This is a genomic window from Sulfurospirillum sp. HTRB-L1 (genome assembly GCF_059415125.1).
Map to the genome: position 1 here is coordinate 1 of NZ_JCAHZR010000007.1, position 53,523 is coordinate 53,523.

Annotated in this window: 71 protein-coding genes and 1 tRNA gene (1 of these 72 only partly in view); 58 read left to right on the forward strand and 14 right to left on the reverse strand. The window is 47.1% G+C overall.

Features of this window, described 5'->3' with window-relative positions; genetic code table 11:
* Positions 1-215: 215 nt before the first annotated feature.
* From AC5SLM_RS11135 to dnaG, 3 genes are all read right to left on the reverse strand, one after another.
* Positions 216-291 (reverse strand) — tRNA-Ala (locus AC5SLM_RS11135).
* Between the two features lie 63 nt (positions 292-354).
* Positions 355-1,335 carry an argininosuccinate synthase domain-containing protein gene (locus AC5SLM_RS11140; RefSeq protein ID WP_495251037.1) on the reverse strand — a complete coding sequence of 327 codons (981 nt, stop codon included), beginning with the start codon at positions 1,333-1,335 and terminating at the stop codon, positions 355-357.
* Positions 1,313-2,971, reverse strand: coding sequence for a DNA primase (gene dnaG / locus AC5SLM_RS11145; RefSeq protein WP_495251174.1), 1,659 nt, complete (start codon positions 2,969-2,971; stop codon positions 1,313-1,315). The genes AC5SLM_RS11140 and dnaG overlap by 23 nt, the downstream gene beginning before the upstream one ends.
* Positions 2,972-3,030: 59 nt before the next feature.
* On the opposite strand from dnaG, the gene AC5SLM_RS11150 reads away from it, so the two are divergent.
* From AC5SLM_RS11150 to aroC, 4 genes are read left to right on the forward strand one after another with little or no spacing between them, the layout of a single operon-like run.
* Complete coding sequence (locus tag AC5SLM_RS11150) at positions 3,031-4,068, forward strand: tetratricopeptide repeat protein (RefSeq protein WP_495251038.1); 1,038 nt, start codon at positions 3,031-3,033, stop codon at positions 4,066-4,068.
* The gene (gene rnhA / locus AC5SLM_RS11155; RefSeq protein ID WP_495251039.1) at positions 4,046-4,474 is read left to right on the forward strand and encodes a ribonuclease HI; all 429 of its coding nucleotides are present in this window, start codon (positions 4,046-4,048) and stop codon (positions 4,472-4,474) included. The genes AC5SLM_RS11150 and rnhA overlap by 23 nt, the downstream gene beginning before the upstream one ends.
* A 3-nt stretch (positions 4,475-4,477) precedes the next feature.
* Complete coding sequence (gene rnc, locus AC5SLM_RS11160) at positions 4,478-5,164, forward strand: ribonuclease III (RefSeq protein ID WP_495251040.1); 687 nt, start codon at positions 4,478-4,480, stop codon at positions 5,162-5,164.
* A complete protein-coding gene (gene aroC / locus AC5SLM_RS11165; RefSeq protein WP_495251041.1) occupies positions 5,161-6,234 on the forward strand; it encodes a chorismate synthase in 1,074 nt (357 codons plus the stop codon). The genes rnc and aroC overlap by 4 nt, the downstream gene beginning before the upstream one ends.
* A 32-nt stretch (positions 6,235-6,266) precedes the next feature.
* Here aroC and AC5SLM_RS11170 read toward each other — a convergent pair whose 3' ends face one another.
* From AC5SLM_RS11170 to AC5SLM_RS11190, 5 genes are all read right to left on the reverse strand, one after another.
* The gene (locus tag AC5SLM_RS11170; RefSeq protein ID WP_495251042.1) at positions 6,267-6,935 is read right to left on the reverse strand and encodes an outer membrane protein; all 669 of its coding nucleotides are present in this window, start codon (positions 6,933-6,935) and stop codon (positions 6,267-6,269) included.
* 39 nt (positions 6,936-6,974) lie between these two features.
* Complete coding sequence (locus AC5SLM_RS11175) at positions 6,975-7,664, reverse strand: outer membrane protein (protein WP_495251043.1); 690 nt, start codon at positions 7,662-7,664, stop codon at positions 6,975-6,977.
* 100 nt (positions 7,665-7,764) lie between these two features.
* Positions 7,765-8,436 (reverse strand): response regulator transcription factor, encoded by a 672-nt coding sequence (locus AC5SLM_RS11180; protein WP_495251044.1) that lies wholly within the window; start codon positions 8,434-8,436, stop codon positions 7,765-7,767.
* The gene (locus tag AC5SLM_RS11185) at positions 8,391-10,232 is read right to left on the reverse strand and encodes a 7TM diverse intracellular signaling domain-containing protein (protein WP_495251045.1); all 1,842 of its coding nucleotides are present in this window, start codon (positions 10,230-10,232) and stop codon (positions 8,391-8,393) included. The genes AC5SLM_RS11180 and AC5SLM_RS11185 overlap by 46 nt, the downstream gene beginning before the upstream one ends.
* A 138-nt stretch (positions 10,233-10,370) precedes the next feature.
* A complete protein-coding gene (locus AC5SLM_RS11190) occupies positions 10,371-11,153 on the reverse strand; it encodes an alpha/beta fold hydrolase (RefSeq protein ID WP_495251046.1) in 783 nt (260 codons plus the stop codon).
* Between the two features lie 253 nt (positions 11,154-11,406).
* On the opposite strand from AC5SLM_RS11190, the gene AC5SLM_RS11195 reads away from it, so the two are divergent.
* Positions 11,407-12,111: a hypothetical protein gene (locus tag AC5SLM_RS11195; protein ID WP_495251047.1), complete on the forward strand. Its 705-nt coding sequence runs from the start codon at positions 11,407-11,409 to the stop codon at positions 12,109-12,111.
* 10 nt (positions 12,112-12,121) lie between these two features.
* Here the strand turns inward: AC5SLM_RS11195 and AC5SLM_RS11200 are convergent, their stop codons facing one another.
* From AC5SLM_RS11200 to rnhB, 5 genes are all read right to left on the reverse strand, one after another.
* Positions 12,122-12,541 carry a GNAT family N-acetyltransferase gene (locus tag AC5SLM_RS11200; RefSeq protein ID WP_495251048.1) on the reverse strand — a complete coding sequence of 140 codons (420 nt, stop codon included), beginning with the start codon at positions 12,539-12,541 and terminating at the stop codon, positions 12,122-12,124.
* Positions 12,538-13,518, reverse strand: coding sequence for a DUF2156 domain-containing protein (locus AC5SLM_RS11205; protein ID WP_495251049.1), 981 nt, complete (start codon positions 13,516-13,518; stop codon positions 12,538-12,540). Before AC5SLM_RS11205 ends, AC5SLM_RS11200 begins: the two co-directional genes overlap by 4 nt.
* Positions 13,519-13,665: 147 nt before the next feature.
* Positions 13,666-14,151 carry an ankyrin repeat domain-containing protein gene (locus AC5SLM_RS11210; protein ID WP_495251050.1) on the reverse strand — a complete coding sequence of 162 codons (486 nt, stop codon included), beginning with the start codon at positions 14,149-14,151 and terminating at the stop codon, positions 13,666-13,668.
* Between the two features lies 1 nt (position 14,152).
* Positions 14,153-15,580: a catalase gene (locus AC5SLM_RS11215; RefSeq protein ID WP_495251051.1), complete on the reverse strand. Its 1,428-nt coding sequence runs from the start codon at positions 15,578-15,580 to the stop codon at positions 14,153-14,155.
* 192 nt (positions 15,581-15,772) lie between these two features.
* Positions 15,773-16,324, reverse strand: a complete 552-nt coding sequence (gene rnhB, locus AC5SLM_RS11220) for a ribonuclease HII (RefSeq protein ID WP_495251052.1) — start codon at positions 16,322-16,324, stop codon at positions 15,773-15,775.
* 89 nt (positions 16,325-16,413) lie between these two features.
* Between rnhB and AC5SLM_RS11225 the strand changes: the two genes are divergently transcribed.
* Positions 16,414-18,081 carry an ATP-binding SpoIIE family protein phosphatase gene (locus tag AC5SLM_RS11225; RefSeq protein WP_495251053.1) on the forward strand — a complete coding sequence of 556 codons (1,668 nt, stop codon included), beginning with the start codon at positions 16,414-16,416 and terminating at the stop codon, positions 18,079-18,081.
* Here AC5SLM_RS11225 and AC5SLM_RS11230 read toward each other — a convergent pair.
* A complete protein-coding gene (locus tag AC5SLM_RS11230; protein ID WP_495251054.1) occupies positions 18,078-19,151 on the reverse strand; it encodes an ATP-binding protein in 1,074 nt (357 codons plus the stop codon). The two genes, AC5SLM_RS11225 and AC5SLM_RS11230, sit on opposite strands and share 4 nt — an antisense overlap.
* Before the next feature lie 121 nt (positions 19,152-19,272).
* On the opposite strand from AC5SLM_RS11230, the gene AC5SLM_RS11235 reads away from it, so the two are divergent.
* From AC5SLM_RS11235 to ccoO, 52 genes are all read left to right on the forward strand, one after another.
* Positions 19,273-20,787, forward strand: coding sequence for a B12-binding domain-containing radical SAM protein (locus tag AC5SLM_RS11235; RefSeq protein WP_495251055.1), 1,515 nt, complete (start codon positions 19,273-19,275; stop codon positions 20,785-20,787).
* 169 nt (positions 20,788-20,956) lie between these two features.
* Complete coding sequence (rpsJ, locus tag AC5SLM_RS11240; RefSeq protein ID WP_205457711.1) at positions 20,957-21,268, forward strand: 30S ribosomal protein S10; 312 nt, start codon at positions 20,957-20,959, stop codon at positions 21,266-21,268.
* A gap of 10 nt (positions 21,269-21,278) precedes the next feature.
* Entirely contained in the window at positions 21,279-21,857 is a 579-nt protein-coding gene (gene rplC / locus AC5SLM_RS11245) for a 50S ribosomal protein L3 (protein WP_495251056.1), read from the forward strand.
* Positions 21,854-22,468 carry a 50S ribosomal protein L4 gene (gene rplD, locus AC5SLM_RS11250; protein ID WP_495251057.1) on the forward strand — a complete coding sequence of 205 codons (615 nt, stop codon included), beginning with the start codon at positions 21,854-21,856 and terminating at the stop codon, positions 22,466-22,468. Before rplC ends, rplD begins: the two co-directional genes overlap by 4 nt.
* A gap of 2 nt (positions 22,469-22,470) precedes the next feature.
* Entirely contained in the window at positions 22,471-22,752 is a 282-nt protein-coding gene (locus tag AC5SLM_RS11255; protein WP_495251058.1) for a 50S ribosomal protein L23, read from the forward strand.
* Between the two features lie 2 nt (positions 22,753-22,754).
* The gene (gene rplB, locus AC5SLM_RS11260) at positions 22,755-23,585 is read left to right on the forward strand and encodes a 50S ribosomal protein L2 (protein ID WP_495251059.1); all 831 of its coding nucleotides are present in this window, start codon (positions 22,755-22,757) and stop codon (positions 23,583-23,585) included.
* A gap of 2 nt (positions 23,586-23,587) precedes the next feature.
* Complete coding sequence (gene rpsS / locus AC5SLM_RS11265; RefSeq protein WP_495251060.1) at positions 23,588-23,869, forward strand: 30S ribosomal protein S19; 282 nt, start codon at positions 23,588-23,590, stop codon at positions 23,867-23,869.
* Positions 23,870-23,879: 10 nt separating this feature from the next.
* Positions 23,880-24,212, forward strand: a complete 333-nt coding sequence (gene rplV / locus AC5SLM_RS11270) for a 50S ribosomal protein L22 (protein WP_495251061.1) — start codon at positions 23,880-23,882, stop codon at positions 24,210-24,212.
* Position 24,213: 1 nt separating this feature from the next.
* Positions 24,214-24,912 carry a 30S ribosomal protein S3 gene (gene rpsC, locus AC5SLM_RS11275; protein ID WP_495251062.1) on the forward strand — a complete coding sequence of 233 codons (699 nt, stop codon included), beginning with the start codon at positions 24,214-24,216 and terminating at the stop codon, positions 24,910-24,912.
* Positions 24,913-24,914: 2 nt separating this feature from the next.
* Positions 24,915-25,340 carry a 50S ribosomal protein L16 gene (rplP, locus tag AC5SLM_RS11280; protein ID WP_205457703.1) on the forward strand — a complete coding sequence of 142 codons (426 nt, stop codon included), beginning with the start codon at positions 24,915-24,917 and terminating at the stop codon, positions 25,338-25,340.
* Positions 25,327-25,512 carry a 50S ribosomal protein L29 gene (gene rpmC / locus AC5SLM_RS11285; RefSeq protein WP_495251063.1) on the forward strand — a complete coding sequence of 62 codons (186 nt, stop codon included), beginning with the start codon at positions 25,327-25,329 and terminating at the stop codon, positions 25,510-25,512. The genes rplP and rpmC overlap by 14 nt, the downstream gene beginning before the upstream one ends.
* A gap of 12 nt (positions 25,513-25,524) precedes the next feature.
* Positions 25,525-25,776, forward strand: coding sequence for a 30S ribosomal protein S17 (rpsQ, locus tag AC5SLM_RS11290; RefSeq protein ID WP_495251064.1), 252 nt, complete (start codon positions 25,525-25,527; stop codon positions 25,774-25,776).
* Positions 25,776-26,144, forward strand: coding sequence for a 50S ribosomal protein L14 (gene rplN / locus AC5SLM_RS11295; RefSeq protein ID WP_495251065.1), 369 nt, complete (start codon positions 25,776-25,778; stop codon positions 26,142-26,144). The genes rpsQ and rplN overlap by 1 nt, the downstream gene beginning before the upstream one ends.
* A gap of 2 nt (positions 26,145-26,146) precedes the next feature.
* A complete protein-coding gene (gene rplX, locus AC5SLM_RS11300; RefSeq protein WP_495251066.1) occupies positions 26,147-26,380 on the forward strand; it encodes a 50S ribosomal protein L24 in 234 nt (77 codons plus the stop codon).
* Between the two features lie 4 nt (positions 26,381-26,384).
* Positions 26,385-26,936: a 50S ribosomal protein L5 gene (gene rplE / locus AC5SLM_RS11305; protein ID WP_495251067.1), complete on the forward strand. Its 552-nt coding sequence runs from the start codon at positions 26,385-26,387 to the stop codon at positions 26,934-26,936.
* Positions 26,929-27,114, forward strand: coding sequence for a type Z 30S ribosomal protein S14 (locus AC5SLM_RS11310; protein WP_495251068.1), 186 nt, complete (start codon positions 26,929-26,931; stop codon positions 27,112-27,114). The genes rplE and AC5SLM_RS11310 overlap by 8 nt, the downstream gene beginning before the upstream one ends.
* A 10-nt stretch (positions 27,115-27,124) precedes the next feature.
* Positions 27,125-27,520 (forward strand): 30S ribosomal protein S8, encoded by a 396-nt coding sequence (gene rpsH / locus AC5SLM_RS11315; protein ID WP_495251069.1) that lies wholly within the window; start codon positions 27,125-27,127, stop codon positions 27,518-27,520.
* Positions 27,521-27,600: 80 nt separating this feature from the next.
* Positions 27,601-28,137, forward strand: coding sequence for a 50S ribosomal protein L6 (gene rplF / locus AC5SLM_RS11320; RefSeq protein ID WP_495251070.1), 537 nt, complete (start codon positions 27,601-27,603; stop codon positions 28,135-28,137).
* 10 nt (positions 28,138-28,147) lie between these two features.
* Positions 28,148-28,504 (forward strand): 50S ribosomal protein L18, encoded by a 357-nt coding sequence (gene rplR, locus AC5SLM_RS11325; protein ID WP_495251071.1) that lies wholly within the window; start codon positions 28,148-28,150, stop codon positions 28,502-28,504.
* Between the two features lie 26 nt (positions 28,505-28,530).
* Positions 28,531-28,974 carry a 30S ribosomal protein S5 gene (rpsE, locus tag AC5SLM_RS11330; RefSeq protein WP_495251072.1) on the forward strand — a complete coding sequence of 148 codons (444 nt, stop codon included), beginning with the start codon at positions 28,531-28,533 and terminating at the stop codon, positions 28,972-28,974.
* Positions 28,975-28,995: 21 nt separating this feature from the next.
* Positions 28,996-29,394 carry a 50S ribosomal protein L15 gene (rplO, locus tag AC5SLM_RS11335; RefSeq protein ID WP_495251073.1) on the forward strand — a complete coding sequence of 133 codons (399 nt, stop codon included), beginning with the start codon at positions 28,996-28,998 and terminating at the stop codon, positions 29,392-29,394.
* Position 29,395: 1 nt separating this feature from the next.
* Positions 29,396-30,658 carry a preprotein translocase subunit SecY gene (gene secY, locus AC5SLM_RS11340; RefSeq protein ID WP_495251074.1) on the forward strand — a complete coding sequence of 421 codons (1,263 nt, stop codon included), beginning with the start codon at positions 29,396-29,398 and terminating at the stop codon, positions 30,656-30,658.
* Complete coding sequence (map, locus tag AC5SLM_RS11345; RefSeq protein WP_495251075.1) at positions 30,658-31,425, forward strand: type I methionyl aminopeptidase; 768 nt, start codon at positions 30,658-30,660, stop codon at positions 31,423-31,425. Before secY ends, map begins: the two co-directional genes overlap by 1 nt.
* Before the next feature lie 8 nt (positions 31,426-31,433).
* A complete protein-coding gene (gene infA, locus AC5SLM_RS11350; protein ID WP_495251076.1) occupies positions 31,434-31,652 on the forward strand; it encodes a translation initiation factor IF-1 in 219 nt (72 codons plus the stop codon).
* 162 nt (positions 31,653-31,814) lie between these two features.
* On the forward strand, positions 31,815-31,928 hold the full coding sequence (gene rpmJ, locus AC5SLM_RS11355) for a 50S ribosomal protein L36 (RefSeq protein WP_495251077.1): 114 nt from the start codon (positions 31,815-31,817) through the stop codon (positions 31,926-31,928).
* A gap of 3 nt (positions 31,929-31,931) precedes the next feature.
* The gene (gene rpsM / locus AC5SLM_RS11360; protein WP_495251078.1) at positions 31,932-32,300 is read left to right on the forward strand and encodes a 30S ribosomal protein S13; all 369 of its coding nucleotides are present in this window, start codon (positions 31,932-31,934) and stop codon (positions 32,298-32,300) included.
* A gap of 15 nt (positions 32,301-32,315) precedes the next feature.
* Positions 32,316-32,708, forward strand: coding sequence for a 30S ribosomal protein S11 (gene rpsK, locus AC5SLM_RS11365; RefSeq protein WP_495251079.1), 393 nt, complete (start codon positions 32,316-32,318; stop codon positions 32,706-32,708).
* Between the two features lie 59 nt (positions 32,709-32,767).
* Positions 32,768-33,394: a 30S ribosomal protein S4 gene (gene rpsD, locus AC5SLM_RS11370; RefSeq protein WP_495251080.1), complete on the forward strand. Its 627-nt coding sequence runs from the start codon at positions 32,768-32,770 to the stop codon at positions 33,392-33,394.
* Between the two features lie 15 nt (positions 33,395-33,409).
* Positions 33,410-34,423, forward strand: a complete 1,014-nt coding sequence (locus tag AC5SLM_RS11375; protein ID WP_495251081.1) for a DNA-directed RNA polymerase subunit alpha — start codon at positions 33,410-33,412, stop codon at positions 34,421-34,423.
* Between the two features lie 3 nt (positions 34,424-34,426).
* The gene (gene rplQ, locus AC5SLM_RS11380) at positions 34,427-34,777 is read left to right on the forward strand and encodes a 50S ribosomal protein L17 (RefSeq protein ID WP_495251082.1); all 351 of its coding nucleotides are present in this window, start codon (positions 34,427-34,429) and stop codon (positions 34,775-34,777) included.
* Between the two features lie 121 nt (positions 34,778-34,898).
* A complete protein-coding gene (locus tag AC5SLM_RS11385) occupies positions 34,899-35,177 on the forward strand; it encodes a NifU family protein (protein WP_495251083.1) in 279 nt (92 codons plus the stop codon).
* Positions 35,174-35,746: a tetratricopeptide repeat protein gene (locus AC5SLM_RS11390; protein WP_495251084.1), complete on the forward strand. Its 573-nt coding sequence runs from the start codon at positions 35,174-35,176 to the stop codon at positions 35,744-35,746. Before AC5SLM_RS11385 ends, AC5SLM_RS11390 begins: the two co-directional genes overlap by 4 nt.
* On the forward strand, positions 35,746-37,044 hold the full coding sequence (locus AC5SLM_RS11395; protein ID WP_495251085.1) for a UDP-N-acetylmuramoyl-L-alanyl-D-glutamate--2,6-diaminopimelate ligase: 1,299 nt from the start codon (positions 35,746-35,748) through the stop codon (positions 37,042-37,044). Before AC5SLM_RS11390 ends, AC5SLM_RS11395 begins: the two co-directional genes overlap by 1 nt.
* Before the next feature lie 85 nt (positions 37,045-37,129).
* Entirely contained in the window at positions 37,130-37,495 is a 366-nt protein-coding gene (gene panD / locus AC5SLM_RS11400; protein WP_495251086.1) for an aspartate 1-decarboxylase, read from the forward strand.
* Positions 37,495-37,812 carry a YbaB/EbfC family nucleoid-associated protein gene (locus tag AC5SLM_RS11405; protein ID WP_495251087.1) on the forward strand — a complete coding sequence of 106 codons (318 nt, stop codon included), beginning with the start codon at positions 37,495-37,497 and terminating at the stop codon, positions 37,810-37,812. The genes panD and AC5SLM_RS11405 overlap by 1 nt, the downstream gene beginning before the upstream one ends.
* On the forward strand, positions 37,796-38,824 hold the full coding sequence (locus AC5SLM_RS11410; RefSeq protein WP_495251088.1) for a DUF7488 domain-containing protein: 1,029 nt from the start codon (positions 37,796-37,798) through the stop codon (positions 38,822-38,824). The genes AC5SLM_RS11405 and AC5SLM_RS11410 overlap by 17 nt, the downstream gene beginning before the upstream one ends.
* An 8-nt stretch (positions 38,825-38,832) precedes the next feature.
* Positions 38,833-39,702, forward strand: a complete 870-nt coding sequence (locus AC5SLM_RS11415) for a polyprenyl synthetase family protein (protein WP_495251089.1) — start codon at positions 38,833-38,835, stop codon at positions 39,700-39,702.
* Between the two features lie 12 nt (positions 39,703-39,714).
* Positions 39,715-41,634, forward strand: coding sequence for a transketolase (tkt, locus tag AC5SLM_RS11420; protein WP_495251175.1), 1,920 nt, complete (start codon positions 39,715-39,717; stop codon positions 41,632-41,634).
* Between the two features lies 1 nt (position 41,635).
* On the forward strand, positions 41,636-42,283 hold the full coding sequence (locus AC5SLM_RS11425) for an HAD family hydrolase (protein WP_495251090.1): 648 nt from the start codon (positions 41,636-41,638) through the stop codon (positions 42,281-42,283).
* Positions 42,283-43,086 (forward strand): undecaprenyl-diphosphate phosphatase, encoded by an 804-nt coding sequence (locus AC5SLM_RS11430; protein WP_495251091.1) that lies wholly within the window; start codon positions 42,283-42,285, stop codon positions 43,084-43,086. Before AC5SLM_RS11425 ends, AC5SLM_RS11430 begins: the two co-directional genes overlap by 1 nt.
* Before the next feature lie 100 nt (positions 43,087-43,186).
* Positions 43,187-44,029 (forward strand): ATP phosphoribosyltransferase regulatory subunit, encoded by an 843-nt coding sequence (locus tag AC5SLM_RS11435; RefSeq protein WP_495251092.1) that lies wholly within the window; start codon positions 43,187-43,189, stop codon positions 44,027-44,029.
* 9 nt (positions 44,030-44,038) lie between these two features.
* Complete coding sequence (locus AC5SLM_RS11440; RefSeq protein ID WP_495251093.1) at positions 44,039-45,289, forward strand: adenylosuccinate synthase; 1,251 nt, start codon at positions 44,039-44,041, stop codon at positions 45,287-45,289.
* Between the two features lie 41 nt (positions 45,290-45,330).
* Positions 45,331-45,756: a flagellar export protein FliJ gene (locus AC5SLM_RS11445; RefSeq protein WP_495251094.1), complete on the forward strand. Its 426-nt coding sequence runs from the start codon at positions 45,331-45,333 to the stop codon at positions 45,754-45,756.
* A complete protein-coding gene (locus tag AC5SLM_RS11450) occupies positions 45,753-46,265 on the forward strand; it encodes a MotE family protein (RefSeq protein ID WP_495251095.1) in 513 nt (170 codons plus the stop codon). The genes AC5SLM_RS11445 and AC5SLM_RS11450 overlap by 4 nt, the downstream gene beginning before the upstream one ends.
* Before the next feature lie 54 nt (positions 46,266-46,319).
* Positions 46,320-47,060, forward strand: coding sequence for a DUF4126 family protein (locus tag AC5SLM_RS11455; protein ID WP_495251096.1), 741 nt, complete (start codon positions 46,320-46,322; stop codon positions 47,058-47,060).
* A 61-nt stretch (positions 47,061-47,121) separates the two neighbouring features.
* A complete protein-coding gene (locus AC5SLM_RS11460; RefSeq protein ID WP_495251097.1) occupies positions 47,122-47,676 on the forward strand; it encodes a DUF507 family protein in 555 nt (184 codons plus the stop codon).
* The gene (carA, locus tag AC5SLM_RS11465; protein WP_495251098.1) at positions 47,673-48,803 is read left to right on the forward strand and encodes a glutamine-hydrolyzing carbamoyl-phosphate synthase small subunit; all 1,131 of its coding nucleotides are present in this window, start codon (positions 47,673-47,675) and stop codon (positions 48,801-48,803) included. Before AC5SLM_RS11460 ends, carA begins: the two co-directional genes overlap by 4 nt.
* A 21-nt stretch (positions 48,804-48,824) precedes the next feature.
* Positions 48,825-49,499 carry a sulfite exporter TauE/SafE family protein gene (locus tag AC5SLM_RS11470; protein ID WP_495251099.1) on the forward strand — a complete coding sequence of 225 codons (675 nt, stop codon included), beginning with the start codon at positions 48,825-48,827 and terminating at the stop codon, positions 49,497-49,499.
* Positions 49,499-50,716 carry a PAS domain-containing sensor histidine kinase gene (locus tag AC5SLM_RS11475; RefSeq protein ID WP_495251100.1) on the forward strand — a complete coding sequence of 406 codons (1,218 nt, stop codon included), beginning with the start codon at positions 49,499-49,501 and terminating at the stop codon, positions 50,714-50,716. Before AC5SLM_RS11470 ends, AC5SLM_RS11475 begins: the two co-directional genes overlap by 1 nt.
* A gap of 29 nt (positions 50,717-50,745) precedes the next feature.
* Positions 50,746-51,429: a response regulator transcription factor gene (locus AC5SLM_RS11480; protein WP_495251101.1), complete on the forward strand. Its 684-nt coding sequence runs from the start codon at positions 50,746-50,748 to the stop codon at positions 51,427-51,429.
* A 133-nt stretch (positions 51,430-51,562) separates the two neighbouring features.
* Complete coding sequence (gene ccoN, locus AC5SLM_RS11485) at positions 51,563-53,029, forward strand: cytochrome-c oxidase, cbb3-type subunit I (RefSeq protein WP_495251102.1); 1,467 nt, start codon at positions 51,563-51,565, stop codon at positions 53,027-53,029.
* Positions 53,030-53,043: 14 nt separating this feature from the next.
* Positions 53,044-53,523, forward strand: the 5' portion of a protein-coding gene (ccoO, locus tag AC5SLM_RS11490; RefSeq protein WP_495251103.1) for a cytochrome-c oxidase, cbb3-type subunit II. 186 nt of this gene lie beyond the right edge of the window; the window shows 480 of its 666 coding nt (coding positions 1-480); its start codon is at positions 53,044-53,046; its stop codon lies off the right edge, out of view.

Here is a 53,523-nt window from a genome sequence, read left to right on the forward strand (position 1 = left end):
AATTTTTTAATAAACCGTTCTTGGTTCTCAGATTTGCTATATATATATGAAATTGGAAGTAATTATATTATATTTAAAGAAGAAGAAGGTTTTGTTTTGTTGGATTGGAAAATTAAAAAGCGACACAGTTTTCAAAAAAAGAGAAATTGGGAAAATTGGTGGTGAATGAAGATTTTGAGAGGTTTCTAAAAACGGCTTAAAAGCCCTAAAAGTCGTGGTGGAGTGTAGCGGGATCGAACCGCTGACCTCGACGCTGCCAGCGTCGCGCTCTCCCAGCTGAGCTAACACCCCACATTTTGGAAGAACGCAATTATAAGTAAAATAACCTTAAAGAGGCTTTACATGTAAAGCCTCTTAGCGAATGAGGTATTCTTGCGCGATAGCCGTTGAGGGAAGGGGTGTGAGGGTGAAAAAGGTTTGGTTAAAACGCACTGTATAGGAAGCCTCGGGCGAAGTTTTGGCGTAGGCGAGCACAAGGCGCATGGCAAGCTCACGGTCTGAGGCACTGGCGTATTTTTCAAGCAAGGCGGTTGGCCCAATCAACTCCCCAAGGTCGATAAAATCGTACTTGGAGTGGGTGAGCTCTTCTAAGGCACCATTGTCGGCTTCGTCTCGTCCAATCACCAGTTTAGCGCCTTCTGGCAAGCGCAAATGCCGTCCGTGGCGCAATAACGCGATGTCCTCAAGGGCAAACTCCCCGTGGGCTAACACGTCTTTGATTTTACTGGCAAAATGGGCATGGGTGAGCAAACATCCCCCCGCAGGCGGTTCGTAATCGTCTAGTCCATACGCTTGTGCCAAAGCGATTTGGCGTTCACGGCTTCGCCCGCTGATGTCCAGTAACTGCGCGCGGTCAATCCACCCCTCTTTTTCGGGCAAGGTTTCTTCTAAAAGTTTGGCGCACAGCGGGCGCACGATGAGCCCCTCTTCATCTTGGGCGAGGGTTGTTACGGTGCGGATGGCTTTCCTGTGTTGGCTCATGGGACGTTGCCCGACCACTTCGCCCGTGATGATAAAATCCGCGTGGTAAAGGGGCAAAAGGGTTTTGGCTAAACGAAACATGAACCCGTGGCAGTCGATACAAGGGTTAAAATGTTTGCCATAGCCATGGAGTGGGCTAAAGAGCACTTCATCAAGGTAGGCTTGGCGTGCGTCGTACACTTCAAGGGTGGCTCCTACTTGCTTGGCACGTTGGCGCATGAGCGCGTGTTTGCCCTTGTCTGGGCCAAATCCAATGTTTACATGTAAGGCAATCACTTCAATGCCTTGGTCAGTGATGAGCTTCATAGCTAACATGCTATCAAGCCCGCCGCTAAAGAGTGCTAAAGCTTTCATACGGAACGAGTTCTCCCTTTTTGAGTTTAACCATGATGTGTTGAATCTTGCGGATGAGGAAACTTTTGGTCTCAAAAGCCAAGTGTGAGGCCCGCTTGACCCGTTCTAATTCTTCTTGATAGTACGCTCCCAAAAAGTGAATCAACGAGCCAATCAGCTCCTCTTCGGGGTAGATTTTGATGTCTTCCCACAAGAGTAATCGGCGCAAACTTGGATGGTCGTGACGTCCGTCCAAAAGGGCGCGAAACTCTTCGCCGTGGGTTTTAAACATGGAAATATCGATGATGTCAAGCACCGTATCAATCAAGCTAGGCTCTAGCAAGAGGGTTTTGATGATGGTGAGCTCTAGGGTGTCCTCAAAGACGCGTTTTCGCGGGGCATTGGTGGCGTGTTTGGGTTTTTCCACGCGTACAAAGGTCTCTTTAAGCCCGAGCATATCCGCGAGCATTCCTTGGTAAGACGCCGCTACGGCAGGGGGCAGACTTTTCAAAAAGGCGGTGGCCTCTTCAAGGGCCCGTTGCTTTTGGAGCGGGTCTTTGAGGTTGTAGGTTTTGATGGTGCGCTCAAGGCAAAACTCCACAAAAGGCTGCGGCGCGTCAAAGAGCTTGGCGAGGGCCGCTTGTTCGCCCCGTTGTACCATGTCGGCGGGGTCTAGCCCTTCTTTGAAGATGACCACGCCACCGGCGATGCCGTGGTTGCTTAGCAGCCTAGATGCTTTCAAGGCCGCGGCAATACCCGCTTCGTCGCCATCATACGAGAGAATGACGCGTGGATTGCCCCGAGAAAGCAAAGGAAGGTGTTCGTTGGTGAGTGCTGTGCCAAGGGTGGCAACCGCGGTAGTAAAGCCCGCTTGGTGAAGCATAATAACGTCCAAATACCCTTCCGTGACGATGATGCGCCCTTCTTTAAAGATGTGTTCTTTGGCGAGGTGGTAGCCGTAGAGTAGGTAGGATTTGTTGAACACTTTGCTTTGGGGCGAGTTGACGTATTTGGCCACGTGGCCCGTGATGGTGCGGCCGCCAAAACCGACGATTTTTCCACTGGGTGCGTAGATGGGAAAGGTGACACGTTCCATAAAGCGGGCGTAAGGACGGTCGTTTTCGCCCACATCTGCCGCACCGACTTCTTTGGCGTCGTTGATGGTAAACCCGTGCTCTTGTAAAAAGCGGAGCGTCGCATGGGAGGCGGGGGCGTAGCCTATCTCAAATTTTTCTACCGAGGCGTCGTAAATGTCTCTTTCTTGGAGGTACGCCTTGGCGGCGGGTTCTTTTTCGAGGCATTGTTGGTAGTAGAGGTTAAGGGCTTCGAGCACCTTTTTTTCTTCCCGTTTTTCGCCCATTTTGTTGGTGTAGACAAGGGAAAAATTGTACATGCTTGCGAGTTTTTCGATGGCTTCAGGGTAGGTGAGCTTTTCGTATTCCATGACGAATTTAATGGCATCGCCCCCTGCACCACAGGCAAAACAATGGTAGATTTGCTTGGAAGGGCTTACATGTAAACTCGGGCTTGAATCATCATGAAACGGGCAGAGGCACTTAAAAGCGGCCCCTGATTTTTTCAGTTCAAGGTAGTGTCCTACGACTTCTACCACATCAAGGCGTTGTTTGAGGGTTTGAATGGATTGTTCGTCTATCATAAGCGCAATTGTACTCAATCTTAGCTATAATCTAGCCCAATTCACGCTAAGGCAAGCTCTTGGAACCGTTTTTTATTGAATACCGCGATCCGATGTTTGGTATCATCATTTTATTTACCATTGTCTTTATTATCGCCTTTGTAAATTACTGGTGGGGTGTGTTTAAGTCCAAAGAAGAAAAGCAAAGTATTGAGCAGTTTATCAAGCGGTTTGAAATCACGACAGACGAAGATGACTACAAAAAACTCTTAGACGAGTTTGCCGTTCCTACAGAATCCTTAGGGCTTTTAGCCCATTCGTACACCAAAAGCGGCGACTTTGAGAAAGCCATTGGTGTGTATTTGTTGGCCCTAAAGCGCGTGAAAAATCGCGACGAAAAGCAATACATCCTCACCGAACTTGGCACCACTTACTTTAAAGCAGGATTTTTACGGCGCAGCTGCGAGGTTTTCTTAGAAGCCTTACGCTTGTTTCCCCGCAACAAAGTGGCGTTAAAATATCTCACCGTGACCTATGAAAAACTCAAAGAATTTGAACACTCCTTGGAAGTGTTAGACGCACTTGAAGAGATGGGCGCGGACGTGGCGGCCCAAAAAGCTTACGTCAAAGCCAAGAGTATTTTGGCAGACAAAGCCGTGAACCACGAAGCCAAATTGACCGCATTACGCGCGTTAAAAGAGAGCTTTGGTCTGGCAGAACGCATGGTGTTTGAGTATTGGCTAAAGCACCAACTTGTGTTGGATTGGGAAGAGATAGCCACCTTTGACACCCACACCATTTTGGATTTGCTGTGGTACCTTGACCCCCATTTGGTGCGCACGGAGGCACTCACGGACCCTGTGGCAAAAGCGGTGTTTAAAGCCAGAGGTTACGAGGTGGAGTCCTTGGCGTGCGAAGTATTTGAGCTTGAAGTGTTGGGCAAACTCCAAGAGACAGGTTACAAAGAAGCGGGTTTAAGCTTTGGCTATTTTTGCGACGCGTGCAAGCAAACCTTTCCGGTGCATTTTTACCGTTGTCCCAGTTGCCACGCCTTAGGTTCTGTGAAAATCGAATCCATCATTACGAAAGAGCGCCTTGAAGCACATCTTCCTTTTTAGCGACGGTTCTGCGCTGGGAAATCCAGGTCCTGGGGGATTTGGAACGATTTTGCGCTTTAATGGCACGGAAAAAATAGTGCGGGGGCACGAAGCACACACCACCAACAACCGCATGGAGCTTTTGGGGGTGATTGAGGGGCTTCGCGCTTTGAAAGAACCTTGTCAAGTGAGCATCGTGAGCGATTCGAGTTATGTGGTCAACGCGGTGAACGGATGGCTTGAAACCTGGGTCAAGAAAAACTTTAAAAACATCAAAAACGTCGATTTATGGCAAGCCTATTTGGAAGTGGCCAAACCCCATAAAGTACAGGCAACGTGGGTGCGTGGGCACGATGGGCACGAGGAAAATGAACGGTGCGATATCATCGCTAAAGAAGAAGCAAGCAAGGCCAAATTACAAGGGTAAATCATGGAAAAACGTGCAACGAGGGCATTGGAAGAGCGTCTGGGTTATCAGTTTCGGGATAAAAACCTGATAATCGAGGCACTCACACACAAAAGTTACAAAAAACCGTACAACAACGAACGCTTAGAATTTTTAGGGGACGCGGTGTTGGATTTGATTGTGGGAGAGTATTTGTTTCGCTCTTTTCCAAACGTGGCCGAGGGCGACCTCTCCAAAATGCGCGCGTCGTTGGTGAGCGAAAAAGGGTTTGAGATTTTGGCCCAACATTTGGGCCTTGGCGAGTTTATTTTTATCTCCCTTGCCGAGGAGAACAACAAAGGACGCATCAAAGCTTCTTTGCTTTCTAACGCCTTTGAGGCGGTCATGGGAGCGATTTACCTTGAAGCGGGTTTGGAGTGGACGCGGGAATTTGTGGAGCGCTTGTTGGAGAGCGTGTACCCCAAAATCGACATGGACAGCATTTTTAAAGATTACAAGACCACCTTGCAAGAGCTCACCCAAGCGCGCTTTGGCGTGACACCAGAGTATGTGTTGCTCCGTTCTTTTGGCCCAGACCACAAAAAAGAGTTTGAAGTGGCAACCAAGGTGCACGAACGCACCCTTTCTTGCGCACGGGGCAAAAGCAAAAAAGAAGCCCAGCAAGAAGCGGCACGTTTGGCGTTGGATATTTTAGCCAAGGAGGGCGCGTGAACCATTTTGGAAAACGGGTGTGCGTGAGCACCTTTGGGGAGTCTCACGGAGCAGGGATTGGCTGTGTGATTGAGGGGTTGCCTGCGGGACTTCCTTTACATGTAAAGAACATTCAAGCTTGGCTTGAACGCCGCCGTCCTGGCAAAACGCCCTATGCCACTGCGCGCAAAGAGAGTGACACGGTGCAAGTGCTCAGCGGGGTGTTTGAGGACCTGACCACAGGTACACCTATTGCACTGTTCATCCCTAATGAAAACCAAAAATCCAGCGATTACAGCGCGGTTAAAGACCTTTTTCGCCCGGGTCACGCGGACCTAACCTACTGGAAGAAATACGGCATCCGCGATTACCGAGGCGGTGGACGTAGCAGTGCCAGAGAAACGGCCGCGCGCGTGGCGGCGGCTGGCGTGGTTGAGGCTTTGCTTGAAGCGCTAAACATCCGTGTGCAAAGCGGGATTTGCGCCATTGGCGAAGTGGCGGGCGAGGCCGTGGACTTTGAACATGCGCGAAAGAGCGAGATTTTTGCCCTTGACCCTGCGTACGAAGAAGCTCAAAAAGCGACCATTTTAGAAGCTAAAAACAGCCATGATTCGGTGGGCGGAAGCGCGTTGGTGCGCATTGTTGGCGCACCCGCAGGACTGGGCGAACCGTTGTATGACAAACTCGACGCTAGACTGGCCGAAGCGATGATGGGCATCAATGGCGTCAAGGCTGTAGAAATAGGCGAGGGCATCAACGCCGCGCGCCTTAAGGGTAGTCAAAACAACGACCTTATGAACGCAAACGGTTTTTTAAGCAACCACGCAGGTGGCATTTTGGGCGGCATTAGCTCAGGTGCGCCCATAGAACTGCGGGTCCATTTTAAACCTACGCCGTCCATCTTTCACGCCCAACCCACCCAAGACATTCACGGCAACGCCCTTACATGTAACCTCAAAGGCCGCCACGACCCGTGCATCGCCGTACGCGGCAGTGTCGTCGCCGAAGCCATGGCAGTGTTGGTGGTAGCGGACATGTTGCTACTTAACATGGGAAGTACGATAGAGCAAGTCAAAAAGCTTTACATGTAACAAGAAGGAAAGGCCCCTCTTGTTACAAAAAATTAAAAGAAGTAATTGAGGCTAACCACAAAAGAGTGGTCAGAGTATTCGCCTTTGATATCCGTGTAGTCACCACTGTTGTCAGTGTACATGTGGCGTTTTTTGACATCTTCAGTGGCGTGACGGTAGAGGTATTCGCCACCAAGGGAGAGGGATTTGCTAAGGTAGTGTTCCGCGCCAAGGCCTGCTAATACATACCCAAGGGTATGGTTAAACGAACCGTTGTTTACAAAAGAGCTACCAAAAACCTGATGACTAGCCCTGAGCCAACCGTAGCCTAAACGCCCTGTGACGTAGGTTTCCGGTGCGATGGCGTAGCCACCTTTATAGGAAAGATCAAAAGAGGCGTTGGTTTTAAACCCGCCGCCTAAAGAGCCCATGTTGTAAGTGCCTTTAGCGGTAGAGTCTCTATAGGAAGCTTCAACCCCGTGAAATCCCCCCTCGACATGCATCCTCCACCCTGCGTGAAGTCCGAACATCAACCCGGCCTTATTGATGTCAGTGGAAAAGGTGTCTAGCCCGCCTGTGTCTGTGACGGTAGATTGTACCGTGGGGCTATTGACACCTAAAATTGCCCCAAGGTAAAAACCATCCTTCCCAACTCCCCTAGCCTGCGCACTCGCGCCAAAAACGCACAGCGCTAAGCATAATTTTGATACAACATGTCGCATAGGAACTCCTTTTTGTGTAAGTGATAGGTGCGTTAAACTTTAAAACACATAGCGAATACCCAAGAGTATTTCACTGGCAGAAAAATCAGCACTTCCGTACCCCTTGTCTGCGTCATCACTGCGCAGAGCCTGCCATTTGCCTTCTCCAAGCCAACTAAAACGGTAAGAAAAATCAATCACGGTTGAGGAGCCAAGGGGGTAGCTTGCGCCAAAGCCAACATTGGCCGCAAAGGATGTTGTTTTTTTCTTGCCATCGTACGTGTGAAGAGGTGGAATTGTTTTGGCGTAAAAGTCAAAATCATGGTGTGCGATGCCTACACCACCAAAAACAAAAGGCGTAATTCCCTCTAGCACATCAAAATCATAAGCAACATTTGCCATGACAGTTTGGATGGCGGTTTTTTGTTTTGAGTTTGCCATATTGTTGTTGGTGGGCGTTTTGGTGTAAGTGTGTTCTTTTCGGTAGGCATATTCAAGTTCTGTACGAATTTGTGGAGTGATGTAATAGCCTAGTGCTAAAGCTCCCATGCCAACAGTATCTTTGGCGGACCGGTCGTACTCTTTGTTCCAATTTCCAAGAGTTGTGGAATTATAGTTGGAGTTAGAAAACTTCATCAAAGAGGTTCCTGCTTTAATGGAAAGGTAGATTTTTTTGGCATTTGTTTCTTCGGCCTCCAAGCCAAGTACAAAAATGCACAATGCCACGACGATGCGACAGATGTTTTTCATAGCCACTCCTTTGGTAAATTTCAAAATTAAAGAAAGAGGAAATATCTGCTTTGTATATGGTAGAAAAATTTTGTTCCAAAAGCGTTCTAAATGGACGCGTTTAGGATAAGCGGTAGCCGAGGTTGGAGACTTTGAGGATTTGTAGGGGGGTTATTTTTTGACGCAGGCGGTGGATGAGGGTGCGCTTGGTGGTTTGGGAGACAGCTTTGAAAGGCCAAAGGGTGTTATCAAGCTCCGCTTCGCTAAGCACGGCCCCTTCTTTGAGGGCCAACAGGTGAAACAAAAGGGTTTCGTTGTGGGTGAGAGAAAGGGGTTTGTCGCGGTAACTGAGGGTTTGGGTAAAAGGATTGTACGCATGCTCGCCAAAGTGTAGTACCGTTTGGGTGTGGCGCAACAGGGCGAGTTTAACCATGGAAAGCAAAGCGGTGGGTGTGTAGGGCTTGGAGAGGTACTGGGCAAAGGGAATGTGGGCCACTTCTTCAAGGGTTTTGGTGTCGTTGTAGGCGGTGAGAAAAACAACAGCGCACCCAAAGTGTGTGTGCAAGGCTTTAGCCACGTCGATGCCATTTTCCTCTTCGCCAAGGTTGATGTCGCAAATGAGCACAACAGGGGGTTGTTTTTTGGCGCACCGGTAGGCTTCTTTAGGATTTTTAGCACTAGCACAATGCAAAAAACCGGCGCGTTCTAGGGTGAGAACAATATCCATCGCGACGATGGATTCGTCCTCTACGACGAGGATGGGGTGGCGCTTGGCGTGAAGGAGAGTGTCCATGTGCATCCTTGTTTGGTAGCGTGGGTGAGCGTTCCGCCAAGTTGTTGGCGTACAAGCGTGCGCACGAGGGAGAGCCCTAGCCCTTTTGCTTCTTTGGTTTCCACAAATAAATCACCCGAATCAGCAACGGTGATGGAGGCTTTTTGGGGCGAAGTGCGCGCTTTAACGGTGATAGTCACAGGGGTGTTTGACCTTGCGTGGCGGTAAGCGTTGGTGAGTAGTTCATTTAAAATAAGCCCGCAGTAGATGAGGTCCTTGATGGGCAATGCTCCTTTACATGTAAGGGTTAAAAGCACTTTTTTTTCGGGGTCATAAAGGGCTTGAACGTGTGAGGCTAGGGCTGAAAAATAGGGGGCGATGTCGAGGGTTTGCGTGGGTGATTCGCGGTTAAGAATCTCATGCAAGGTGCTGATGGTGCGCACACGGCCGATGGCTTCTTCAAGCATGGACGTAGCTTCTGCGCTTTGGGTGCGGGGGATTTGGAGGTTCAAGAGGGAGACAATCATTTGCAAGTTGTTTTTCACCCGATGGTTTAACTCTTTAAGTAAAACCTCCTTGTGTTCAAGGGCTTCTTTGAGGCTAGCGGTTTTTTCTTCGACAGTGGATTGCAAGAGCGCTTTTTGCTCTTCTTTGAGCGTCAAGAGTGCGCGGTCACTCTCCTCTTTGGCCCTTTGCAAGAGGCGCAAACGGCTTGCAAGCGCAAAAGAAAACAACAACGCTTCAAAGACAATGCCCGCTTCTGCAATGTAAGGGAGGTTGTCGTACAAGGTTGAGGTACCAAGGTTTAAAAAGGCCATGAGCAACAATGAGACCACAAGCACGCTCCACCCCGCCGCAAAATAGGGCGCCAAGGGGTTACGCTTGGCCAGCAAGTAGTACCCAAACCCCAAAAGAGAAAAGACAAGTACCGCATTAAGGGCTAAAAGCGGTTGAAAGAGGGCGGGAAAAAAGCCTCCCAAGAGCGCGCCACCCACAAGCACGTACCGCAGGCTGAGCCAACGGTGAAAGCGAGGGTAGTGCAGGTGCGTTTTAAAATAAGCCCCCGTAAAAAGCATCATAAAAAACGTAAAAAGCGTAAACACCAAACCGCTAGCATCGCGCACCGTGTCCATAAACCACGGCGGAAAAAGCATGTAGCCCACACCCGTGTACATCATGTGATGAAAGCTGATGGCGGCCAGATAACACACGTACCACCCGTAGGTAATGTCTTTTAAAAACACAAACAAAAACCCGTTGTACAGTAACAGCGCTCCCATAGCGCCAAAAAAAAGAGCCAAGGCGACAGCATCAACGAGCATGTCGTAGCGCGCACGTTCAAGGGAGAAAAGGTGCCACTTGGCCTTGAGCGCGGTCCCAAAAGAGTACGTGTGTGCCAAAAGGATTGCGTGCGCCTGTGGTGCTAGGGTGATTTCATAGGTAGGTTGGAGGTAAAAATGGGGCGCCTTTGGCGTGAGGGGTTGGCAGGTGGTGTCGCAAAGAAAGAGCGCGACATGCTCATTAATGCGCGGGAAAAACTGCACCGCCAAGGCGCGGGGTTCTTTGTGGGGGTTTTCAAGGCTTGCTTTGAGCCACAAATGGGACTGCTCATCAAAGCCAAAGGAGAGGATGGTATGCGGGGCTTCTTGCCAAGAGGCTTGGTTGAGGATCTCTTGGGGTGCGTGGTCGGCCTCTTGGGTGAGCAAGTAGTGGGTGTGGGGCATGAGAGAGTGTGCATCAAACGTTTCAGGCAAGACAAAGGGCTTGGCCCATAAACAAGCAATAGCAACAACCCACACCCCTACCATGCGCCCCATTGTTTCCCTTGTGTTAAAAAACGGTCAAAAGATTATAACAAAAGGTATGTTCCAAATGCGTTCCAAATGCAACCGAAGAAGCGGTACATGTAAGGAAAAAGCCTCCCGTTTCTTACATGTACAAAAGTAGTGGCGGCTTTACAAGTCGCTCAAAAACGCTTTCAATGCGCACGCAAAGGCTTGCGGATTTTCTAGCATGCTCACATGCCCGCTTTCTTGAAGCTCCTCATAGCGATTATTTTTAATGTTTTGGGCGAGTTTTTTCATTGTGCCTGGCGGGATGATTTCATCCTGACTTGCTTCGATGAGCAAAGTTGGGGGAGCTTGTTCTAGTGAACTTGTGGTGTCTGTTCGGCTTATCATGGCTAAAAGTGCGCCTTTGATTCCGATGGGGTCAAAGCTTAGAATCTTTTCTTTCCAATGTAAGAGTGTATCGGGGTGGTTTTGTTGGAAGTGTTTTGAAAACGCAACGGCGAAAAAGCCCTCTAAAAAAGAGGCAACCCCTTCTTTGTCGATTTTCTTTAGGGCGCTGGCACGTTTGAGTTTGGCTTCATTGTTGTCACTGGTTGGGGTTGTGTTGGCTAAGACGAGTGCCTTGAAATCTTGAAGTCGTTCGCTGGCGCGTAGTGCGATGTAGCCGCCCATGGAGAAACCGCACACGATGGGTTGGTGTAAATTTAGGTGCGAAAGAACGACTTCAAGGTCATCGACATACCCTTCCATGGTGTATTGCCCGTGACCCACTTCTGAGCTTCCAAGCCCCCGTACGTCGTAGCTAATGCAATAATAATGCTTTTTTAGCTCCCCAATAACGCCGTCCCAAAGGGTTTGGTCAAAGGGGAAACCGTGAATGAAAACAAGTGGCTGAGCGCTTGGGTCTCCTTGGGTGATGATGGCGATGCCATTGACTAGCGTGTGCATGGTTTTTCCTTGTGCTGGAGTGCAAATAGTCTAGCACATTTCCCTCAAAACCATAGCGCTAAGGACAAACCGGCCAATACCCGCGTGCATTGGCATACAATATTTACAGTGGCCGTAGCTTGGTATATTGCCAGTGAGGGTCGCAAAGATTTTAGCACAAGCCAAAAGCCTTAAAATAGCACTCCATTGGGCTAATGTGATAGAATGAAGGTGGGGTTTTGCTATCAAGCTAACCCACCCAAAGGAACATGACATGCGTCAAAAATTTAGTGTTGAAATAACCAATTTTAAATCCATCAGCGAAATAGCACACGCGTGGTCAAGCAGTGATTACACAAAGCTTTTGGAAATGATGGGCATCAATGAGGGCCTAGAGGGCTTGAGTGAAAAGGATTTAAAAGAGATGTGTTTGATGTCTTTAAGCGACTTAGAGCACCACGAAGCTGGCAAAATTGTGCTTAGCTATCTATTGGCAGATGCGGATATCACCGAGGGGAAAATCGACCAACTCTCCCACGAGTTACCAAATGACAAAATGTGGGAACAGTTTTCTGATTTGCATTACCACCATCGCCTTTTTAATGCCTACTCTTTGCTAAGATTAGCCTACAATGGCATTTTTTCTCAGCCCACAGGGGTGGAGTTGACACTGCAAGTAAAGGCAGAAAATGAAGAAGATTTAGAGATTTTTGACACCCCGTTGAAGCCAGTTTTAACCAGGTTGCTCGCAGGCGGTATGAGCAAAAACGCCATTTTAAATCGCCTCTACAGTGAGCAAATCAGCGGACCAAGTTTCCAAGAAGCCGAGGGCATTATTTGGATTTTAGAAGTGCTCTCACGCTCTAAGGGCGCTTGCACGTTTAAAATGACGAGTTCGAGTTTTTGGTTGGAGGATTTGAGCGAAGTCACCCACTTTGAAGCGTCAGCCCACGCCGATAGCGCGCAAGAGGAAGGGTAAGAAAATTACCCTAATCGTTGTGTTTTACGTACACCCTTGCATCACACCCGTCGGGGTAAAACCCTTTTTTTACTCCCTTACATGTAAAGCCTAGTTTTTCGTACAACCCTATGGCACTCAGGTTGTCTGTGCGCACTTCAAGACGCAATGTTTTGTTTACATGTAAGGCGTGTTGGAGGAGGATTTTAGCGATGCCCTTTCCACGCGCACTGGGGTGAACGGCGAGGGAATAAACGCGCGGGATTTTACGGGGAAAGAGGAGGATGTAGCCGCGTAGTTCATCCCCCTCGTACGCCCCCACAATGCGCCCACGCCTCAGATGATAACCCATGGTGCGTTTAGTCAAGGGGCTATCTTTCTCGCTAAAGCATGCGTTTTCAATCTCAAGCAAGGCGTGCAACTCTTCCTCGCATGCGTGTTTGCAAATCATTTTTGGTAGATGGTGTACTTGGGGATGAGGCGGTCGGGTCGGTAGCTCATCTTCACTTTTTTGAGGTTTTCAAAGCCCATGTCATCGCCCACGTTGATGTAGAGTGACCCGTAGGTGTCTTTGAGGATCTTGGAAAACTCACGGAAGACAAATTGCGCGCATCCCAAAATCTCAAAGTCGGTTTTTTCGATGATGACGCTGGCGGTTTCGTGGTTGATGCGTTCTCCTACTGTAAAGCCTTTGACTTCTTCATCAATGTAGAGCACAATCCCGATGAGCCCTAGTTCGTGGTAGTGCCCAAGCATCCGCTTGACCGCGTGTTGTTCTTGGTAGATGCCTTCTAAAAACAGTTCCGCCTCTTCTTTGGGCATGTAACGGATGCGGTCTCCGACCCACTTGTGAAAGAGGAGCATGATGGGTCTGGCGTGCTCTTCGGGGTCTAAAAGGGCGACGCGAAAGTTGGGGTAGGCTTTTTTGAACTTGTTAATCTCGTTGCGTTTGGTGTGGTACGCGTTGCCTTTGAGTTCGATGAGGTCATCGCTTTTGTACAGGTAGTCTACTAGTTTGCGCTCCACGACGAAATCTTGCAACACTTCGTAAATGATGGTGCCTTCTTCGAGGTCATTGACGAAGGTTTCGAGCATTTTCTCCGCCACGTAGTCGATGCGCGCGTAATAACGTGAGGCGTTGTTTTCGTTCATGATGGCAAAGCACTCCATGATGGCATCGTAAAAATTTTCCTTTTTTCCAAGGGGTGGCAAGAGCATGGAAAGCTCACTGCCCGTCATGGCAAAAAGGCAAAAGGAATCGTCGATGATGGTGTAAAAGCCACTCACGTTGGAAAGCCAAATGTAATTGGCAGCAAAGGTGTAGTCGCTGATGTTGATGTCCAGTTCTTGAAGGTGGTTTTCCATCAGGCTTTTGGCCTTAATATCAAAGTGTTTAAGCTTGTGTCCGCGAACACTAAAGGTTGGCACGAGGGGTCTCCTAGGGGGGTGATTTTTTGGAATTGTACTCCAAAAAATGCCATTTGCAGTAAAGTCCTTTAAAAGCCCTAAATCAAGGGCTTTTAAAGGGGTTAATTTACTCAAAAAAGGTGTACATGTAAGGAATTTTTCGTGAAGTTAAGCGGAAGATTTTTTGGGAGAAAACCACCGTCCAAACCCCAAGAGAAAACGCTCAAAAACCGAGGGCTTTTTACCCCCGTGTTTGATGAGGGTTTGGGCCAATTCCCCGTGCCCAAAAAGAAGGGCAAAAGTGATGGGTGTGGCACCCAAACCGTTGTTTTCATAAGGGTTTGCCCCGTAGTCTATCAAGAGTTTTGCCATGGCGTCGTAGCCTTTGAAGCACACGCCCGCAAGCGGGGTTTGCCCTCGGTCGTTTTTTTGGTCTACATTGGCACCGCGAAGCAACAAGGCCTGCGCCGTTTTGAGGTGGTTGTGGTAAGCGCACAACATCAACAGCGTGTTGCCTTTGGCGTCACACAAGTTCACACTCATGCCCGCACCCACCATCGCCATTAGCGCGACCGTGTGCCCTTCTTTGGCGAACTCTAGTGCCATGCGTTGGAGCTCTTCGTAGCGCGCTTCTTCTTCGGGCGTAATTTGCATACTATTGTCCCAATGCTGCTTGTACGCCCTTGGCGTAATCGGGCGAAACGCGCTCAAAAAGGGCGATTTGCCGTGCGATGATTTCTTGAGGCACGCCATCCATCGCTTCGGCGATATTGCTAAAAAGCTGGGCTTTTTGGCTTGCATTCATGAGGGTAAAGAGCGCTCTGACTTGGGAGAAATCATCGTTGCCTTCGCGGTGGTCGTAACGGTCCCCGTCCCCCTCAAGGGCCAATGGCGGTTCGGCAAAGGCGGCGTTTTCTTTGGGTCCATCAAAGCTATTGGGTTCGTAATACGCATCGGTGTTGATGCCTTGGCTGTAATTCATGGAGCCATCGGCATTGTAGGTGTTCACTTCCACGATGGGGCGATTCACCGGAAGCATTTCATAGTGGGTTCCTACACGGTAACGGTGGGCATCGGGGTAAGAAAAAATCCGTGCTTGGAGCATTTTATCGGGTGAAAAACTAATGCCTGACACCACGTTTGAAGGGGAAAAAGAGGCTTGCTCCACTTCGTTGAAGTAGTTTTGAGGGTTTTCATTAAGGGTCAGTGTGCCCACGGGAATCACAGGGTACTCTTTGTGCGGCCACACTTTGGTAAGGTCAAAGGGATTAAAGGGTGCCGCGTTGGCTTGCGCGTCGGTCATGATTTGGATTTGGAAATCCCACTGGGGAAAATCGCCTTTTTCGATGGATTCAAACAAGTCGCGTTGGTTGCTTTCTCGGTCTTTGGCTACGATGGCTTCGGCTTCACGGTTGGTGAGGGTTTGGATGCCTTGGCGGGTTTTAAAGTGAAACTTTACCCAAAAACGCTCGTTGTCGGCGTTGATGAGGCTGTAGGTATGGGAGCCGTAACCGTTGATGTGGCGAAAGCTTTTGGGAAGGCCGCGGTCGGACATCAAAATGGTCACTTGGTGGATGGACTCAGGGCTTAGGGACCAAAAATCCCACATGGCAGTGTTGGAGCGCATGTTGGAGCGGGGATGGCGCTTTTGGGTGTGGATGAAATCGGGAAACTTGTACGCATCGCGGATGAAAAACACCGGCGTGTTGTTGCCTACTAAGTCCCAATTGCCCTCGCGGGTGTAAAATTTCATGGCAAAGCCGCGTACATCACGTTCAGCATCCGCCGCACCGCGCTCGCCTGCTACGGTAGAAAAGCGCAATAACATGCGGGTTTTTTCGCCTTTTTGGAAGACAGTGGCTTTGGTGTAGCGGGAAATATCTTCGGTGATTTCTAGCACGCCGTAAGCACCACTGCCCTTAGCATGCACGACACGCTCAGGGATGCGTTCACGGTTTTGGTGAGCAAGTTTTTCGATGAGTTGGTAATCTTGCATCAAAAGAGGCCCTCGTGCCCCCGCACTTTGACTGTTTTGGTTGTCGGCAATAGGATTGCCCGCGGTGGTAGTTAACTGCTTGCCCATAGATTCTCCTTATTAATAAATTTTATTATCTAGGAATTTTACTCATAAAGTCTTAAACCCTTCTGACGAAAAAAGTTTACCCTTTTTTAAATCAGCCCTTGGAAAAAAGGCAAGCACCAAGAGTGCGTGGGCTTTCCGCCGAGGAAAACTTAGCGTTAGCGTAGCTTTTGGAGCTTCGCTTCAAAGGCGTATTCAAAATGAAAACGAAGGCTGCCTGAGCGACTTGATTTTAAAGGTGTGGCGTTGTAAAGGGCTGGGGCCTAAGGCTTGGATTTGTTGTATGTGGTGCGCCGAACCGTAACCTTTGTGCTCGTCAAACCCGTATTGGGGAAACCGTTCATGCATCCGCACCATGTAGCGGTCTCTGGCGACCTTAGCCAAGATGCTTGCCGCGCTCACTTGGGGCACGCTCATGTCGGCTTTGACGAGGGTTTGAATCCCCATTACGCCAAAAGTGCAGTTGCCATCCATGAGGATTTCATGCTCGCCAAAATGGGCTTTGATGCGGCTTAGAGCGTGGTGCAAACAGGTGCTAAGCCCTAGGGTATCTACTTTGGTGTGTGAAAACCACACAATCCTAAAAGACGCACTAAGGGCAATGCGTTTAAAAAGCATGTCGCGGCGTTTGGGGCTTAAGGTTTTGGAGTCTGCAAGGCCGTCAATGGGTTCATGTAACACGCACCCCGCCACGACCAAAGGCCCCGCAAGGCAGCCTCTCCCTGCTTCGTCTACACCGCACAACATCTTGCTTCCTTTTTGTGGTTTTGGTACATTTTACCCATTTTTTACACAAAAAAAGTTAGGATGGCCCATCTGAATAAAAGGGGAGCCCCATGCGTTATGTGGATGAAATCACCTACACTTCGTTGCGTTTGGCTGTTCCGCCGAGTATTCTTCACTACGGTGAAGCCCTTGGGAAAATCCTAGGCGAAGAAGCGATTTTTCTAGCGCAAGATGAAGCGATGTTTTGCGACGCCCTTGAGTCTGGCCTTGCCAATGCCTGGGTGGGGGACTTTGCCTTTTTGGAACAGTTTCGGTGTGAGCGGTGCGTGGAACTTGCCCTTTACCCCCTGCTGCTCATTCGCACAACGTGCACTCCTTTAACTTCAACGTCCCTAAACCATTGGGTTCCTAGTGCGTTTGTGGATATTCCTATGGAAGAGGAGGACGTCAAGCGTGCCTTTGGGAACGTGGAAAAAGCCTTACATGTAAAGGAAGATTTGGCGTTGTTGCATTCTTTGCAAAACACCATTAAAAAAGGCCAAACCCGCCAAGTGGTGTTGGACATGGAACGTGCCTTTGAAAAGGAACTAAGTATCATCCGCAACGATTTGTATTACCAACAAGTCGCCCTTCCTTTTTACGACAACTTGGTGTTGCGCCTTGATATGGTGTACAAACCCATGGACCTTTTGAGCGGTGATTCTTATTCGGTGCGTACGATTGATGAAGACATCGTGGCGTGTTTTTTGATTGATGCGATGTCCAAGGGGGTTGCGGCGGCGTTGACATCCACCTCGTCCACTTCCATGTTGAATTATTTGATTGATGAATTGCGAGAATCAGAAACCTTTAGCCTTGAAACTTTGGTGGAAAAATACGTGAGCTATATTAAAAAAGAGCTCATGGAAGATGAAATCATTTCAGGGTTTTTTATTGTCTTTAACAAAAAAGAACTCACCCTAGAGTACGCTTCTTTTGGAATGCCGCCCTTTTTAGCCACTACGCCTAGGGGCGAATGCGAGTCCATTCGTGGGAACAACATGCCCATTTCTCCTTACACGCAAACTTTTGCCCTCGATTCGGTGTGTTTGCGGGGTGTCAACCGTTTTTTGGCCTACAGTGATGGGCTAAACGAGAGCGAGACCAAAGAGGGCAAGGCGTATAAAAAAGAGTTGGCAGAAGATTTTTTGCGTTCGGTGAATATCGCTGATTTTATGGAGCGCGTGAGCGAAAAGATTGGTTCAGGGAGCGATGATATTGCCTATTTCTACCTTCAAGGAGCCAACCTTTCTAAGGGTGAAAAAGAGAGCTATACCTTGCGCAGTACCCGCGAAAGCATCGAAGAAGGGCTTGAAAAAGTACGCCCTTTTTTGGAGCGTTACGGTGCCACGTCCAAGGTCATCACCCAAAGCAAGCTCGCCCTCTTGGAATTGCTCACCAATGCCCTTGAGCATGGCAGTTTTGGCATCGACAAGGAACAAAAACACCGTTACCTTGCAACCGATGCTTTTGAGGGCATGATGGAAGCCTTGGAAAAAGTTCATGCATACCGTTCCATCGTTCTAACCTTGCGCGTTTACCGCCAAGGGGAGTGGAAAATCTTTGAAGCAACCGTGGAAGATGAGGGCGAAGGGTTTCCCACGCGCACCATCAAAAACGCCATGATTAGCCCCGCGAAGTACAGTGGTCGGGGATTGATGATTGTCAAAAAACTCGTGGACCGTTTTTATTTTAACGCCAAAGGAAATGCCATCACCATCCTTAAGCGCCTCATCTAGCGTTGCAGTGCCCACTCCCAAAAGGGCACAATCTCGCACGCAATCCCCTCTTTTTCTCCTCCGCCTTCATTACCCACGCTAAGAACCGTGAGTTTTTTGATGCCAAGGGTGCGCAAGTGTTCTACCATGCCACCAAAGCGGCGCAACACAAGTTCTGGGGGTAAAAATGGGATGCACACGAGGGCTTCTTGGGCGAGAGGAAGGTAAAACTCGACCATGGACGTGTAGTACACGCTGGCGTGTTTTTTGAGCAGTTCGCAAAAGACGATGTTTTCAAAGCGTCGCATAAAATCTTTTTCAAAGGTCAGGGCGTTTTTCAGGGCAAAGTCGTTGAGGTAAACCTTTTTAGGGGTTTTGGGCGCGTCAAATTTGGGCACAAAATGCATCAAACTTTTGCGTTCAAACAAGGCCGCCGCTCCATAAAGGCTGTCTTTGGAGAGTTTGAGGTGGGGCTTGAGTGCGGTGTATAGGCGGTGCAACGAGAGCGGACGCGACTGAGACAAGGCCATGTGGCGAAACAGGTTTACCAAAAGGGGGTCGTAAAGGTCTAGCAAAAGGGAGGTTTGAAGGTAGGTAAAGAGTTCTGTCTCCCCCAAGGTGGTGCTTGCAGGTGACCTGCCGTGGTTGGCGTAGAGGTTAAACAAATGTTCGCTAGAGGCGGAGCCTTTGCTAAAGGCGATAAATTCTTCAAAATCCAACGTATCGACCCACAAGCGTGTAAAGCCAGGCAGGTGCAAAGCGTGGTCGTTGGAACTGAGCAAAAGCGGGATGCCTTGGGGGAGTGCTAATGTGGGGGTGTAATTGTCGATGGCTAAAAGTGCGAGGGGGTGTGTGTCGCAAAAAGCGGCAAGGGCGGCTTCTAATGTGTCGTGGTCAAGGCGAACATCTTGAAGGCTGATATACAAAAAAGAACCTGGTGCTAAGGTGGAGAGATAATCCAACAAAAGGGCCGTTTTACCGGCACCCTTGGGCCCAATGACTAGGGTGTTGGGTGCTTCAATGCGCACTTTTCGGTCATGAAAATGGTGAAAAGTCGGGGGTTTTTCATACAATGCTTCGAGTGCATTCACGGGGATTCCTTACATGGTAACCCAAAAAGTATACCAAACCCATGGTAAAAAAGAGTTCTTGTAAAAGTAGAACTCTAAAGTATAATGTCACCCACACAACCCTTACATGTAAAGAAAAATAATGTACGATATTGTTCTCACGACTTTTAACGCCCGCTATGCCCATACCTCTTTGGGGCTTCGGTATTTGTTTGCCAACCTCCACGAACTCCAACCCAAAAGTCGCATTTTGGAATTTGTCATCAACTCCAGTGTGGCGGACGCTGCTGAGGTGATTTTAACCCATGCGCCAAAGGTTGTGGGGATTGGTGCGTACATTTGGAATGCCAACGAAGTGCACGAATTGGTAGAAATCATCAAGAAAGTTTCGCCCCAAACATGGGTGGTTTTAGGCGGCCCAGAAGCGAGTCATCTTCCTCATCGCGTGGATTTTAGCAAGGCCGATTACATCATTCAAGGAGAAGGAGAAGTGGCGTTTTATACCCTTGCGCGCGACCTCCTAAACGCCAATCCTCCCTCTTTACGCCTTCTTTCTCCTACGCCTGTGGATATGGATGCCATCACGCTTCCTTATGCCTTTTACACCGACCACGACATCACGCACCGCATGTGTTACGTGGAAGCAAGCCGTGGGTGCCCCTTTACGTGTGAATTTTGTCTCTCTTCCATCGATAAAAAAGTACGAGAAATCCCCTTGCCAAGGTTCTTAGAAGCGTTAGAAACCCTGTGGCAACGGGGTGTGCGAAATTTTAAATTCATCGACCGCACTTTTAATCTTAGTATTGCCACTGCGACCCAGTTGTTGGATTTCTTTTTGGCCAAAGAAGGGGAGTATTTTGTCCATTTTGAAGTCATCCCTGAGCGTTTCCCCGAGGCGCTTAAAGAACGCATTGCTAGGTTTGCCCCCGCTTCACTCCAGCTTGAAGTGGGGATTCAAACCCTTAATCCCACCATTGCCAAAGGGATTCGCCGAAGGCTTAATATCCCAAAAATCACCCAAAACCTTACTTTTTTGCAAGAACACACCCATGCCCATTTACATGTAGACCTTATTGTGGGATTGCCGGGGGAAGATTTGGAAAGTTTTGGGCGCAATCTTGACGCGCTTCAAGCCCTAGCCCAGTGCGAGATTCAAATTGGGATGCTCAAAAAGCTCTCAGGCACCACGTTGTCCCGTCACGACGCGGAACACGGCATGGTGTACGCCGACACGCCTCCGTATGAAATCTTGCAAAACGACGCCATCCCCTTTGCGGCCATGCAACGCATGAAACGCTTTGCACGCTTTTGGGACTTGGTCTACAACAGCGGCAATTTTAAAAAAACAGCCCCACTTTTGTGGGAAGGGGGCAAGGTGTTTGAGGGTTTTAGCGCCTTTAGCCAGTGGATTTACGCGCAAACCGAGTCTACGTGGCAGATTTCCCTCGACCGATTGGCAAGTTTGCTGCTTACTTATACATATACACACATGGGCCACCAAGAAGAAGCAATCAAGGCACTGCTCACCGAAGACATCATGGCCGTAGCAGGGCGAAAGCTTCCTGCTTTTTTGCGCGACACCGCTTTGGTGAAAAGCCCTTCCAAAGAACCCCTACAACAGGCCAATAAGCGCCAACGTAAACACACGGCTTCTTAGGGAAAAAAAGTTGCCTTGATTATCATCTTTTCCTTATGAAAAGGAAAAGATGATAATCTTTACGTCCCAAAAAAGCCTATATCCTTGACTTTTGAGCCTCCTTTCAGTAAAATCTCAGTCCTTTTTAGGGTCGACTTACGGGCGACATGTTCTTTTTTAAGGGTAAATTATGGAAAAAATTCGACTTAAGCTAAAAGCTTATGACCACCGAGTTTTAGATCGATCAGTTGCAGCTATCGTAGAAGCTGTTAAGCGAACGGGTGCAGAAATTCGTGGCCCAGTTCCGATGCCTACTAAGATTAAGCGTTATACCGTGCTTAAATCTCCTCACGTCAACAAAGATTCACGAGAACAATTTGAAATGCGCATCCACGCTCGGATGATTGACATTGTCTCTGCAACCTCTGACACTGTTGATTCGCTGATGAAACTTGACCTCGCTCCTGAAGTGAACGTCGAAGTACGAGCTATGGGTAAGTAAGGAAGTGATGATGGAATATATTGTAGAAAAAATCGGAATGAGTAGAACCATTAGCGTGCCAAGCGTACCTGTGACCCTACTAAAAGTGCTAGAAGCAAAGGTGTGCGAGGTAGGTGAAAACGATACGGCAATTGTTGCCTACAGCGATGGCAAGAAGATGAACAAAGCAATCGCCGGACAACAAAAGAAGTACAACCTCTCCGCAGAATACAACCGTTTTGTAACCTTACATGTAAGCGCAAAAGAAGCGGGCGTTTTGGATGTCGCTCCATTGCAAGAGGCGAAAACATTAAAAGTAAGCCTAAACAGTAAAGGTCGTGGCTTTGCCGGTGTTATTAAGCGTCACGGTATGGCAGGTGGTCCTGCTAGCCATGGTAGCCGTTTTCACCGACACGGGGGTTCGATTGGTAACTGTGAATGGCCAGGACGCGTACAACCTGGTAGAAAAATGCCAGGACATATGGGCAATGCAAAAACAACCGTTCAAAACGAAGTTGTTTCATTTGATGCAGAAAATGGCGTACTAGTGCTAAAGGGATCTGTTCCTGGATTTAATGGCGCTATGGGGCGGATAAGGATCGTAAAATGAGTCAAGCAATCGTATTAAATGAAAAATGGGAACACGCTTCCAAAATCGCTCTTCCTGAGCGATACGAGCAAATCAATGCCCACAACCTTTACCTTTATTCTAAATCCTACATGGCAGCAGCGCGCGCTAACACAGCAAGCGCAAAAACACGTAGCGAAGTAAGCGGTGGTGGTAAAAAACCATGGAATCAAAAAGGCCGTGGTGGCGCACGTGCAGGTAGCTCACGTAGTCCTGTATGGGTTGGCGGTGGCGTAACGTTTGGTCCAAGCACCAACCGTAACTACATCCAAAAAGTAAACAAAAAACAAAAACGTTTAGCCCTTGAGTTTGCTTTGAATGAAAAGGCAGCGAAAGACGCGTTGTTTATCGTTGACACTGTTGCCATCGAATCAGGCAAAACCAAAGAAGCGGCTGTTATTCTTAACACATTGGGTGTACGCGATGCATTGATTGTCAAAGAATTAATGGATGAGAATACTTTTTTAGCATTTCGTAACCTAAAAAACTGCTATGTCATCGAGCCAAATGAGCTAAATGCCTACCTCGTAGCAGCATTCCGTTCGGTAGTGATTGAAAAAGCAGTCCTTGAAACTTTAGTAGGAGAGGCTTAATCATGGCAGATATTACGGATATCAGAGCAATTCTGTATACAGAAAAAACCTTAGGTCTTCAAGAAGACGGAATGGTTGTTATCCAGACCTCTCCAAAGATGACCAAAAATGGATTAAAAGAGGTTTTAAAAGAGTACTTCGGGTTTACTCCCTTGCGTGTTAATTCCCTTCGCATGAACGGCAAAGTGAAAAAATTCCGCGGTAGATTGGGAAGCAGACCTGATTATAAAAAGTTCTATGTTAAGTTGCCCGAGGGCGCTCAACTTGAGAATCTGGAGGCATAATTATGGCGATTAAAACCTATAAACCTTATACCCCAAGTCGCCGTTATATCACTGGCCTTAGTTCAGATGACATTACGGCAAAGCCAAGTGTACCCTCACTTCTTAAAAAGCTTCCAGCGTCTGCTGGTCGTAATAACCACGGTCGGATTACCTCACGACACAGAGAAGCGGGTGCTAAAAAACTGTACCGCATCATCGACTTCAAACGCACAAAGTTTGGCATTCCTGGTCGTGTTGATGCAATCGAATATGACCCTTACCGCAACTGCCGCATCGCTTTGATTACGTATGTTGATGGGGAAAAACGCTACATTCTTCAGCCTGCAGGCTTAAACGTGGGCGATAGCGTTCAATCTGCTGAATCTGGACTTGACATCAAGCCAGGCAACGCGATGAAACTTAAAAACATCCCTGTGGGTACTATTTTGCACAACATCGAACTCAAACCTGGCAAAGGCGGCCAAATAGCACGTAGCGCTGGTGGGTATGCACAACTTATGGGTAAAGATGAAAAATACGTCATTATGCGCCTTCCAAGTGGTGAAATGCGTCAAGTACTCAGCGAATGTATGGCTACGGTAGGTGTTGTTGGAAATGAAGACTTTATCAATATCGTGATTGGTAAAGCAGGTCGTAACCGACACCGTGGTATCCGACCACAAACCCGTGGTTCCGCGATGAACCCAATCGATCACCCGCACGGTGGTGGTGAAGGTAAGACAAACTCTGGCCGACATCCTGTTACGCCATGGGGTAAACCAACCAAAGGTGCTAAAACGCGTCGCAAGAAAGCAAGTGACAAGTTGATCATCTCTCGAAAGAAAGGAAAATAACGATGGCACGATCATTGAAAAAAGGACCTTTTGTTGACGATCATGTCATGAAAAAAGTCCTCAAAGCAAAAGAGAGTAACGATACGAAGCCAATCAAAACATGGTCACGACGTAGCACCATTCTTCCAGACATGATTGGAGTTACGTTTCAAATCCATAACGGAAAAAGCTTTATTCCACTCTATGTAACAGAAAACCATATTGGGTATAAATTGGGCGAATTTGCTCCAACACGAACGTTCAAGGGCCACAAGGGCTCTGTGCAAAAAAAGATTGGTAAATAAGGGGCGATGAATGAGTAGAGCAGTATTAAAATTCATCCGTCTTTCTCCAACCAAAGCACGTTTGATCGCACGTGAAGTTCAAGGGCTCAATGGCGAAATTGCATTAGCACGCCTAGAATTTACCCCAAATAAAGCCGCGCACGTTATCTCTAAAGTGATTGCTTCTGCAATCGCCAATGGCGGATTCGAGCCTGAAGAAGTGATTGTTTCTTCTTGCCGTGTTGATGCGGGTCCCGTACTCAAACGTTTCCGTCCAAGAGCTAGAGGCAGTGCCAGTGGCATCCGCAAGCCGACCTCACACGTGTTGGTGGAAGTAAGTAAGCAAGCAAAGAAGGAAGACTAAGATGGGTCAAAAAGTAAATCCAATTGGTTTGAGACTTGGGATTAACCGTAACTGGGAGTCTCGTTGGTTCCCTAGCAAGCAGACACTTCCTGCTAATATCGGTGAAGACTATGCGATTCGTACGTTTTTGAAAAAAGAACTTTTTTATGCAGGCGTGAGTGAGATTTTAATCGAACGAACTGCAAAGAAACTTCGTGTTACTGTTGTGGCGGCACGCCCAGGTATTATTATCGGTAAAAAAGGCTCTGATATTGAAAAGTTGAAAGAAAAACTTCAACAACTTATCAATAAAGATGTCAACGTAAACATCAAAGAAGAGCGACGCCCACAAGCTTCAGCTCAACTTGCGGCTGAAAACGTTGCGATGCAACTTGAGCGCCGTGTTGCTTTCCGACGTGCCATGAAAAAAGTAATTCAAGGTGCTCAAAAAGCAGGAGCAAAAGGGATTAAAATCTCTGTGGCTGGACGACTAGGTGGTGCAGAAATGGCACGTACCGAGTGGTACCTTGAAGGCCGCGTTCCTTTGCACACCTTGCGAGCAAAGATTGACTACGGTTTTGCAGAAGCACACACAACTTATGGAATCATTGGCGTAAAAGTTTGGATTTTTAAAGGTGAAGTGCTTGCTAAAGGAATTCAAGCAGAAAAGCCTGAAGAGCCAAAGCGACCGCGAAGCCCAAGAAACAGAAGAGGTAAGTAATCATGTTGATGCCAAAAAGAACAAAATACCGAAAGATGATGAAAGGCCGAAACCGCGGTAAAGCAAGCCGTGGTGCCTCGATCGCTTTTGGTGAGATTGCTATTAAGGCAATCGAAGCTGGACGGATTGATTCGCGACAAATTGAGGCAGCACGTATTGCAATGACACGCCACGTGAAGCGTCAGGCAAAAACATGGATTCGTGTTTTCCCTGATAAGCCACTTACGGCCAAGCCTCTTGAAACAAGGATGGGTAAAGGTAAGGGCTCTGTTGATAAATGGGTCATGAACATCAAGCCTGGTCGTATTATCTATGAAATGGCGGGTGTCAGTGAAGAATTGGCGCGCGAAGCGTTGACGCTTGCAATGCACAAGTTGCCATTCAAGACGAAAATCATCACGCGAGAGAGTGAAAATGAAGTATATTGATTTAACAGAGAAAAGCGCGACAGAGCTTCAAGGGTTGTTAAAAGAGAAAAAGGTGCTGTTGTTTACGTTGAAACAGAAGCTTAAAACCATGCAGCTGACAAACCCTAATGAGATTCGCGATGTTCGCAAGGACATTGCTCGTATCAACACAGCAATTGCTGCTTTAAAGTAAGAGGGTCGAGAAATGGCATTAAAAAGAGAAATTCAGGGAGTCGTTGTTCAAAAAACAGGCGACAAGACGGCCACTGTTTTAGTTGAGCGACGCGTTATGCATCCACGATACCACAAATTTGTAAAACGATTTAAGAAGTACCTCGTGCACGATGAAGAAAACCAAGCAAGCGCAGGTGACACTGTTGTTGCGGTTGAGTGCCGACCACTTTCAAAACGAAAATCGTTTAGACTTAAGGCTGTTTTGGCCACAGGAGTTGAGTAATGATACAAAGTTTTACACGACTCGCTGTTGCGGATAACAGTGGTGCAAAAGAGATTATGTGTATCAAAGTACTTGGCGGTAGTAAGCGCCGGTACGCAAGCGTTGGCGACGTTATCGTTGCTTCAGTAAAAAAAGCTTTACCAACGGGTAAGGTAAAAAAAGGACAGGTCGTCAAAGCGGTGATCGTCCGAACCAAAAAAGAGATTCAACGTGAAAATGGCTCACTGATTCGATTTGATGAAAACGCAGCTGTTATTCTTGATAGCAAGCGCGAACCTATCGGAACACGTATCTTTGGACCTGTTGGTCGTGAAGTGCGCTATGCCAACTTCATGAAAATTGTCTCTTTAGCTCCGGAGGTACTGTAGCTATGGCACAAAAGTTCAAAATTAAAAAAGGCGACACCGTTAAAGTGATTGCTGGAGATGACCGGGGAACAACAGCAGAAGTGCTTCAAGTGCTTCCAAAAAAATCCCAAGTAATCGTGAAAGGGTGCAAAGTTGCCAAAAAAGCAATCAAACCCAGCGATAAAAACCCAGATGGTGGATTTGTCAATAAAGAAATGCCCATCGATATCTCCAATGTTGCGAAAGTGGAGGGCTAGGTAGATGAGACTACAAGAAAAATACCAAGCAGAAATCAAACCTGCTTTGGTGAAAGAATTTGATATTAAGAACCCCATGCTTATTCCTGCACTTGAAAAAATCGTGATTAGCGTGGGTGCGGGCGATTCAGCAAAAGATGCTAAAGTCATGCAGAGTATGACAGATACGATTTCCTTGATTGCTGGACAAAAAGCAATGACAACGGACGCACGAAAATCTGTTGCGGGCTTTAAAGTGCGCGAAGGGTTTCCTGTGGGCATCAAAGTTACGTTGCGTTCTAAGCAAATGTATGCGTTTTTAGACAAATTGATTTCCATTGCACTTCCACGTGTAAAGGACTTCCGTGGTGTTCCACGCAACGGATTTGACGGTCGAGGTAACTACAACTTCGGCTTGAACGAGCAAATGATGTTTCCTGAAGTTGTGTATGATAAAGTCATGAAAACACACGGAATGAACATCACGATTGTCACAACAGCAAAAACAGACAAAGAAGCATTCAAGCTCCTTGAGCTTGTTGGTATGCCGTTTGCGAAGGGAAAAATCAATGGCTAAGAAATCAATGATCGCTAAGGCTGCGCGAAAGCCTAAGTTTGCCGTACGCGGATATACTCGATGCCAGATTTGTGGTAGACCTCACTCAGTATACAAAGATTTTGGTATCTGCAGAATATGTTTGCGCAAGATGGCCAATGAGGGACTGATTCCAGGCCTCAAAAAAGCTAGTTGGTAAGGAAGAGAAAATGATGAACGATATGATTTCCGATGCGCTCACCCGCATCCGAAACGCTTCAATGCGCAAACTAGAGGTTACTAAACTCATCCACACCAACGCTGTTGAAGCGATTTTGGCCATTTTTCAAACAAAAGGCTATATCGAAAGCTTTAATGTGGTGGAAGAGGGAAGTAAAAAGTCTATCAATGTTGTCTTGAAATATGATGAAAAAGGCAACAAGGTAATCAACGAAATCAAGCGTATCTCAAAGCCTGGACGCCGTGTGTACAAGGGTAAAGACGAGATTAAACGCTTTAAAAACGGTTATGGAACCATCGTTGTAAGTACTTCTAAAGGGGTTCTTAGTAACGAAGAGGCGCACAAAACAGGCGTCGGTGGCGAATTGCTTTGCAGCATCTGGTAAGGATGCTGCCGTTACTTTTTATGGTATTCGATATCCATTCGTAAAAGTAGACATATCGTAGACAAGTAAAAAGGATTCTAATGTCTCGAATCGGTAAATTACCAGTAGTTATCCCTAGCGGGATTGACGTCAAGCTGGATGGCAACAGTGTTGTATTTACAAAAGGTAAAACAGAAAAAGTGTTAGACACACGCGGTCATGTCAACGTAAACGTTGAAGACAATGCGATTGTGTTTTCACCTAAAAGTGAAGAACGCCAAGATAAAGCGTTTTGGGGAACCTACCGCTCATTGGCAAGCAATGTCATTACTGGCCTTACAGAAGGGTTTACAAAAAAACTTGAAATCAACGGTGTTGGTTACAAAGCAGCAGTAAATGGCAATGTTCTTGAGCTTCAATTGGGCTTTTCGCACCCCATTAAATATGATTTTCCACAAGATGTGCAAATCGCAGTTGAGAAAAACGTGGTTACTATTACAGGTCAAGACAAACAAGTGATTGGCCAAATTGCTGCGGAAATCAGAGGATTTAGACCTCCGGAGCCTTATAAAGGCAAGGGTGTGAAATACGTGGGCGAGCGCATTATCCGCAAAGCCGGCAAAACGTCCAAGAAGTAAGGGGAGCTAAATGAAAGAAGCAATTTTAAAGCGCAAATTGGCGCTTCGTATTAAACGAAAAAAACGTGTCCGTGCTAAAATATCTGGCACGCCAGAGTGTCCCCGTATTTCCATCTTTAAGTCAAACCGCACCGTGTACGCACAAGCGATTGAAGATGTTACATGTACAACACTCGCAGCAGCAGATGGCAAAAAATTAGGCCTTAAGTCCAATAAAGAAGGTGCAGTCGCTTTAGCACAAACATTGGCACAAAACCTAAAAGCCAAAGGGATCGAAAAAGCAAAGTTTGACCGAAATGGTTACCTTTACCACGGTGTTGTTGCATCTTTTGCGGATGCGCTACGTGAAAACGGCATAGCGCTGTAACCCGATAAGTCAATAAGGATAGATTGATGGAAAAATATAACAGAGAAGAGTTTGAAGAGGTTATTGTTAATATCGGTCGGGTTACCAAGGTCGTAAAAGGTGGTCGACGGTTTCGCTTTACCGCGTTAGTGGTTGTGGGAAACCGCAATGGACTCGTGGGATTTGGTTTTGGTAAAGCCAAAGAGGTTCCTGATGCGATTAAAAAAGCAGTTGATGATGCGTTTAAAAACATTATCAATGTTAAAATCAAAGGCTCAACCATTGCCCATGATATTGAAGTAAAATACAACGCAAGTCGTATCTTACTCAAGCCTGCAAGTGAAGGTACGGGTGTTATTGCTGGTGGCTCAACGCGTCCAGTCATCGAGTTGGCTGGAATCAAAGACATTTTGACAAAATCACTAGGGTCTAACAATTCTGCTAACGTCGTGCGAGCGACCATTAAAGCGCTCAGTATGCTTAAGAGCTAACTAAAGAAAGAAGGAACGATTATGGCACTAGATAACCTCACCCCTGCAGACGGTTCAACACGCGATCGTAAACGTGTTGGCCGTGGACAAGGAAGTGGCATGGGTAAAACCGCCACAAAAGGAAACAAGGGTCAACGCGCACGCGCTGGTTATAAAATCAAACGCGGCTTTGAAGGCGGTCAGCAACCTTTGCAACGCCGACTTCCTAAAGTTGGCTTTACTTCACGCGTGACAAAACCTTACGTGATTAACGTAGAAAAAGTCACCGTAGTTGCCCAGTTGGAAAGCATCACAATGGAAAGCATTCGTGAAGTTCACAAAATGGCTAAAACAGTAACCAAGGTAAAGCTTATCGGCGCAAGTGCAAACGGGCTTTTGGCAAAGATTAAAGACGACAACGTAAGCGTTACTGGAAATTAAGATGAGCAAAGAACTGACCAACAAGATCCTCATCACGTTGGCGTTTTTGTTTGCATACAGGATACTGGCCTATGTGCCAGTGCCTGGTGTAAATATTGACGTAATTAAAGAGTTTTTTGATTCAAACAGTTCCAATGCGTTGGGACTGTTCAACATGTTTAGCGGCAACGCTGCTGAACGTTTAAGTATTATTTCTCTAGGCATTATGCCTTACATCACTGCCTCCATCGTGATGGAGCTTCTTGCTGCAACCTTCCCTGCCCTTGGCAAAATGAAAAAAGAGCGCGATGGTATGGTGAAATACATGCAAATCATTCGCTATGCAACCATTGGGATTACGATTGTGCAAGCCATTGGCGTTTCTGTGGGGCTTCAAAGCATGACAGGACGTACGGGCGAAGCGGCGATTATGATTGACATGAGCACCTTTATCGCGGTGGCAACGGCATCGATGTTGGCTGGCACCATGCTTTTGATGTGGATTGGCGAGCAAATTACGCAGCGCGGAATCGGCAACGGTATCAGTTTGATTATCTTTGCAGGTATTGTCTCGGGTATTCCCTCAGCCATTGGTGGCACGATTAATCTTGTCAATACGGGCGAACTTAACTTTTTGGTAGTCCTTGGCATTTTGGTTGTCATTTTGGCAACGGTTGGAACGATTATTTACGTGGAAATGGGTGAACGTCGTATTCCTATTTCATACTCCCGCAAGGTTGTCATGCAAAATCAAGACAAGCGCATTATGAATTATATTCCTATTAAAGTGAATCTTAGTGGGGTTATTCCTCCGATTTTTGCTTCGGCTATCTTGATGTTTCCTTCGACCATTCTCCAAGCAAGTAGCAACCCTTACATCCTAGCCATCAACGATTTTCTTAATCCCAATGGCTATATGTTTAACGTTTTGACCTTCCTTTTTGTTATTTTCTTTTCGTATTTTTATGCGTCTATTGTGTTTAACGCAAAAGATATTTCAGAGAATTTGAAAAAACAAGGCGGGTTTATTCCTGGGGTTCGCCCAGGGGCAAGTACGGCCAACTTCCTCAACGAAGTAGCCAGCCGCTTAACGTTTACGGGCGCGATTTACCTAGGGCTTATTTCTACCTTGCCATGGGTGCTTGTCAAGATGATGGGCGTTCCCTTTTATTTTGGCGGAACAGCTGTGCTTATCGTGGTACAAGTTGCGTTAGATACCATGCGTAAAATTGAAGCGCAAATGTACATGAACAAATACCAAACCTTAAGTGCCGTTGGTCTTTAATGGCGATTTTGCTTAAAAAACCTAGCGAGATTCAAAAACTCGCTAGGTCAAACCAGTACGTTGCCAAAACCCTTAATTACCTTCAAAAAACCGTTACGCCAGGAATGACGCTAGCGCAGGTGAATCAACTGGGCGAAGACTTTTTGGCGGCCTTACATGTAAGGCCTGCTTTTAAAGGACTATACGGATTTCCAGGGGGAGTATGCACCTCTTTAAATGAGGTTGTAATCCACGGTATTCCCAATCAAACTATTCTCCAAGAGGGCGATATACTAGGGCTTGATATTGGTGTGGAGTGTGAGGGATGGTACGGTGACGCTGCGGTAACGATGCCTGTGGGCAAGATTTCTCCCGAAGATGAAGCGTTGATTGCTTGCGCGAAAGACGCACTGTATTATGGGATCGATGTGATTCGCGAAGGCATGCGTTTTAAAGAGTTAAGCCAAGCCTTAGAGTCTTTCATTCATCAGCGAGGATACGTGCCTTTGCGAGGGTTTTGTGGTCATGGGATTGGCAGAAAGCCCCATGAGGAGCCTGAAATCCCTAACTATTTAGAAGGCAGCAATCCCAAGCAAGGACCCAAGATAAAAAATGGCATGGTCTTTTGTATTGAACCCATGATTTGTCATCGTGATGGAACACCGGTTATATTAGAAGACAAATGGTCGGTGGTCTCAAAGGACGGGTTGCGTACAAGCCATTATGAGCACACAGTAGCGATGGTGGAGGGAAGGGCGCAAATCCTTTCCCAAGAAATTAGCAAATAGGAGGAAAAATGGCAAAAGATGATGTCATTGAGATTGATGGCAATGTGGTGGAAGCACTTCCCAATGCAACCTTTAAAGTGGAACTTGAGAACAAGCATGTTGTTTTGTGCCACATTGCAGGAAAAATGCGCATGCACTATATTAAGATTATGCCAGGAGATAAAGTCAAGGTGGAGTTAACTCCCTATAGTTTGGACAAAGGACGCATTACTTACAGGTATAAGTAAGCTAAAAGCTTATTTTAACTATAATATGCCCCTTTTTGTAAAACTGTGTGAAGAATTATTGAAAAAATTGACCACTGTTTTTTTCAATAATTGGTTCGGCTTACGTTCGTCGAACCTATGGCAGTTGATCGGCCCAGTGGAATATATGTTCAGGAGAGAGCGATGAAAGTACGAGCTTCTGTAAAGAAGATGTGCGATAAGTGCAAAATTATCAAGCGGGGCGGCGTGGTTCGAGTTATTTGCGAAACCCCAAAACACAAACAGAGACAAGGATAGAGTATGGCACGTATTTCAGGTGTAGATTTACCCAAGAAAAAGAGAGTCGAATACGGTTTAACCTATATCTACGGTATTGGACTCCATACGTCACGACTTATTCTTAACGCGACAGGCATTTCTTATGACAAGCGTGTGTATGAATTGAGCGAAGATGAGGTAGCGGCCATTCGTAATGAAATCCAAGACAAATACAGTGTTGAGGGTGATTTGCGCAAGAGTGTTGCGATGGATATTAAAGCGTTGATGGACCTTGGAAGTTACCGAGGACTACGACACCGAAAAGGTCTTCCTGTGCGTGGTCAAAAAACCAAAACAAACGCACGGACTCGCAAGGGTAAGAAGAAGACTGTTGGCGGAAAAGCGAAGTAAGGCAAGGAGAAATCAATGGCAAAACGTAGAGTAACACGAAAAAAAGTTGTTAAGAAAAATATAGCGCGTGGCATTGTATACCTCTCTGCTACTTTCAACAATACCGTTGTAACGGTGACAGATGAAATGGGTAATGTCATTTCATGGAGTAGTGCTGGAAGCCTTGGCTTCAAAGGAAGTAAAAAATCCACTCCTTACGCTGCACAACAAGCCGTAGAAGACGCGCTCAACAAAGCAAAAGAGCACGGTCTTAAAGAGGTGGGCATTAAGGTTCAAGGACCTGGAAGCGGACGCGAAACAGCGGTGAAAAGCATCGGTTCAACAGAAGGAATCAAGGTCGTTTTCCTAAAAGACATCACGCCTCTTCCTCATAATGGTTGCCGACCTCCCAAGCGTCGACGTGTATAGGTAGAGTGCGTAGTAAAAACGACAGCATTATGTTTTTAAGATTTTAGGAGAAATACAATATGGCACGATATAGAGGACCGGTTGAAAAACTAGAAAGACGACTTGGTGTGAGCCTTGCGCTCAAAGGTGAGCGTCGCCTTGCAGGAAAGAGCGCTCTTGATAAGCGACCGTATGCTCCAGGACAACACGGGCAACGACGCGCAAAAATCAGTGAATATGGCTTACAACTTCGCGAGAAGCAAAAAGCGAAATTCATGTACGGGCTTTCTGAAAAACAGTTTAGACGTTTGTTTCAAGATGCGGCACGACGCACGGGAAACACAGGGACTATCTTAATCCAACTCATTGAACAACGCCTTGATAACGTTGTTTACCGCATGGGATTGGCAACGACACGACGTTTTGCACGTCAACTTGTAACCCACGGACACCTTTTGGTGGACGGCAAGAAAGTAGATATTCCTTCTTTCCGTGTACGCCCTGGCCAAAAAGTAGAAGTGCGTGAAAAATCTAAACAAAATCCCCAAATCGTTCGCGCGATGGAATTGACTGCTCAAACAGGAATCGTTCCATGGGTTGATGTTGAAAAAGAGAAACTATTTGGTATCTTTACACGCATTCCAGAAAGAGAAGAGGTTGTCATTCCTGTTGAGGAACGACTCATTGTTGAACTTTATTCCAAATAACACAAAGGCGGTACGATGAAGAAGATCAAGACATCTGCGTACATGCCCACTGATATTGAAGTGGAAAGTGTTTCTCAAAACCATGTAAAAATCACAGCACACCCGTTTGAATCGGGTTTTGCTGTGACATTGGCACATCCTCTTCGACGATTGCTTTACAGTAGCACGGTTGGTTTTGCACCAACAGCAGTAAAAATCGAGGGTGCTGCGCACGAGTTTGATAGTATGCGTGGCATGCTTGAAGATGTTGCGTTATTTATTATTAACCTAAAGAACATTCGGTTTAAAATTAAGAGCGATGCCAACAAGGTCATTGTGAATTACACATTTACAGGCCCCAAAGAGATTCGTGGAATCGACCTAAACAATGGTGACGTTGAAGTGGTTACTCCCGATGGGTACCTTGCCACACTTAACGAAGATGCCGAACTTACCTTCTCTTTAGTGATTGAGCGGGGAATTGGATACGTTCCAAGCGAGTCTACGCGGGATTCTGCTGAAACCGATTACATTGCACTAGACGCCTTCTTTACGCCGGTAAAAAAAGCAGTGTATGAGATTGAAAATGTCTTAGTTGAGGATAACCCCAACTTTGAGAAAATCGTTTTTACCATCATTACCGATGGGTTAGTAACACCTGTAGAAGCATTTAAAAATGCACTTAGTGCCATGTATTCACAAATGTCTATCTTTAACGGACTTGTTGATATGGATGTTTCCTCAAAAGCGGAGGGCGGCGCTTCAAATGCAGAAGTGGCAAAGCTTTTGCAAAGTGTTGAAGAACTTAACCTGAGTGCCCGTAGTTTCAACTGTCTTGACCGCGCAGGCGTGAAAGTGGTGGGCGAATTGGCACTCATGGATGAAACAGAGATGAAAGAGTTGAAAAACCTTGGCAAGAAATCTCTTGAGGAGATTAAGGCCGTAATGGAAGAAATTGGCTTCCCTGTGGGAACCACATTTTCAAGCGAAACAGTTGAGACGGTAAAAAAACGGATCAGCGAGATTAAATCAGAAGCGACAGAGGAATAATCCATGAGACACAAGCACGGATACCGTAAACTGGGACGCACTTCTTCACACCGAAGCGCGCTCTTAAAAAATCTGACCATCGCCATTATTAAAAGCGAAAAGATCGAAACAACGTTGCCTAAAGCAAAAGAGCTTAGAGGCTATGTGGAAAAACTCATCACTAAAGCACTTAAGGGTGACTTTAATGCGCACAGAGCTGTATTTGCAGCCTTGCAAGATAAAGAAACAACAAAAAAACTTGTCGAAGAGATTGCTCCACGCTATAAAGAGCGCAACGGCGGCTATACACGGATTATCAAAACCCGTATGCGTCGTGGCGATGCCGCAGAGATGGCATTTATCGAACTCGTATAAATAGCATACCATAGGGGCAAAGCGCCCCTATGCCTTCTTTACTTTAATCCCTTTCTAGCCTAAATCTTGCTACAATAACTCAATGATCTAGCCGATCGCACCAAAAATTGGGAGAAAATACATGATACCTTTTAGCGACGAAGAGTTATTTCCGGTGGTTGAAAAATCCCTAGAAAAAGTCAAGCCCATGTTGGCCCTTGATGGTGGGGGAATGCAATTGCTTGCGGTGAAAAATGGTCGTGTTTTTGTTCAGCTTCAAGGGGCCTGCAACGGCTGTTCTTCTAGCGGACAAACACTCAAATACGGCATCGAGCGTCAGCTTCGCATCGATATCCATCCAGAAATTGAAGTGATTAACATCGTACCTGGCATGGAAAATGAACTCGAAAGATACGAATGACCACTTACAAAGAGCGTGCCATTGATTGTTTTTATAACAAAGAGTTTCAACGTGCTCTTTTTTATTTTTCCCTTGCTCTAAAGGAAAATCCAGAGGATAAAGAACTTCGTATTTGTGCGATTTTGGCGGATTTGGCTTTGGAGCGTGAAGAAGAGGCGATGTCCTTATTTGAATATTACACCACCAGTGCACGCGGCGAAAGTGAAGAAAACGAAGCCATGCTCGAAGACATCATTGACTCTTTGGAAGTTGGCATGGAAAAGTTACTCTCTTTATTTGAAAGCGAATTTATCGATCAAAAACTTCAAGAAGAAAATGGGATTGTTTATGAGGATTTTATGAGCCTTGTGGAAGAGCAGGGGGATTTTAAAAAAGCCTTTGAAGATATCATGTTTTCCACCAAGGTGCTCATTTCAAGCAAGGAAGATTTTTTACATTTTTTGGATTTGCTCATCGACCATGGGTATATCGAAATGTCTTTACAGTACCTCGAAAGTGCCGTCTCTCTTTTTCCAAACGACACCCAATTCCACTCGCTATTTCGTAAAGCACAAGGGTATTTAAGCTAGTGAAACTCCCTGTTACTCACCCCCAATTTTCTTATATTACCGACTCTTCACTGGCGTGTGATGCCTCCACCGCGTTTGTGCGTACGGCACAAAATGCACACTACGAAGCGGATGCAAAAGAGCGTGGCGCCCCAGCAATACTCACCCCTGCGCTTTGCCACGCACTCCTTGGTATTTCTCCCGAACTTAAAGTGGTTGGTATTACAGGAACCAATGGAAAAACCACTACCGCTGCGGCAATGTATTCGTTCTTGCTTGACTTACATGTAAAGGTTGCCTTGCAAGGAACAAGGGGGTGTATGATTAATGACACCCTCTTTGAGTCACGTAGCCTTACCACGCCACCTATTTTGCAAACGTTGTGGCACATGGGGGAAGCTTCAAAGGCAGGGTGCCGTTATTTCATCATGGAAGTGAGCTCTCATGCTATCGTCCAACAACGCATCGAATCTTTGAACTTCGCCTTGCGCATTTTTACCAATCTTTCGCAAGATCACTTGGATTTTCACGGCTCCATGGAAGCGTACGCTGCAGCAAAAAGTGCTTTTTTTGACACGGAAGGGATGAAGCTCATTAACCGCGATCAGCGCATCTTGCGCTATAACCCTGCCAATACGTTTACGTATGGTGTTGAAGCTCCGGCCGATTTTTCAGTAAAGGCATACAGCCTCACACAAGGTATTCGCGCCGTAGTTGCCTACAAGCAAGAAACCTTTCATGTTGAATCTTCTCTTCAGGGGAATTTTAACCTTTACAACCTCCTTGCTGCGTTGGCGGGCGTGTTTCTATTAGAATCCCCCACAAGCGCGGCTTTGTGCGAGGCGATTGAGGGCTTTGGCGGGGTGAGTGGGCGGATGGAAGTGGTGCATGAAGACCCGCTCGTGATTGTTGATTTTGCCCACACGCCCGATGGTATGGAGAAGGTCCTAGACGCCATGAAGCACCACCAACTCGTGGTCGTCTTTGGCGCAGGCGGAAACCGCGATGCTACTAAGCGCCCGTTGATGGGAAAAGTGGCCAAGCGTTTTGCCAAACGCCTCATTGTCACAAGCGATAACCCGCGCTTTGAAGACCCTAGGAGTATCATTGCACAGATTCTTGGAGGGGTGAATGGGGATGTGGTGGTTGAAGTAGACAGACGTAGTGCCATTGAAGCAGCCCTTGCTTCCTTGCAAGAAGGGGAAGCACTGATGATTTTAGGCAAAGGGGACGAAGAGTACCAAGAAATTGCAGGGGTAAAATACCCTTACGATGACCGTGTGGTGGTACGTGAGTGGTTTAGTGTTCAAAAACACTAAGCACAGTTATGGTAAAATAACCCCTTTTTGAGAGCGTTGTGTTTGAAGAATTTCACAAAACCTCTCTCACGTTAAGGATACACACATGATGTTTGAGATGCTTTACAGCAAAATTCACCGCGCAACGGTGAGCGATGCGAATTTAAATTATGTTGGGTCTATTACGATTGATGCAGCACTGATGGAAACCGCAAAATTGCGGGTGGGTCAAAAGGTAGATATTGTTAATGTCAATAACGGTGAACGGTTTTCAACCTATGTGATTCAAGGGGAGCGAGGCCGAGGCGACATTTGCCTCAACGGTGCGGCTGCAAGAAAGGCGCACGTGGGCGATAAAATCATCATCATTGCCTATGCTTCCATGAATGAAACCGAAGCGGATGCCCATAAGCCCATTGCTATTTTGGTGGATGAGCACAATCGCATTACCGAAGTGAGGGACTTTATCTGATGTTTGATAACCTTGATTTTTCAAAAATGGGTGCGATGTTTGAAGAAGCGCAAAAACATGCCAAAGCGATGGAAGAAGAAGCTGCTAATAAAGAATTTACCGCTAAAAGTGGCGGCGGCATGGTAAAGGTAACGATGAACGGCAAGGGGGAGGTGATTGATATTCACATCGACCCCTCACTTTTGGAAGACAAGGAATCTTTGCAGATTTTGCTCATCAGCTCCATTAACGACGCCAGTGCAATGGTGGAGGAGAACAAAAAACTAGCAGCCACGCAAATGCTTTCACGCTTGGGAGGATTTGGCCATCAAAACTAAACTGCTTGGACTCACGTTGGGATTAGCACTGTGCGCATGGGCACAAGAGGCGCCTACGGTGCAGGACTTTGAAGCATGTTTTAAGCGCAATGCGCCAGCGTATGTGAGCCTTGAAGGGGTGCGTGCCATTGCTATTACGCCCACCCGTGCTGTTTCTTTTGAGCGTCCACGATCTTTTGTCAAATACGACCCTTTTTTAAACCTCTATGTCCTGCGCAGTACGACCCCGCTTTTGCCCGTGCCTCAAAATGAAGAACGGGCGTTAAAACGCGGTGAATGGCTAGCTTCTGTGAGTGCTAAACCTGAAATCTCCATAGGAAAACTTAGTGGCTTAGCCTCGGGCCTTGGGCAAAACGACACCTTTTCTGCAAGCTCTCTTGCGGGCGCCATTGTGACAGGGGTGTGTTGCGATATGTACGGCATAGCAAAAGGGGGCGGTGGCTTTATCGGGAACCGTTATTTAGAACATGCGGTTGCGTACGATGAGGTGTATTATGGGGATGTTGGCGCCCGTTTTATCCAACAAGATGCAGGGATTGTGGTGGCGCAAGTGGACCCCTTTTACGCGAGTGGATTGCGTCAGGGTGATCGCATTGTGCGGGTAGCGCGCGCACAGGTTGGCTCTTTACAACAGTTTCAAGAAACACTTTTATTTGCTCCTAAGAACACAATCTTGCCTGTAGAAGTTGTGCGAGGAGGTCAAAATGTGCAACTTTCTTTACATGTAAGGCCAAAGCGGGTTATTGCTCTAGCGCGCGAGACGTACCTTGAGGCGTTGGGTATGCATTTTGATGGAAACTTAGTTCTCACGCGCGTGGAGACGGGTTCTTGGGCGGCTGCACAGGGGCTTCATGTGGGAGACACCTTGTTGCAGATTAACCGTCAAGCCCTTCGCAATCCCCAAGAAATCCGCACCTTGCTAGGAACGCTGTCTAAAAATGAACCCTATTATATGCTCTTTGATCGCAAAGGATTTCAGTTCTTTGTGACCCTTACCCTTTCCCAACACTAGGATACTGCGTGGAACTTCTAGAACACAATATCGAAACGTTTGAGGCATACTTTTTGGCCAATCTCCCCGTGGCGCCAAGTTTTCACCCGCACTACGAAGAGGCGTTGCAAGCGATGCTCAAAGCTGGGGGCAAACGTTTTCGCCCCATGCTGCTCCTGAAGGTTGTGGAACATTTAGCACCGTTGTTGCTCGAACACGCCTTACCTGTGGCTGCGAGTATTGAGATGCTCCACACCTACTCACTTATTCACGATGACTTGCCTGCGATGGATGATTCCCCTTTGCGCCGCGGCCACCCGACCTTACATGTAAGCCATGATGAAGTGACCGCTATTTTGGTGGGGGATGCCCTTAATACCCATGCGTTTGCGGTGTTGGCGAGGGCGCCGCTAAGTGCATCAGTGCGCATTCGCTTAGTGGAAGCGTTAGCGGTGAGCGCGGGGGCGTGTGGCATGGTGCTAGGCCAAGCGATTGATTGCCATTTTGAAAACAAACCCCTTTCCCTTGAGGCGTTGGAATTTTTGCACACCAACAAAACCGCCAAGCTCATTGCGGCGAGTTTGAAAATGGGAGCGATTGTGGCCAATAGCCCCCAAGCCCTTGAACAAGCCCTTGAAGCCTTTGGCCTTAAGCTTGGATTGTTGTTTCAGATTCAAGATGATGTGATTGATGCAACACAAACACCCCAAGAAGCAGGAAAACCTACGGGAAATGATGGGGTAAAAAACTCTTTTACAAACCTGTTGGGTGTGAAAGAGGCGATGGCACGGCGCGATGCGTTGGCGATGACCTTGTGCGCAGAAGCACGAAGCATTGGTGGTGCGTTAGGTGATGACCTTGCGCGTATTGTAGAAATGTATTTTATTAAAGGAATGTAGATGAGCGAAGAAATGTTACAAAAACAGGCTAACACCATTCGATTTTTAGCAGCAGATATGGTGCAAAAAGCCAACAGTGGCCACCCTGGTGCGCCCATGGGATTAGCAGATATCGTGACTGTTTTGGCCAACCATTTGGTGCACAACCCCAAAGACCCAACCTGGCTAAACCGCGACCGTTTGGTTTTTAGCGGCGGGCACGCTTCGGCACTCATTTACAGTTTTTACCACCTGTGTGGGTACGACATCACGCGTGAAGATTTGAAAGATTTTCGTCAATTTGGCAGTAAAACACCAGGGCACCCCGAATACCACGATGTACCCGGCGTGGAAGTGACAACAGGACCACTTGGCCAAGGTGTAGCCAATGCTGTGGGTTTTGCAATGGCGGCAAAATACGCAGGCAACATTTTAAACTCTGACCAAGCCAATGTTATCGACCACACGGTGTATTGTTTGTGTGGCGATGGAGACTTGCAAGAAGGGATTAGCTACGAAGCATGTTCCTTGGCGGGTTCTTTGGGACTCAATAACCTTGTGCTCATTTATGATTCTAACAACATCACCATCGAGGGTGATACGTCTATCGCGTGGAATGAAGACGTAAAAGCGCGTTTTGAAGCCCAAGGGTGGGCGGTTTCGCGCATCGATGGGCATAATTTTGATGAGATTGAGTTTGTGCTGAGTGAAGCTAAGGAAAAATGCAAACCCTATTTAATCATCGCCGATACGGTCATTGCCAAAGGGGCGTGTGAGCTAGAAGGGAGCCACCATTCCCACGGGGCACCCTTGGGTGAAACAGAAATCGCCAATGCCAAAACCAAATGCGGGTTTGACCCCCAAAAGCATTTTTGGGTAGATGAAGACGTCTTGGCGCGCTTTCGTGTAGCGGTTGAAAAGGGAGACCTTGCTCAGGCTCAGTGGAACGAAAAAATTGCCACCATGCTAAGCGAAGAACAGCGGTTGTTGCTTGAAAGTTTGCAACACCCCGATGTGTCAAAAATCGAATGGCCTACCTACACCCCAGGTTCAGGTGTTGCTACGCGCGACAGTAACGGCCAAATCCTTAACGCCATTGCCAAAGCCCTTCCTGGTTTCATGGGCGGTAGCGCAGACCTTGGCCCTTCTAACAAAAGTGAACTCAAGGGCATGGGCGATTTCCCCCATGGACGTAACATGCACTTTGGCATTCGGGAACACGCCATGGCGGCCATTTGTAATGCCTTTTCGTTGTACGGATTGTTTATTCCTTACAGTGCCACGTTTTTCATCTTTAGCGACTACTTAAAACCTGCTGCAAGGTTGGCAGCCTTGATGGGCTTGAAACACTATTTTATCTGGACGCACGATAGCATTGGTGTGGGAGAAGATGGCCCAACCCATCAGCCCATCGAGCAACTTAGCCAATTTCGCGCCCTTCCAAACTTTTTTGTCTTTCGCCCTGCGGATGCTACGGAAAATGTCAAATCTTGGCAAGTGGCCTTGGCCCGTAAAGCCCCTGCGGCCTTTGTGTGCTCACGCCAAAAATTAGACGTGCTTAAAAACGACCGTGCCTTTGGAGACGTGGAAAATGGCGCCTATTTGCTCAAAGAACGCGAAGGTGCCTCGGTAACGTTGATGGCCAGTGGAAGCGAAGTGATGCTCGCACTCAAGGCAGGATGCGAACTGGAAAAAGCAGGAGTAAAAGCCAACGTGGTGAGTGTGCCGTGTTTTGATTTGTTCAACCTCCAAGAAGCGGCTTACAAGGCCCGCGTGGTGAACCCTAACACCAAAGTACTTGCCATTGAAGCGGCCGCAGGCACCGAATGGTACCGCTACGCCGATGCGGTGATTGGCATGGAAGGTTTTGGGGCCAGTGGAGACGCGGTGAAATTATTTGAACATTTTGGCTTTACGGTCGAAAACATTAAACGCGTAGCACTGGGACTTTAAAATGGCACTTAAGGCGGTTTTTTTTGATTTAGATGGCACCTTGTTAGACACCTTAGAAGACATTGCCACGAGTGCAAATTATGCCCTCCAGACCCACGGCTTGTCGCCCCACCCTGTGGAGGCGTACAAGCTTTTTGTGGGCGAGGGCATGCGTGCTTTGATGCAAAAACTTGCCAGTCCAGACCTTACGGACGCTTTGCTAAAAACCCTTAAAGAGCATTACGCTACCCAGTGGAAAGCAACATCAATGCCCTATGCGGGGATTGAACACTTGCTAAAAACCCTTACATGTAAGGGGATAAAGGTGGGGATTTTATCCAACAAAGCCGACATGTTTGTAGGGGAATGCGTGACGCATTTTTTCCCGCACCTTGCCTTTTGTGGGGTAGCGGGAGAAAAAGAGGGGATTCCACGAAAACCCGATCCTGCGGGACTTTTTGCTCTTTTGGAAAGCTTACATGTAAGCCTTGAAGAGGTGTGCTTTGTGGGAGACACGAAAATCGACATGGAAACCGCCGTGCGCGCAGGCGTGGAGCCTTTGGGTGTGAGTTGGGGTTTTCGCGAGAAAGAAGAGCTAGTAGCCCATGGAGCCAAACACGTGTTTGATGATGCAGGGGCGCTAGAAGCCTATTTGTTAAGCCGACGCTAATGGAGTGGTACCAAGCCGTAGTGCTAGCCCTTGTTCAGGGGCTCACGGAGTTTTTACCCATCTCAAGTTCGGCGCATCTTATTTTAGTCCCCGAATTTTTTCACTGGGAAGACCAAGGACTAGCCTTTGATGTGGCGGTGCATGTGGGTTCTTTGCTTGCGGTATTGGCCTATTTTTGGCGCGATGTGTGGACCTTGCTTCGGGATTGGTCTGTTTCTCTTTGGAAACGCCACGCCACAGGAGAAAGCCCTTTGGCGTGGGCAGTGATTATAGGGACGATTCCCGTGGGTTTGGCGGGGTTGTTTTTGGGCGACGTGGTAGAAATGCTCTTGCGCTCTCCTAGTGTGATTGCCTATGCAACCTTGGGATTTGGATTGTTGCTCTACGTAGCAGACCGCAAGGGTGGAGTGCGAGAACTGGGAGAGTTGACCTTGATGCTTGCCCTTGCTATTGGGGTATTCCAAGCCCTTGCGCTGATTCCTGGTGCGTCCCGTTCGGGCGTGACCATCACCGCAGCGTTGTTGTTTGGGTTTTCACGGGTCAGTGCCGCACGTTTTTCTTTTTTGCTTTCCATCCCGGTGATTGTGTTAGCGGGTGGACTCAAGGGCATGGAACTTTTGACCCTTAAGGAAGGGGTTCAATGGGAAATCTTGGCCTTGGGTGCGGGGGTTTCTGCCTTGAGCGCTTATGGGTGTATCGCTTGGTTTATGGGATTGATTGCAAAGACGTCCATGACCCCTTTTGTGGTGTACCGCTTGGGATTAGGGGCCTTGCTTTTGGGTGTTTTTGGCTTTTGGGCGTAACATCCATCCACCTTTAAAGCCGTTTTAGGTACAATGGGCTTTTTTTAGGACGTTTGCAGGGATTTTTGCAAAATGTTGATAATCCATAGGAAAGTTGTGCATGATTTACGAACACGAAATTCCAGAGGGCAGTAAGCTCTACTTTGGCAAAAGTGCTGCGCTTAAGCGCAAAATAGAAACCTTAGCAAGCGACCAATTGGTGGGGGCGGGGTTTGAAGAAATTATCACGCCTTTTTTCTCCTACCACCAACACCACCAAATCAGTGAAAAAGAGTTGTTACGTTTTTCTGACCACGACAACCATCTTGTCTCCTTGCGCTCAGACAGTACGCTAGACGTGGTGCGGATTGTGACGCGTCGCCTTGGGCGTTCCACCTCTCACAAGCGGTGGTTTTACGTACAGCCTGTGTTTCGCTACCCAAGTTTTGAGTTTTACCAAATTGGCGGGGAGTTGATTGGCGAGGACGATGTAAACACCAGCGTGACATTGATGGGCGATTTGCTTGAAACCCTTACATGTAAGCCGTATTTACAAGTAAGCAATATTGCTATTCCCCGTGCCATTTCAACGATGTTTGACATTCCCTTAGAGGTGCTAAGATCAGGCCACTTGGAAACTTTGTTGCAACACAAAGAACCGTGGTTGAGCGCGCTTGCCACCTTGCAGCACCTTGAGGATATCGATAAGGTCATTGGCTTGGTGCCCGAAGTGCTCAAAGCGCCCTTGGAAGAGATGAAGCGTTTGGCGTATGTCTGCGGACGACACCCGGTGGTACTTGCCCCGTTGTATTATGCAAAAATGCAGTATTATGACCAACTCTTTTTTCGGTTTGTGTACCATAACAAAACCTTAGGAAGCGGCGGATGTTACCAGTTTGAAGGGGAAACTTCAAGCGGATTTGGCGTGCACACAGACGCTATTATAGAAACTTTGATGAGATAGGAAGAGACAATGTCAAAAGCAGATTTGATTGTAGGGATTCAGTGGGGCGATGAGGGAAAAGGGAAGATTGTTGACCGTCTTGCCCAAGAGTATGATGTGGTGTGCCGAAGCCAAGGCGGGCACAATGCAGGCCATACCATCTGGGTCGATGGTGTGCGCTACGCGCTGCATTTGGTACCCTCAGGCGTGCTAAACCCCAAAGCATGCAACATCATCGGCAACGGCGTGGTGTTAAATCCTGCGTCACTCATTGAGGAGATGCGGCAATTTCAAGACCTCGAAGGGCGGCTGTTTATCAGCGATAAAGCCCACCTTAATCTTCCTTACCATGCGTACATTGACCAAGCCAAAGAGCGCTTAAAAGGCGAAAAAGCCATTGGAACAACTGGCAAGGGTATTGGGCCTGCGTATGCAGATAAGATTAGCCGTACAGGACACCGCGTGGGCGAATTGCTTACCCCTGCGTTGTTGTGCGAGAGCATCATGGAAACCCTTGCGTCCCAGCAACCCATTCTTGATGTCCTAGGCGTTAGTTTGCCCTCCAAAGAAGCCTTATTGGAAGAGTTGGAGGGGTATAAAAAGGCCCTAGCCCCCTTTGTTGCCAACACGACACAGATGGTATGGGACGCTCTTGATGCAGGAAAGAGCATGCTTTTAGAAGGCGCACAAGGAACCCTTTTGGATATCGACCACGGTACTTATCCTTTTGTTACCAGTTCCAATACCGTCAGTGCGGGTGCGTGTACAGGGCTTGGGCTAAACCCTAAAGACATTGGTATTGTGACGGGCATTGTGAAAGCGTACACAACACGGGTAGGCCATGGACCTTTTCCTACGGAAGACACCACAGAAGCTGGCACTATTATGGCGGATGTGGGCAAGGAAGTGGGCACCACCACAGGGCGGCGTCGACGGTGCGGATGGTTTGATGCGGTGAGCGTGCGGTACGCGTCGCGCCTTAATGGATGCGACCAATTTGCCCTCATGAAGCTTGATGTGCTAGATGGTTTTAAAACGGTTAAAATCTGCCATGCGTATAAGGTTGATGGCAAGGTGATTGACACGATGCCAAGTTCGCTAGAAAATGTAACACCTGTGTATGAAGAGATGGAAGGATGGGAAAAGGTAGCCGGTGTTCGTACCTTTGATGCCCTTCCTGAAAATGCAAAACGTTACATTCGGCGCATTGAAACCTTGTGCGGTACAAAGGTGGGCATCATTTCAACCTCGCCTGATCGCAACGATACGATTTTACTTTAAAGGCTTGTTGGCACCTTTGGAGAGACAAGGGAGACGGGTGAATGAAAGGAAAGTTTAACGCTATTGCCAAAGTTAAAAAACAACTCCTAGAGGCCAAGGAAGCTGCGCTTATGGAAGCGCGCGCCAAGGCAGCCCGCATTAAAGAAGAGATTGCTTCCATCGAAGAAGCACTCAATGGACAATCTCTTCCCTCCCAAGGAACCTTCCACGATGTCTTACATGTAAAGGCCTTGGGGCAACGGCTCTACCGGCAAAAGCAGATGTTTATTGAAGCCCTTGAAAACGCACAATCTGAAATCAATGAATGCCTTTACCACTACAAAGAAGCGAGGCGGGATTTTGAAAAAATCAAATACCTCGAAGAAGAAGAATACTCAACAATGCTAAAACGGCTAAAAAAAGAGGAGCAACTTACCTTGGATGAGGTGGCGTTGCAACTGTATGCACTAGGAGGAAAAGCGCGATGAAACGAATACTAGGCGTGGTGATTGCGCTTCATGTTGGCCTGTTTGCCCAAGTGGCAGATTGTACGAAGATTTTTGAAGAACGCAAGAGCGAATTACAGCGGGAAGTGGAGCTTATCGACGAAGCCAAACAATCTTTTGAAGCCCTAAGAGCCGCCACTGCCACGCTTTTTACCCAAAAAGAAGAAGCCCTTGCGCGCGAACAAGCGCGTGTGGATAAAGCGCTTGCGCAAATTGCCGAAAAAGAAGCGTCCATCGCCGCTATGGTGGAAGCCAATAAGGAAATTTTAGCGACCATTCAAGGGGTAAAAGAAAACAAACTGCGAGAAACGTACAATAAAATGAAAGACAACGCCGCCGCGGGGATTTTAGAAGCCCTCACGCGCCAAGAGGCAGCTGAGATTTTATTTACCTTGCCCCCTAAAAAAGTTTCGCAAATCCTAGCAAAAATGAACCCTACTGTAGCTTCGGAAGTGACAACCTTGCTAAGCCAAGGCCCTCCCTTTCGCTAAGTCTAAAAAGGGTAGGGGAAAATCTACTAGCGCCACCACACAAAGGAGTACGCCATGGAACACTACAACGAACTCATTCACACGCTAGCCTTGGCGATGGGTGCTTCTTGGGCGAGCGGCATCAATCTTTATGCGACACTGTTGGTATTGGGTATCGGGGCAACCCAAGGGGTTTTGGCTTTACCTCCTGGCCTTGAAGTGCTTGCTAATCCTGTTGTTATTGGGGCAGCAGGACTGATGTATATTGTAGAATTTGTGGCAGATAAAACCCCTGGTGTGGATTCGGCATGGGATGCCATCCATACCTTTGTGCGCATTCCCGCAGGCGCACTTTTGGCCGCAGGGGCTGTGGGAGAAGTAGCACCTGCTATGGCCATCGCCGCGGCGATTGTAGGCGGGGGTATGGCGACGTCTACCCATGCAACCAAGGCAGGCGCTCGGGTGCTGATTAATGCCTCACCCGAACCTTTTAGCAACTGGGGTGCTTCTGTTGGGGAAGACATGCTGGTGTTTGCAGGATTGTGGGCGGCGCTTTACCATCCTACACTTTTCTTGGTATTGTTGCTTGTTTTTATCGGAATAATGGCGTGGGCGTTGCCCAAAATGGTGCGTGGCATCAAGCGCATTTTTGGGTTAATAGGGCGCATGTTGGGGCTTGGAAAAAAGGAATTTTCGCAAGCCAAAGAGAGCCCGTATGCTGCGCTAGAAAAACTTAAACACCTGTGTGATATTGGCGCCATAACCCAAGAAGAATACGATAGAGAAAAGGAAAAAATCCTCCGCACCTCCCCTTAGTCTCAACAGATATTTACCTTTCTTTGGGTAAAATTGGCCAAAATTTACCGAAGGTGACATCATGAAAATCCGAATGCCTCATACCCCCTATATCGCCAGTAAAATCGCTATAGATCTTCTCAATTGCGGGTTCGTGACACTCACTTCTGGGCTTGAGTCAGTGGTGAAATTAGCACAAGAATTTTTAGCTAAAGATGTCCAAAAAGAGCTCTCACTTGAAGAGCGGGTAAACGAAGTGCTAGAAGAAAATGAAGATGATATTGAGTTTATGCAAGTGGACCGCCGCAATATGTTTTGGTTGGTGAAGAAAAAACTGGCAAAAGAGTACGGTGTGATTCTTTCCTATGAAGACCGCTACAACGATGTGGCACACCGCATTTTGGAGTCCGCGTGGAAAGCGGGATTGCTTGAGTATGCTGTCTCAGAAAACCGTGTAAAAAATGTTATTTACAATGCCATTGAGAGTTATTTGAAAAGTTTTGAAGGTATTGAAGATGTGGTGATTGAGCGCATCAGCCACTACAAGCGCAAGCTTGTTCCGGGTTCCGAAGAGTATGAACTGGTATTTGAGCGACTCTATGAAGAAGAATTACGACGCAAGGGGATGTTGCAATGAGTTTAAAGCCCGCATGGATTTATCTGGAAAATGGTGTGTATTTGGAAGCAAAAGCCTTTGGTGCTTCGGGCACACGTGTTGGGGAAATGGTTTTTAACACCTCAATGAGTGGGTACCAAGAAATCATGAGCGATCCAAGTTATGCGGGGCAGTTTGTAGTGTTTACCATGCCAGAGATTGGGATTGTTGGGACCAATGAGGACGATATGGAAAGTGCCAAGGTGCATGCTTCGGGTATGTTGGTACGAAAGATAAACACGCAAGAATCCAATTTTAGAGCTTCTGCTTCTTTGCCCGATTTTTTAGAAGCACAAGACGCCCTTGGCATTTGTGATATCGACACGCGCTATTTGACCAAAATGGTGCGCGATGGGGGCCCAAAGATGATGATCGCCTCGACGGAAATTTCTTCCAAAGAAGAGCTTAAGCGTCTTTTGGAGCGTGCGCCGCGCATTGAAGAGGTGGATTATATTGAAAAAGTGAGTATCAAAGAAGCGTATGTCCATGCTTTTGGAGCGTGGGATGATACTGCGCTTAGTTACAAAAAAGCGTCCAACCACCTTGGTAAAAAAATTGTTGCTATCGATTTTGGTGTCAAGCGCAATATCTTAAACGAACTTTGTGAAGTGGGGTTTGAGGTGGAGGTCGTTCCTTCTACATGTAAAGCCGCAACGTTGATTGCCCGTTATAAAGCAGGAGAGATTGCGGGTGTGTTTCTTTCTAATGGCCCTGGGGATCCGCTGATTTTAACGAAACCCATTGCGCAAATTCAAGAACTGATTGCTGCTAAGGTACCGATGTTTGGTATTTGCTTGGGCCACCAACTGCTTTCCATCGCCCATGGCCACCCAACCTACAAGCTTAAATTTGGTCAACACGGAGGCAATCACCCCGTTAAACACAGCACGCGTGGGATTGTTGAGATTACGGCACAAAACCATAATTACAACGTGCCAGATTCTGTCTGTGAGATTGCTGCGGTGACACACATGAACCTGTTTGACAACACCATCGAGGGCCTTGAGTACAACGACGCGCCTATTTTTTCTGTGCAACATCACCCAGAAGCAAGCCCAGGACCACACGAGAGCAAGTATATTTTTCAAACCTTTGCTGAACGACTCTAAGAGGAGTATCCTATCGATGCAGTGAGTCTATATGCCATCATTGGTGTTGCTTTTTTTGGGAGTTTAGGACACTGCATTGGGATGTGTGGCGGGTTTGTTGTGGCCTACACAAGTGCCAAGATAAACCCCAGTGCTTCAGTCCCTTCGCAGCTTCTTGCCCACCTTGTTTACAACCTTGGGCGGGTGACATCGTATGTTTTTTTAGGGATGATTTTTGGGTTTATGGGCAGTGTGATTGCTTTTTCCCCAGTGGTTTTAGGGTACCTCTATTTTTGTGTGGGCATTGTGATGGTGCTCATGGGCCTCTCCTTGATGGGAAAACTCAGGTTCCTGACCTCTCTTGAATCTTCCTTGGCGTCCCATCCGTATGTGCGCACTCTTTTTTCTAAGCTGATTCATACCCCTTCCTTGGGGAGCTTTTACGGGCTTGGGATGCTCAATGGGTTTTTGCCCTGTGGGTTGGTTTATTTTTTTGCTGTCTCGGCCGTGGCAACGGCTTCGTGGTTTTGGGGCGGGGTGGTGATGGCAATTTTTGGCCTCTCGACCGTTCCTGCACTTCTTGGTTTTGGGTACGTGGTCGGGTTTTTAAAGGGCGGCCATTTTCGAGAATTGATGATTAAAATAGCCAGTGTGCTGATTATGGGATACGGCGTTTACATGAGCTATATGGGATTTATGGCAACACAAGGGATGTGATGAAGCTCAAAAAATACCAAGAGGCAATTGAAACAAGCAATATTGTTTCAAAAACCAATATTGATGGCATCATTACCTTTGTTAACGACGAATTTTGCCGTATTTCAGGCTACTCCAAAGAAGAACTGATTGGGGCTAACCACAATATTGTGCGCCACCCTGATGTCTCCAAAGAAACCTTCAAAAAGCTTTGGGATACGATTTTGGCCAAGAAGGTCTACAAGTCCACCGTTAAAAACCAAGCAAAAAATGGTACGACGTTTTATGTCAATACAACCGTGATTCCCATGGTTAATGTGCGGGGCAAGATTGAAGAATTTATCGCAATCCGTTACGATGTGACCGATACGGTAGTGTTAACAGAAGCCCTAAAGCGCAAGGAAGAGGAGCTTGAACAGCTCAATGCCACCTTAGAAGAGCGCGTACAAACCCAAACCATGCAACTTAAAGATTTAAACCGCAACTTGGAGCGGCGTGTGAGTGAGGAAGTGGCCAAAAACCGTGAAAAAGAGCGCTTATTGTTTCGCCAAGCACGCCTTGCCTCCATGGGAGAGATGATTGGCAATATCGCGCACCAGTGGCGCCAACCGCTCTCGGAGCTTGGGATTGACCTGTACAAACTCAAAAAGCTTTTTGGGCAAGAAGACAAGCACGCTTTTTTAGAAACCTATGAGCACGGGAAAGGGGTGATTAAAAAAATGTCCCAAACCATTGAAGATTTTCGGAATTTTTTTAATCCCAATAAACCGCGCGAAGATTTTTACATGAATGCTGTGGTAGAAGATGCTCTGGCTATGCTCAAAGGAACCCTTAAAAGTGAGCAAATTGTGGTGCGTGTTACTTCTGAGGATAAGGTGTTGATAAATGGGTTTAAGAGTGAACTTATTCAAGTGCTCATCAACCTTATCACCAATGCTAAAGATGCCTTTTTGGAAAGCCAATGCGAGCAAAAGTACATTGATATTCATATTGCGCGCTTTGATGGAAGAACCTTGATGCTAAGCGTGCGGGATAACGCAGGCGGAGTCAAGGATGAGATTTTAGAAAAAATCTTTGAACCCTATTTTACAACCAAACAAGCCAGTCTTGGGACGGGCCTTGGGTTGTATATGAGTAAAATGATTATTGAAAACAGCATGAAGGGAAGCATTGAAGTGCTCAATGCTGGCGAGGGAGCTTGTTTCAATATTAAAGTTCCGATAAGATTAGAAGAATAATAGATTATCACCGCGTTGAGGAGTTGTACATGAGTGTAGAGTTTGGCAATTTAAAAAGCCTGGTCGTGTTGTTTGTGGAGGATGAAAATGACATCCGTGAAGCGCTTTCAAGTGCCATTGGCGATGAATTTTCAAAGCTGATTACAGCCCGAGACGGGGAAGACGGCTTGAAAAAATTTAAAAAATACAAACCCGACATTGTAGTAACGGACATTTCGATGCCTATCGTAGACGGGTTGGACATGACCAGAGCCATTAAGGCCATTTCCAAAGAAACCCCTGTGATTATCCTGAGCGCTTTTAGCGAAAAAGAGCGACTACTAAAGGCGATTGATGTAGGGGTGGATAAGTACCTCATTAAACCCATAGACCCCGATGAGCTCATGGAAACGCTTTTACATGTAGCCAAAGAACGGTTTGCAACAAGCGAAGTGATTGACATAGGCAAGGGGTACCAGTTTGATAAGTCAAAACGGGTGCTTGTGTATGAAAATCAAGACATAGGATTGACGAAAAAAGAACTGCTTTTTGTTTCACTTTTAGTGAAGCACTTGGGGACCTTCGTACTGCACGAAGAGATTAAGCGTTCTGTGTGGTCAAATAAAAACGTCAGTGACGCTGCGATTCGTACCTTCATTAAGCGTGTGCGCGAAAAGACAGGCAAAGGGTTTATTAAAAACGTTCCTGGCCTTGGCTACAAAATTGACACGTGAAATAAATCTAAACATTACACACATAATTTAACACAAATTTAATCTTATTAAGCTTGCTTGTATCAAAGTTGTTTTATACTTCTCGAATTATGTGATATTTGCGTGACATAAAAATCTTAGCAGGAGGAATTTAATGCAACCAAGCAGTGCATTGAACTACGACTACACAGTTGCCAAACTGTTCATGTTTGCTTCCATTCTTTTTGGAATCATCGGTATGGTAATTGGTGTATTGATTGCCTATCAAATGGCATTTCCAGAACTGAACTACCTCGCGGGTGAGTATGGTACGTTCAGTCGATTGCGCCCCTTGCATACCAGTGGTGTTATCTTCGGGTTTATGCTCGCGGGTATCTTCTCCACCTGGTACTACATTGGGCAGCGGGTGTTAAAGGTTTCCATGGCCGAATCGCCGTTTTTGATGCGTATCGGAAAGATTCACTTTTGGCTCTATATGGTGGTGATGCTCGTTGCTGTTGTGTCGTTGTTCGCGGGAGTAACAACCTCCAAGGAATACGCAGAGCTTGAGTGGCCACTAGACATTGGTGTTGTTGTCGTGTGGGTACTTTGGGGTGTGAGCATGTTTGGCCTCATCGGGATTCGCCGCGAAAAAGCGCTGTATATTTCGTTGTGGTATTTTATCGCTACCTTTTTGGGTGTGGCGATGCTTTACCTGTTTAACAACATGGCCGTACCTACCTATTTTGTTTCAGGTATGGGAAATTGGTACCATTCGGTTTCCATGTACGCAGGCACCAATGACGCGATGGTACAATGGTGGTACGGACATAACGCCGTTGCCTTCGTCTTTACCGTAGCAATCATTGCGCAGATTTACTACTTCTTGCCAAAAGAATCAGGCCAACCTATCTACTCTTATAAACTCTCTTTGCTTTCATTTTGGGGCTTAATGTTTGTTTATTTGTGGGCAGGAAGTCACCACCTTATCTACTCTACGGTGCCTGATTGGATGCAAACCATGGGCTCCATCTTCTCTATTGTTTTGATTTTGCCTTCTTGGGGTAGTGCGATTAACATGCTCTTAACCATGAAAGGGGAGTGGGGACAGTTAAAATCTAACCCCCTTATCAAGTTTATGATTCTAGCGTCTACATTCTACATGTTTAGTACCATTGAAGGGCCTATCTTGTCTATTAAGTCTGTCAATGCGTTGGCGCACTTTACCGACTGGATTCCAGGTCACGTGCATGATGGTACCTTGGGCTGGGTTGGGTTTATGACCATGGCAGCGATGTTCCATATGGCGCCGCGTATGTTTAAGCGCGAGCTTTACAGTAAGAAACTCATGGAAATCCAATTTTGGGTTCAAACTACAGGTATCGTACTTTATTTTACAAGCATGTGGATTGCAGGAATTACCCAAGGGATGATGTGGCGTGCCACAGACCAATTTGGTAACCTTGCGTATTCTTTCATTGATACAGTGACGGTGTTGTTCCCTTATTATGTGATTCGGGCAACAGGAGGATTGTTGTACCTTGTTGGCTTCTTCATCTTCACTTACAATATGTACAAAACCATGACTGCTGGGAAAGCGCTTGAGCGAGAACCTCAAAATGCTTCGCCCATGGCAGCGTAAAAGGAGGATGGATTATGTTTAGCTGGTTAGAGAAAAACCCTTTCTTTTTCGCCGTCGCCGTTTTTGTTGTGATTGCCTACGCGGGGATTGTGCAAATTGTGCCTCAGTTTGCAGAACAAGCACGTCCTGTGGAAACACGCAAGCCTTACACCGTGCTTGAACTTGCTGGCCGTCATGCGTACATTAAAGACAGTTGTAATGCGTGCCATTCACAGCTGATTCGACCTTTCAAATCTGAAACAGACCGATACGGTAACTACTCTTTGAGTGGAGAGTTTGCCTATGATCGTCCTTTTCTTTGGGGCTCCAAGCGCACAGGGCCTGACCTTATGCGTGTAGGAAATTACCGAACAACCGATTGGCATGAAAACCATATGTGGGATCCCACTTCTGTTGTTCCAGCGTCTATTATGCCTGCATACAAACATATGTTTAAAAACAATGCAGACATTGAAACAGCCTATGCTGAAGCTTTCACCATCAAGCAAGTGTTT

Excerpts from the sequence above, each read along its gene's own strand:
- AC5SLM_RS11140 (WP_495251037.1), bottom strand. The coding sequence starts at position 1,335 with ATGAAAGCTTTAGCACTCTTTAGCGGCGGGCTTGATAGCATGTTAGCT.
- dnaG (WP_495251174.1), bottom strand. The coding sequence starts at position 2,971 with ATGATAGACGAACAATCCATTCAAACCCTCAAACAACGCCTTGATGTG.
- rnc (WP_495251040.1), top strand. The coding sequence starts at position 4,478 with ATGGAAAAACGTGCAACGAGGGCATTGGAAGAGCGTCTGGGTTATCAG.
- AC5SLM_RS11170 (WP_495251042.1), bottom strand. The coding sequence starts at position 6,935 with ATGCGACATGTTGTATCAAAATTATGCTTAGCGCTGTGCGTTTTTGGC.
- AC5SLM_RS11175 (WP_495251043.1), bottom strand. The coding sequence starts at position 7,664 with ATGAAAAACATCTGTCGCATCGTCGTGGCATTGTGCATTTTTGTACTT.
- AC5SLM_RS11180 (WP_495251044.1), bottom strand. The coding sequence starts at position 8,436 with ATGGACACTCTCCTTCACGCCAAGCGCCACCCCATCCTCGTCGTAGAG.
- AC5SLM_RS11185 (WP_495251045.1), bottom strand. The coding sequence starts at position 10,232 with ATGGGGCGCATGGTAGGGGTGTGGGTTGTTGCTATTGCTTGTTTATGG.
- AC5SLM_RS11190 (WP_495251046.1), bottom strand. The coding sequence starts at position 11,153 with ATGCACACGCTAGTCAATGGCATCGCCATCATCACCCAAGGAGACCCA.
- AC5SLM_RS11195 (WP_495251047.1), top strand. The coding sequence starts at position 11,407 with ATGCGTCAAAAATTTAGTGTTGAAATAACCAATTTTAAATCCATCAGC.
- AC5SLM_RS11200 (WP_495251048.1), bottom strand. The coding sequence starts at position 12,541 with ATGATTTGCAAACACGCATGCGAGGAAGAGTTGCACGCCTTGCTTGAG.
- AC5SLM_RS11210 (WP_495251050.1), bottom strand. The coding sequence starts at position 14,151 with ATGCAAATTACGCCCGAAGAAGAAGCGCGCTACGAAGAGCTCCAACGC.
- AC5SLM_RS11215 (WP_495251051.1), bottom strand. The coding sequence starts at position 15,580 with ATGGGCAAGCAGTTAACTACCACCGCGGGCAATCCTATTGCCGACAAC.
- rnhB (WP_495251052.1), bottom strand. The coding sequence starts at position 16,324 with ATGTTGTGCGGTGTAGACGAAGCAGGGAGAGGCTGCCTTGCGGGGCCT.
- AC5SLM_RS11225 (WP_495251053.1), top strand. The coding sequence starts at position 16,414 with ATGCGTTATGTGGATGAAATCACCTACACTTCGTTGCGTTTGGCTGTT.
- AC5SLM_RS11235 (WP_495251055.1), top strand. The coding sequence starts at position 19,273 with ATGTACGATATTGTTCTCACGACTTTTAACGCCCGCTATGCCCATACC.
- rpsJ (WP_205457711.1), top strand. The coding sequence starts at position 20,957 with ATGGAAAAAATTCGACTTAAGCTAAAAGCTTATGACCACCGAGTTTTA.
- rplC (WP_495251056.1), top strand. The coding sequence starts at position 21,279 with ATGGAATATATTGTAGAAAAAATCGGAATGAGTAGAACCATTAGCGTG.
- rplD (WP_495251057.1), top strand. The coding sequence starts at position 21,854 with ATGAGTCAAGCAATCGTATTAAATGAAAAATGGGAACACGCTTCCAAA.
- AC5SLM_RS11255 (WP_495251058.1), top strand. The coding sequence starts at position 22,471 with ATGGCAGATATTACGGATATCAGAGCAATTCTGTATACAGAAAAAACC.
- rplB (WP_495251059.1), top strand. The coding sequence starts at position 22,755 with ATGGCGATTAAAACCTATAAACCTTATACCCCAAGTCGCCGTTATATC.
- rpsS (WP_495251060.1), top strand. The coding sequence starts at position 23,588 with ATGGCACGATCATTGAAAAAAGGACCTTTTGTTGACGATCATGTCATG.
- rplV (WP_495251061.1), top strand. The coding sequence starts at position 23,880 with ATGAGTAGAGCAGTATTAAAATTCATCCGTCTTTCTCCAACCAAAGCA.
- rpsC (WP_495251062.1), top strand. The coding sequence starts at position 24,214 with ATGGGTCAAAAAGTAAATCCAATTGGTTTGAGACTTGGGATTAACCGT.
- rplP (WP_205457703.1), top strand. The coding sequence starts at position 24,915 with ATGTTGATGCCAAAAAGAACAAAATACCGAAAGATGATGAAAGGCCGA.
- rpmC (WP_495251063.1), top strand. The coding sequence starts at position 25,327 with ATGAAGTATATTGATTTAACAGAGAAAAGCGCGACAGAGCTTCAAGGG.
- rpsQ (WP_495251064.1), top strand. The coding sequence starts at position 25,525 with ATGGCATTAAAAAGAGAAATTCAGGGAGTCGTTGTTCAAAAAACAGGC.
- rplN (WP_495251065.1), top strand. The coding sequence starts at position 25,776 with ATGATACAAAGTTTTACACGACTCGCTGTTGCGGATAACAGTGGTGCA.
- rplX (WP_495251066.1), top strand. The coding sequence starts at position 26,147 with ATGGCACAAAAGTTCAAAATTAAAAAAGGCGACACCGTTAAAGTGATT.
- rplE (WP_495251067.1), top strand. The coding sequence starts at position 26,385 with ATGAGACTACAAGAAAAATACCAAGCAGAAATCAAACCTGCTTTGGTG.
- AC5SLM_RS11310 (WP_495251068.1), top strand. The coding sequence starts at position 26,929 with ATGGCTAAGAAATCAATGATCGCTAAGGCTGCGCGAAAGCCTAAGTTT.
- rpsH (WP_495251069.1), top strand. The coding sequence starts at position 27,125 with ATGATGAACGATATGATTTCCGATGCGCTCACCCGCATCCGAAACGCT.
- rplF (WP_495251070.1), top strand. The coding sequence starts at position 27,601 with ATGTCTCGAATCGGTAAATTACCAGTAGTTATCCCTAGCGGGATTGAC.
- rplR (WP_495251071.1), top strand. The coding sequence starts at position 28,148 with ATGAAAGAAGCAATTTTAAAGCGCAAATTGGCGCTTCGTATTAAACGA.
- rpsE (WP_495251072.1), top strand. The coding sequence starts at position 28,531 with ATGGAAAAATATAACAGAGAAGAGTTTGAAGAGGTTATTGTTAATATC.
- rplO (WP_495251073.1), top strand. The coding sequence starts at position 28,996 with ATGGCACTAGATAACCTCACCCCTGCAGACGGTTCAACACGCGATCGT.
- secY (WP_495251074.1), top strand. The coding sequence starts at position 29,396 with ATGAGCAAAGAACTGACCAACAAGATCCTCATCACGTTGGCGTTTTTG.
- map (WP_495251075.1), top strand. The coding sequence starts at position 30,658 with ATGGCGATTTTGCTTAAAAAACCTAGCGAGATTCAAAAACTCGCTAGG.
- infA (WP_495251076.1), top strand. The coding sequence starts at position 31,434 with ATGGCAAAAGATGATGTCATTGAGATTGATGGCAATGTGGTGGAAGCA.
- rpmJ (WP_495251077.1), top strand. The coding sequence starts at position 31,815 with ATGAAAGTACGAGCTTCTGTAAAGAAGATGTGCGATAAGTGCAAAATT.
- rpsM (WP_495251078.1), top strand. The coding sequence starts at position 31,932 with ATGGCACGTATTTCAGGTGTAGATTTACCCAAGAAAAAGAGAGTCGAA.
- rpsK (WP_495251079.1), top strand. The coding sequence starts at position 32,316 with ATGGCAAAACGTAGAGTAACACGAAAAAAAGTTGTTAAGAAAAATATA.
- rpsD (WP_495251080.1), top strand. The coding sequence starts at position 32,768 with ATGGCACGATATAGAGGACCGGTTGAAAAACTAGAAAGACGACTTGGT.
- AC5SLM_RS11375 (WP_495251081.1), top strand. The coding sequence starts at position 33,410 with ATGAAGAAGATCAAGACATCTGCGTACATGCCCACTGATATTGAAGTG.
- rplQ (WP_495251082.1), top strand. The coding sequence starts at position 34,427 with ATGAGACACAAGCACGGATACCGTAAACTGGGACGCACTTCTTCACAC.
- AC5SLM_RS11385 (WP_495251083.1), top strand. The coding sequence starts at position 34,899 with ATGATACCTTTTAGCGACGAAGAGTTATTTCCGGTGGTTGAAAAATCC.
- AC5SLM_RS11390 (WP_495251084.1), top strand. The coding sequence starts at position 35,174 with ATGACCACTTACAAAGAGCGTGCCATTGATTGTTTTTATAACAAAGAG.
- panD (WP_495251086.1), top strand. The coding sequence starts at position 37,130 with ATGATGTTTGAGATGCTTTACAGCAAAATTCACCGCGCAACGGTGAGC.
- AC5SLM_RS11405 (WP_495251087.1), top strand. The coding sequence starts at position 37,495 with ATGTTTGATAACCTTGATTTTTCAAAAATGGGTGCGATGTTTGAAGAA.
- tkt (WP_495251175.1), top strand. The coding sequence starts at position 39,715 with ATGTTACAAAAACAGGCTAACACCATTCGATTTTTAGCAGCAGATATG.
- AC5SLM_RS11425 (WP_495251090.1), top strand. The coding sequence starts at position 41,636 with ATGGCACTTAAGGCGGTTTTTTTTGATTTAGATGGCACCTTGTTAGAC.
- AC5SLM_RS11430 (WP_495251091.1), top strand. The coding sequence starts at position 42,283 with ATGGAGTGGTACCAAGCCGTAGTGCTAGCCCTTGTTCAGGGGCTCACG.
- AC5SLM_RS11435 (WP_495251092.1), top strand. The coding sequence starts at position 43,187 with ATGATTTACGAACACGAAATTCCAGAGGGCAGTAAGCTCTACTTTGGC.
- AC5SLM_RS11440 (WP_495251093.1), top strand. The coding sequence starts at position 44,039 with ATGTCAAAAGCAGATTTGATTGTAGGGATTCAGTGGGGCGATGAGGGA.
- AC5SLM_RS11445 (WP_495251094.1), top strand. The coding sequence starts at position 45,331 with ATGAAAGGAAAGTTTAACGCTATTGCCAAAGTTAAAAAACAACTCCTA.
- AC5SLM_RS11450 (WP_495251095.1), top strand. The coding sequence starts at position 45,753 with ATGAAACGAATACTAGGCGTGGTGATTGCGCTTCATGTTGGCCTGTTT.
- AC5SLM_RS11455 (WP_495251096.1), top strand. The coding sequence starts at position 46,320 with ATGGAACACTACAACGAACTCATTCACACGCTAGCCTTGGCGATGGGT.
- AC5SLM_RS11460 (WP_495251097.1), top strand. The coding sequence starts at position 47,122 with ATGAAAATCCGAATGCCTCATACCCCCTATATCGCCAGTAAAATCGCT.
- carA (WP_495251098.1), top strand. The coding sequence starts at position 47,673 with ATGAGTTTAAAGCCCGCATGGATTTATCTGGAAAATGGTGTGTATTTG.
- AC5SLM_RS11475 (WP_495251100.1), top strand. The coding sequence starts at position 49,499 with ATGAAGCTCAAAAAATACCAAGAGGCAATTGAAACAAGCAATATTGTT.
- AC5SLM_RS11480 (WP_495251101.1), top strand. The coding sequence starts at position 50,746 with ATGAGTGTAGAGTTTGGCAATTTAAAAAGCCTGGTCGTGTTGTTTGTG.
- ccoN (WP_495251102.1), top strand. The coding sequence starts at position 51,563 with ATGCAACCAAGCAGTGCATTGAACTACGACTACACAGTTGCCAAACTG.